Annotated in this window: 39 protein-coding genes and 3 tRNA genes (1 of these 42 running past the window's edge); 30 read left to right on the top strand and 12 right to left on the bottom strand. The window is 55.3% G+C overall.

Annotated features, from left to right (window positions below; genetic code table 11):
• Positions 1–760: the 5' portion of a hypothetical protein gene (locus OZX70_RS08145; RefSeq protein WP_277180619.1), read on the bottom strand. It extends 146 nt beyond the left edge of the window; 760 of the gene's 906 nt are visible here — the first part of the coding sequence; the start codon lies at positions 758–760; the stop codon falls past the left edge of the window.
• A 141-nt stretch (positions 761–901) separates the two neighbouring features.
• Between OZX70_RS08145 and OZX70_RS08140 the strand changes: the two genes are divergently transcribed.
• The 5 genes from OZX70_RS08140 (at position 902) to OZX70_RS08120 (ending at position 7,877) form a co-directional block, all read left to right on the top strand.
• On the top strand, positions 902–1,963 hold the full coding sequence (locus tag OZX70_RS08140; RefSeq protein ID WP_277180617.1) for an ATP-binding protein: 1,062 nt from the start codon (positions 902–904) through the stop codon (positions 1,961–1,963).
• The gene (locus OZX70_RS08135) at positions 1,956–4,253 is read left to right on the top strand and encodes a S8 family peptidase (RefSeq protein WP_277180615.1); all 2,298 of its coding nucleotides are present in this window, start codon (positions 1,956–1,958) and stop codon (positions 4,251–4,253) included. The genes OZX70_RS08140 and OZX70_RS08135 overlap by 8 nt, the downstream gene beginning before the upstream one ends.
• A 313-nt stretch (positions 4,254–4,566) precedes the next feature.
• Complete coding sequence (gene mvk / locus OZX70_RS08130) at positions 4,567–5,679, top strand: mevalonate kinase (RefSeq protein ID WP_277180612.1); 1,113 nt, start codon at positions 4,567–4,569, stop codon at positions 5,677–5,679.
• Between the two features lie 268 nt (positions 5,680–5,947).
• On the top strand, positions 5,948–7,096 hold the full coding sequence (mvaD, locus tag OZX70_RS08125) for a diphosphomevalonate decarboxylase (protein WP_277182181.1): 1,149 nt from the start codon (positions 5,948–5,950) through the stop codon (positions 7,094–7,096).
• Between the two features lie 229 nt (positions 7,097–7,325).
• On the top strand, positions 7,326–7,877 hold the full coding sequence (locus tag OZX70_RS08120) for a GtrA family protein (protein ID WP_277180610.1): 552 nt from the start codon (positions 7,326–7,328) through the stop codon (positions 7,875–7,877).
• A 155-nt stretch (positions 7,878–8,032) separates the two neighbouring features.
• Here OZX70_RS08120 and OZX70_RS08115 read toward each other — a convergent pair whose 3' ends face one another.
• Positions 8,033–9,391, bottom strand: coding sequence for an MFS transporter (locus OZX70_RS08115; RefSeq protein ID WP_277180608.1), 1,359 nt, complete (start codon positions 9,389–9,391; stop codon positions 8,033–8,035).
• A 573-nt stretch (positions 9,392–9,964) separates the two neighbouring features.
• Between OZX70_RS08115 and OZX70_RS08110 the strand changes: the two genes are divergently transcribed.
• Positions 9,965–10,636 (top strand): histidine phosphatase family protein, encoded by a 672-nt coding sequence (locus OZX70_RS08110; RefSeq protein ID WP_277180606.1) that lies wholly within the window; start codon positions 9,965–9,967, stop codon positions 10,634–10,636.
• A gap of 188 nt (positions 10,637–10,824) precedes the next feature.
• Complete coding sequence (locus OZX70_RS08105; protein ID WP_277180604.1) at positions 10,825–11,799, top strand: hypothetical protein; 975 nt, start codon at positions 10,825–10,827, stop codon at positions 11,797–11,799.
• A gap of 160 nt (positions 11,800–11,959) precedes the next feature.
• Here OZX70_RS08105 and OZX70_RS08100 read toward each other — a convergent pair whose 3' ends face one another.
• From OZX70_RS08100 to OZX70_RS08085, 4 genes are all read right to left on the bottom strand, one after another.
• Complete coding sequence (locus OZX70_RS08100) at positions 11,960–12,154, bottom strand: hypothetical protein (RefSeq protein WP_277180602.1); 195 nt, start codon at positions 12,152–12,154, stop codon at positions 11,960–11,962.
• A gap of 323 nt (positions 12,155–12,477) precedes the next feature.
• Entirely contained in the window at positions 12,478–13,803 is a 1,326-nt protein-coding gene (locus OZX70_RS08095) for a DUF805 domain-containing protein (RefSeq protein ID WP_277180600.1), read from the bottom strand.
• 219 nt (positions 13,804–14,022) lie between these two features.
• The gene (locus OZX70_RS08090; RefSeq protein WP_277180598.1) at positions 14,023–14,841 is read right to left on the bottom strand and encodes an ABC transporter permease; all 819 of its coding nucleotides are present in this window, start codon (positions 14,839–14,841) and stop codon (positions 14,023–14,025) included.
• A 421-nt stretch (positions 14,842–15,262) separates the two neighbouring features.
• Positions 15,263–16,372, bottom strand: a complete 1,110-nt coding sequence (locus OZX70_RS08085) for an ABC transporter substrate-binding protein (RefSeq protein ID WP_348519446.1) — start codon at positions 16,370–16,372, stop codon at positions 15,263–15,265.
• A gap of 1,013 nt (positions 16,373–17,385) precedes the next feature.
• On the opposite strand from OZX70_RS08085, the gene OZX70_RS08080 reads away from it, so the two are divergent.
• From OZX70_RS08080 to htpX, 3 genes are all read left to right on the top strand, one after another.
• Positions 17,386–20,247: a hypothetical protein gene (locus tag OZX70_RS08080; protein ID WP_277180594.1), complete on the top strand. Its 2,862-nt coding sequence runs from the start codon at positions 17,386–17,388 to the stop codon at positions 20,245–20,247.
• A gap of 177 nt (positions 20,248–20,424) precedes the next feature.
• Positions 20,425–21,903 carry an FAD-dependent oxidoreductase gene (locus OZX70_RS08075; RefSeq protein ID WP_277180592.1) on the top strand — a complete coding sequence of 493 codons (1,479 nt, stop codon included), beginning with the start codon at positions 20,425–20,427 and terminating at the stop codon, positions 21,901–21,903.
• A 426-nt stretch (positions 21,904–22,329) separates the two neighbouring features.
• Positions 22,330–23,298 carry a zinc metalloprotease HtpX gene (htpX, locus tag OZX70_RS08070; RefSeq protein WP_277180590.1) on the top strand — a complete coding sequence of 323 codons (969 nt, stop codon included), beginning with the start codon at positions 22,330–22,332 and terminating at the stop codon, positions 23,296–23,298.
• A 252-nt stretch (positions 23,299–23,550) separates the two neighbouring features.
• Here htpX and OZX70_RS08065 read toward each other — a convergent pair whose 3' ends face one another.
• Positions 23,551–24,012 (bottom strand): DUF3021 family protein, encoded by a 462-nt coding sequence (locus OZX70_RS08065; RefSeq protein WP_277180587.1) that lies wholly within the window; start codon positions 24,010–24,012, stop codon positions 23,551–23,553.
• 308 nt (positions 24,013–24,320) lie between these two features.
• On the opposite strand from OZX70_RS08065, the gene OZX70_RS08060 reads away from it, so the two are divergent.
• A tRNA-Gly gene (locus OZX70_RS08060) sits at positions 24,321–24,391 on the top strand.
• A gap of 420 nt (positions 24,392–24,811) precedes the next feature.
• Complete coding sequence (gene fbaA, locus OZX70_RS08055; RefSeq protein WP_277180585.1) at positions 24,812–25,879, top strand: class II fructose-bisphosphate aldolase; 1,068 nt, start codon at positions 24,812–24,814, stop codon at positions 25,877–25,879.
• Between the two features lie 46 nt (positions 25,880–25,925).
• On the opposite strand, the gene OZX70_RS08050 is transcribed toward fbaA, so the two are convergent.
• The gene (locus tag OZX70_RS08050; RefSeq protein WP_277180583.1) at positions 25,926–28,130 is read right to left on the bottom strand and encodes a DUF2264 domain-containing protein; all 2,205 of its coding nucleotides are present in this window, start codon (positions 28,128–28,130) and stop codon (positions 25,926–25,928) included.
• 234 nt (positions 28,131–28,364) lie between these two features.
• Entirely contained in the window at positions 28,365–29,438 is a 1,074-nt protein-coding gene (locus OZX70_RS08045; protein ID WP_277180581.1) for a LacI family DNA-binding transcriptional regulator, read from the bottom strand.
• A gap of 119 nt (positions 29,439–29,557) precedes the next feature.
• Between OZX70_RS08045 and uxaC the strand changes: the two genes are divergently transcribed.
• The 3 genes from uxaC to manD all read left to right on the top strand — a co-directional run bounded on the left by uxaC (position 29,558) and on the right by manD (position 33,915).
• Positions 29,558–31,045, top strand: coding sequence for a glucuronate isomerase (gene uxaC, locus OZX70_RS08040; protein WP_277180579.1), 1,488 nt, complete (start codon positions 29,558–29,560; stop codon positions 31,043–31,045).
• 57 nt (positions 31,046–31,102) lie between these two features.
• Complete coding sequence (locus tag OZX70_RS08035) at positions 31,103–32,530, top strand: mannitol dehydrogenase family protein (RefSeq protein ID WP_277180577.1); 1,428 nt, start codon at positions 31,103–31,105, stop codon at positions 32,528–32,530.
• 137 nt (positions 32,531–32,667) lie between these two features.
• Positions 32,668–33,915, top strand: coding sequence for a D-mannonate dehydratase ManD (gene manD, locus OZX70_RS08030; protein WP_277180575.1), 1,248 nt, complete (start codon positions 32,668–32,670; stop codon positions 33,913–33,915).
• A 79-nt stretch (positions 33,916–33,994) separates the two neighbouring features.
• On the opposite strand, the gene OZX70_RS08025 is transcribed toward manD, so the two are convergent.
• Complete coding sequence (locus tag OZX70_RS08025) at positions 33,995–35,596, bottom strand: glycosyl hydrolase family 30 (protein ID WP_277180573.1); 1,602 nt, start codon at positions 35,594–35,596, stop codon at positions 33,995–33,997.
• A 384-nt stretch (positions 35,597–35,980) separates the two neighbouring features.
• On the opposite strand from OZX70_RS08025, the gene OZX70_RS08020 reads away from it, so the two are divergent.
• The 9 genes from OZX70_RS08020 (at position 35,981) to OZX70_RS07980 (ending at position 47,118) form a co-directional block, all read left to right on the top strand.
• Positions 35,981–37,345, top strand: a complete 1,365-nt coding sequence (locus tag OZX70_RS08020; RefSeq protein WP_277180571.1) for an extracellular solute-binding protein — start codon at positions 35,981–35,983, stop codon at positions 37,343–37,345.
• A gap of 249 nt (positions 37,346–37,594) precedes the next feature.
• A complete protein-coding gene (locus OZX70_RS08015) occupies positions 37,595–38,602 on the top strand; it encodes a sugar ABC transporter permease (protein WP_277180569.1) in 1,008 nt (335 codons plus the stop codon).
• Between the two features lies 1 nt (position 38,603).
• Positions 38,604–39,509, top strand: a complete 906-nt coding sequence (locus tag OZX70_RS08010) for a carbohydrate ABC transporter permease (RefSeq protein ID WP_277180567.1) — start codon at positions 38,604–38,606, stop codon at positions 39,507–39,509.
• 192 nt (positions 39,510–39,701) lie between these two features.
• Entirely contained in the window at positions 39,702–40,589 is an 888-nt protein-coding gene (locus tag OZX70_RS08005; RefSeq protein ID WP_277180565.1) for a hypothetical protein, read from the top strand.
• 138 nt (positions 40,590–40,727) lie between these two features.
• Positions 40,728–43,544, top strand: coding sequence for a family 78 glycoside hydrolase catalytic domain (locus OZX70_RS08000; RefSeq protein WP_277180563.1), 2,817 nt, complete (start codon positions 40,728–40,730; stop codon positions 43,542–43,544).
• A 41-nt stretch (positions 43,545–43,585) separates the two neighbouring features.
• Positions 43,586–45,109 carry a glutamate--tRNA ligase gene (gene gltX / locus OZX70_RS07995; RefSeq protein ID WP_277180561.1) on the top strand — a complete coding sequence of 508 codons (1,524 nt, stop codon included), beginning with the start codon at positions 43,586–43,588 and terminating at the stop codon, positions 45,107–45,109.
• 379 nt (positions 45,110–45,488) lie between these two features.
• Positions 45,489–45,561: transfer RNA gene (locus tag OZX70_RS07990), tRNA-Glu, on the top strand.
• Positions 45,562–45,603: 42 nt separating this feature from the next.
• A tRNA-Gln gene (locus OZX70_RS07985) sits at positions 45,604–45,675 on the top strand.
• Between the two features lie 111 nt (positions 45,676–45,786).
• Complete coding sequence (locus OZX70_RS07980) at positions 45,787–47,118, top strand: metallophosphoesterase (protein WP_277180559.1); 1,332 nt, start codon at positions 45,787–45,789, stop codon at positions 47,116–47,118.
• A 349-nt stretch (positions 47,119–47,467) separates the two neighbouring features.
• Here the strand turns inward: OZX70_RS07980 and OZX70_RS07975 are convergent, their stop codons facing one another.
• On the bottom strand, positions 47,468–48,292 hold the full coding sequence (locus OZX70_RS07975) for an IclR family transcriptional regulator (protein WP_277180557.1): 825 nt from the start codon (positions 48,290–48,292) through the stop codon (positions 47,468–47,470).
• A gap of 170 nt (positions 48,293–48,462) precedes the next feature.
• Between OZX70_RS07975 and leuC the strand changes: the two genes are divergently transcribed.
• The 6 genes from leuC (at position 48,463) to OZX70_RS07945 (ending at position 56,650) form a co-directional block, all read left to right on the top strand.
• Positions 48,463–49,866 carry a 3-isopropylmalate dehydratase large subunit gene (leuC, locus tag OZX70_RS07970; protein ID WP_277180555.1) on the top strand — a complete coding sequence of 468 codons (1,404 nt, stop codon included), beginning with the start codon at positions 48,463–48,465 and terminating at the stop codon, positions 49,864–49,866.
• A 68-nt stretch (positions 49,867–49,934) separates the two neighbouring features.
• Positions 49,935–50,615 carry a 3-isopropylmalate dehydratase small subunit gene (leuD, locus tag OZX70_RS07965; protein WP_277180553.1) on the top strand — a complete coding sequence of 227 codons (681 nt, stop codon included), beginning with the start codon at positions 49,935–49,937 and terminating at the stop codon, positions 50,613–50,615.
• Positions 50,616–50,910: 295 nt separating this feature from the next.
• Positions 50,911–52,236 (top strand): UDP-N-acetylglucosamine 1-carboxyvinyltransferase, encoded by a 1,326-nt coding sequence (gene murA, locus OZX70_RS07960; RefSeq protein ID WP_277180551.1) that lies wholly within the window; start codon positions 50,911–50,913, stop codon positions 52,234–52,236.
• Positions 52,237–52,698: 462 nt separating this feature from the next.
• Complete coding sequence (gene dnaB, locus OZX70_RS07955; protein ID WP_277180549.1) at positions 52,699–54,132, top strand: replicative DNA helicase; 1,434 nt, start codon at positions 52,699–52,701, stop codon at positions 54,130–54,132.
• A gap of 170 nt (positions 54,133–54,302) precedes the next feature.
• The gene (locus tag OZX70_RS07950; RefSeq protein ID WP_277182180.1) at positions 54,303–55,844 is read left to right on the top strand and encodes a Mur ligase family protein; all 1,542 of its coding nucleotides are present in this window, start codon (positions 54,303–54,305) and stop codon (positions 55,842–55,844) included.
• A gap of 77 nt (positions 55,845–55,921) precedes the next feature.
• Complete coding sequence (locus tag OZX70_RS07945) at positions 55,922–56,650, top strand: glutamine amidotransferase (protein WP_277182179.1); 729 nt, start codon at positions 55,922–55,924, stop codon at positions 56,648–56,650.
• A 180-nt stretch (positions 56,651–56,830) separates the two neighbouring features.
• Here the strand turns inward: OZX70_RS07945 and OZX70_RS07940 are convergent, their stop codons facing one another.
• Positions 56,831–57,559 (bottom strand): histidine phosphatase family protein, encoded by a 729-nt coding sequence (locus tag OZX70_RS07940; protein ID WP_277180547.1) that lies wholly within the window; start codon positions 57,557–57,559, stop codon positions 56,831–56,833.
• Positions 57,560–57,671: the final 112 nt, after the last annotated feature.

Genomic DNA, 57,671 nt, shown 5'->3' with positions numbered 1-57,671 from the left:
ATGCAATAAATCCGGCAGTGCCCGTGCCTGCTAGGGCCCCTGACCATGTCGCTATTCTAGGGTGTTTTGGGTTGTGCGTTTTTCGGATTGCTCGCATGTGGTCAAATGCAGAATCTTCAGATTTGATTGCAAAGGCTCCTACTGTATCGATGATAGGTGAAAAGTAATATTCGAAAGTAAAGCTAATTTGATTGCGAACCCACAATTTCTGAATGCATATGCATGCCATTATTCCGATGAGGAATATGCCCATGCCAGCAAAAAAAATTGCGAAAGGTACCCAATTCTTTGTTTTCGGGTGGCAAGGGACAAGAAAGAAGATTAGTGAGGAGACAAGCAGCGTGGCGGTTCCACAGAAGAGTGCGTAAATGCAAAAGGCGTATAGCTTTTGCGGTTTGAACAATTTTTCGATTGCTGGATCTTTCGAATACAAACGGTCTTTTACGTATTCGCTGAATTGTTTTCGTAGTTGCTGTTTTTCTAGTTTTTCTTGTAATGGACGTTTGCGTCTGGACAGTACTTCAGCGTCACCGGGCAGAGTCAAAGTCGTGTTGAGCTCATCAAGCATCTTGATTCTTTCGTTCAGTCCTTTTGTGCTATTTGGCAAGGAAAGATTGATTCCTGATGATTTGAGGAAATCTGTAATCTGAGGAATAATTCTCCGTGCTAAATAAATTAGGATGAACAGCACCAAAAGTATGAAGTTCACGGGCTTAGGTAGGGATTTGATAAAATTCCAGATCGTCTGTAGAGATTCCATGAGAAGACTCCTTTGGTCATAAGAAAGCTGTTTCCAGCATACAACTATTGGGACAATTATCCTATAAATGAAAATTTTTTTTTAAAATTAGTCATATATTGTTGATAATGTTTTTTTGTTGAAAGATAAAAGGACGGTGTTATGAAAAAGCGCGATGTATTGAATCTTATACGGTACTATACCGAGCACAATGATGCTGCGTTCCGTAATGAGGCATACGGTATCGCAAAAGATTTTGATCGTTCCGGCGACACGGAATTAGCTGAATATGTGCTTGCTTTGCTCTCTGATAACAACACTTTTGTCCCACAATCATCGCAAGCTGTCCATTCTGAATTTTTGCATAAGGAACTTGTCTCTCAGCCTTCTTTACCTTTGCCAGAACAAATCATGAAAGACCTTCAGGGTGTGCTCAATGCTATTGGCCATAATGCTGGTGTTAACAGATTTCTTTTCTACGGTCCCGCTGGTACGGGTAAGACGGAAAGCGTCAAGCAGCTTTCCGCGATATTGCGGCGTGAACTATATACAGTCGATTTCAGTGTGCTGATTGACAGTAAGTTAGGGCAAACTTCTAAGAATATCGCGAATCTGTTTGCTGAAATGAACAGTTTTACTCATCCCGAACAGGTTGTGGTGTTATTTGACGAGATCGATGCGCTTGCAATGGATCGCATTGATTCGCATGACGTACGGGAAATGGGGCGAGCGACCTCAGCTTTATTGAAAGGTTTGGATTCATTATCTGACGGTAGACTGGTCTTATTCGCGACGACGAATCTTTTTGATCGTTTTGACAAAGCGCTGGTGCGTCGTTTTGATGCCATGGTTAATTTTGGGAAATATTCTCAGAAAGATTTGGCTGAAGTAGCAAGTTCGTTGATGAATGGATATGCGGAGCAATTTTCGTTCGTGAATAGGGATATGCGTTTATTCAATAAGGTTATCGGACTTATGGAGAAAATTCCGTATCCTGGAGAGCTCAAAAACATGATTCGCTCCTCGATTGCCTTTAGCTCGCCAGGAGATGGGAGCGATTACCTTCGAAGGCTCTATGTTGCTGCGATACCGGATGGTGAACGTAAAATCAAGGACATATCGTTGCTTGACGCTCAAGGCTTCACTCTAAGGGAGATTGAGATTCTTAGTGGTGTTTCGAAGAGCACAGCCTCTCGCGAACTGAAAGGAAAGTCTCATGAATAATGTGCTACAGCTCAAAGGTGAGCTTCAGTCGAAACAGGCTCCTAAAAACAGGGGATCTGTGACGCTACCTGCAGGATCCAAAGTTACGAAGCAGGAAGTGGCTACACTTCGAAATAATCTAATTAAGGTTATTGATTTCTGGAAAAATGAGAAGCGGGTAGCGATCAATGCCTTGATCGAAGTTCATTACAATACTGTAATTGCGAAAAGCAATCGAATTCGTAGACTTCTGGCAGAGAATGGAACTGATGCCAGCAACACTATTGTTGGTGCCAGGTTTGAAGATGCGAATACGCAGTACCCCAAACATGTAATTACTCATTATGTTTCACGTGCAACTCTGCAGAAAACCAGCAATGAGCTATTGCAATGTGCACAAATTCTAGATGGTATGGGTGGTTCAATTGATGGCGATGGTCTAAAGCAAGTCGTTAATCCCAAGAATGCCTTTCCACTTGGGCGTAAATTTAATCTTGGGAAAACAGTATTTGCGCAAATTATACGTGATGTGCATTATGTCCGTTGTTTTTCCGTGCCTCAAGGAGAGTATGAGGGTGATGATCAATACTCAGAAGAGAAAGAAAACAAAAATTCTAGGCTGATAACTTTTTACGATATAAAGCAAGACGTTCGTGACCTTTTAAAGCAGTTGGGTATTGATGTCTTAAAGGCTGAAATGATTGATCGAATTACCGTACGGTTGAATGTTGATCAATATCATCGGCTTATGAGTGAAGCGCCGTATTTAGTTGCGATGAAGATGCCGGATATGTCGCAACTTATTTATGAGCCTCATGGAGAGGGGAGTAGGGATACTCGACGCATTCCCAATCCCGGCAGTGAGCCAATCATTGGTGTTATCGATTTTGGCTTTGATTCTAGTGTCTACTTCTCGGACTGGGTGGACTATCACGATGAGGTAGATCCAGAGATTCGCGCAGACCACGAGTCGATTAAAGACTTTGCCCACGGTACTGAGGTGACGTCTCTTATTGTGGATGGGCCATCTCTGAACCCTGAATTGGATGATGGTTGTGGAAGGTTCCGCGTGTGTCATTTTGCTGTGGCGGTAGACGGCAAGAACAGTATTTTCACTATGTATCGGAAGATTCAGTCGATTGTTGAAAACAACCAGAATATTAAAGTATGGAATCTTAGTTTGGGTTCAGAAGATCCTGTTTTTTCGAACGCCATCTCTTCCGTTGCTTCGTTGCTTGATGAATTACAGCACAAATACGATGTGTTATTTGTTGTTGCTGGGACGAACAAAAAACGCGACGAAAAAGAGATGGTGAAGCGTATAGGTTCTCCCGCGGATTCAATTAATTCAGTCGTTGTCAATGCGGTTACTAAGCTTGGCCAGCCAGCGTCCTATACCCGTGTAGGGCCTGTACTCTCATTCTTTAGGAAACCCGATATCGCTTATTTTGGCGGAGACGATGAGGAGCCGATGTGGGTTTACGGTCCTAATGGGATTACGCCGGAAGGTGGTACTTCGTTTGCTGCTCCGTGGATTGCTCGTAAACTAGCATATTTGATTGGAATAATGGGATTGACTAGAGAGACGGCAAAAGCTCTGCTCATTGACGCAGCTGCAGGGTGGCAGTCAAGTGGCAAGGATGGTAAGAAAATTGGCTATGGTATTGTACCGAGGCGGATTGAGGACATCCTAAGGACGCCTGATGATGAAATCCGTTTCTTGCTTCGCGGTAGCGTAGATGATTACGAAACGTATAATTATCGGATTCCAGTTCCCACGAACAAAAATAAGTATCAATACACTGCCCGGGCAACTTTGTGCTATTTCCCTGAATGTAAGCGTTCGCAAGGGGTTGATTATACGGATACCGAGCTAGATTTCTATTTTGGGCGAATGGATGGCAAGGGTGTACGTTCACTTGAGAAAAATGAACAAGACTCAGAGGAAGCCTTCACATATGAGGGTGATGCTCGAAAGTTAAATCGGAAGTGGGATAACGTCAAACATTTATCAGATGTTCCCAAAAGTATATTTGTTCCCAGAAGTACCTTTGGACAACGATTTTGGGGTTTCAAAATCCGTAAGATTGAACGAAGTGACGTACAAAAAGGGAAAGGTCTTCATTTCAGTGTAGTAGTTACGCTCCGTGAGATGAGGGGAAAAAATTATATCGATCAATTTAAACAACGTTGTCAAGCAAGCGGTTGGGACTTTACAGAACTTGATATGAAGAGAATGATTGATATATATCAGGCTGGTGACGTTGATATCGATTTTGCTGAAGACGTTAAAGGTGATGTTGATGGCTAGCTTTTAATAATGAAGTCACTATGGCTTCGTATAAGTAATATATCTCCATATTATTTTTATGGTCTTCTCATTACCTTCACGTTTGTTTGCGCACAGTTCACAAATCGATTTCTAGACTCGAGAATCGGTAGGCAATCAATGCTGATATAGATGACGGTAACGAATTGCAATAAACGATTGGCAAATAACATATTGTATTGCGTTTGTTCGCATGATACCAAGTCCGCTTTGGGCTTGATATTGCGATTTAGCGTTGCTGAAATCTGTTGAGGTATTGATGGCCGTTGAGACGTACGAAAGGCGATGGCTCAAGATGGTGCACATGGGATACGGCGAGACCTGGGCGAAGGTCATTCTCATGGGCGAACATTCCGTGGTTTACGGGTATCCTGCGGTCGCCGCGCCTCTGCTTTCGTTGAAAATGCGAGCTTGGGTTACGCCGGTTGCGCCGGTGCGTGCATCGCGTACCGTGATCAGTGATTTCCTTCATTCCGAAGATTCTTCTCAGGCATCTCTTGGCACCCTTAAGGCCTTGAATTATCAAGGCTCGCTTTCCGATGCCGGAAGCCGCTTCGGCGGGCTGGAACGTGCGGTGAAGGTAGCCACGGAATTCGCCGGTTACCCGGGCCTGGCCTTCGATGTGGTTACCGATAGCTCATTTCCTGCAGGCCGTGGCATGGGTTCGTCGGCCGCCAGCGCAGGTGCTGTGATTCGCGCGATTCTCGACGCCTGCGATGTTAAGACGAGCGAACAGCAAATTCTGAAACTCACCAACGAAGCCGAAGTGATCACGCACGGCAACCCGTCCGGCCTTGACGCGGCAACGACGTGCTCACGTGATTTGGTGGCGTTCGAATCCGGCGATATCGAGAAAATGCGCGTCGATATGCCGGCCTATCTGATCATCGCGGATTCCGGCATCGCCGGCAGCACGCGCGAGGCCGTTGGTAACGTCCACAAAGAGGACGAGCAGGATCACGCGCGCTTTAAGTCCATCATGGACGAGCTGGGCGAGCTGGCCCGCGCTTCCGAAACCGATCTCGAGCTGGGCACGGTGCGTATGCTCGGCGAGCGCATGAACCGTGCGCACGGATTGCTCAACGAGCTCAACATCAGCCATCCTTTGGTCAATCATTTGGTCGCGGCAGCGCGCGCGGCCGGGGCTATCGGTGCGAAAATGACCGGTGGCGGCCTGGGCGGCTGCCTGATTGCGTTGGCTGCCGATGCACAAACTGCCAAAGACGTCAAGCGCGCGTTGCTGCACGAGGGCGCTCGCGAGGTCTGGATTCACCCGTTGTTTGAGCCTTCCGAGTCGTTGGCTGCACAAGACTCGGCTTTGTCCGGGCAAGGCGCAAACGAGAAGTCCGTTGACGGCAATGAAGTCGTGAGTCGTTACGGCAGTAAGTCTTTCATAGCTGCGCAGTAAAGGTGTGCAGTAAAATCTTTGGTAAAAAATACCTAGTAAAAACTTGCGCGAGATAGTGGATTATTGCGAATTTGGCAATATCGATTTTTAACGATAACGAGTCATCAGAAAATCCTGAATTCTGCGGGTTTGGTAGATAGTCTCGTATTTGCATAGTCCCGGCCGCGCAAGCGGAATAGACTCGTGGGTTGTGAAGGTCAGTGTGTCAGATAGAACGGAAACGCGGGAGCTGCAGGAGCAGACGCGTTCTGTTTCGCATAGCAAAACGATGAAGCAGACTGGGGCGAAGAAGGCCACGGCCGTCGCCAACGCCAATATCGCTCTGATCAAATATTGGGGCAAAGCCGACGAAAACCTGATTATTCCCCGCGCTTCGAGCCTTTCGCTGACCCTTGACGGTCTTTCCACACGCACCACGGTTGAATTCGGGGAGACGGACACGGCGTCACTTTTAGCGAATACGTCATTTCCCATCTCATCAAGTGCCGCTTTTACGACTTCTAAGCCAAATTCGGATCAGTCTCTGCCTCCATTTTCAAGCTCGACAGCAGGTATGGCGGTGGCTTTGGAATCTGGTTTGGGCAAATCGGCTGGGTTGCCGATTCAGGATTCCCTGACCATCGACGGCAAGAGGCAGCAGGGCCCAGCGTTGGCCCGTGTCTCGAAATTCCTTGATATTGTGCGCGCTAAGGCGGGTATTAGTCTGCCGGCGCGCGTTATTTCTGCCAACACCGTACCTTTCGGAGCCGGTCTGGCGAGCTCCGCGTCGGCGTTTGCGGCGCTCGCAGCTTCGGCTTCCAAGGCTGCCGGACTTGATCTGAGCCCGCGTGACCTGTCCCGTTTGGCACGTCGCGGCTCGGGCTCGGCCTGCCGTTCTATTTTCGGCGGACTGGTGAAATGGAACGCAGGCCACGACGATGAAAGCTCATATGCAGAGCCGGTGGATTCCGGCAATATGAATCTTGCCATTATCGTTGTGCTGATTTCCGGCAAAAAGAAGCCGATTTCCAGCCGTGAAGCCATGCGTCGCACTATCGCTACTTCGCCGCTTTACCAAGCATGGATTGACTCCTGCGGGCAGGATCTGGATGATGCGCTCGCTGCGATTCGTGAGGGTGATGTCGAGCGTTTGGGTGAGATTACCGAGGCCAACGCGCTCGGCATGCATGCGGCGATGATGGCCTCGCGTCCGGCTGTGTTCTATTGGTTGCCGCAGACGATTGCGGCGCTGAATGCCGTGGCAGCCATCCGCGAGACCGGCTTGGGAGCTTGGTCGACGATGGATGCCGGCCCGAATGTCAAAGTGCTCACTGACGGACGCGATGCCGAACGTGTTGCTGACGAGCTGCGCAACCGTCTGCCGAGCTGTGAGATTGCGGTTCATAGGCCGGGTGCCGGCGTACGTTTCGAAGCGTAGTCATTACGTATCAAGTTGAAATTATTCATAAGTACTGAAAGATATTACGAAAATTTCGGTATCGTAAGACACTGAGATAGTTAACGAGACCATCAAAATAAAGCCATTCTGTTCTCGCTGACATTTTTGATTTGATCCCATCTCATTCTGAGCCTTCTATGCGAGGAATCAGTGGCAATTATGCATTCTTGCAGACGCTTGGCAGGCGTGAGTAGTTAAATAGACTCTTGTGAAAAAGCTTATTGAACAACTCGTGAAATTCGGTATTGTTGGTGTCATCGCGGCCGTCATCGATTTCGGCGTGCTGAATCTTCTGGTGGCCGCCTTCCATATGAACAACGTCGTGGCGAGTACGATTTCGTTCCTGGTTTCGTTGGCGTTCAATTACTGGGCGAGTATGAAATATGTGTTCAAGCGCCGCGCCGATATGGCCCGCTGGATGGAAGGCTCGATTTTCCTGGCGGCAGCAGTGGTCGGGCTTGGCATCAATGACTTGATTATCTGGATGAGTACCTTGGGAATGGTTGCCAATGCCGCTATCGTGCAGCACGGGATGTACATCCTACGCACCAATATCGGCAAGATTGTGGCTACCGTCGTGGTGGCCATTTGGAACTTCGTCATCCGAAAGTGGCTGCTTGACGACCATTCTGCAGAGAAAGGCAAGTCGGCTGGCTCTGCGTCTGCCGCCGCGTCTTCGCCTTCCGCCCCCGAGCGCAAGACTTTCGCCCAAAAGCTCGGCGAGTGGTCGATAGCCCACACTCCCAAGGGCTGGCAGTAGATAGTTTTTTAAAGTAATTTTTAATCAATGGTAAATGGTCTCGGCTTCCCTCTTTTATCGGGAAAGTTCGAGGCCATTTACCATTCCAACTTTTTGTAGTTCATATTATTTGGCTATTTATCGTTCAATCGATGTCATACCTCACGCCTTACACCTCACACCTCGACCTGCGTGAGTATTGGGGTTTCGGTGCTTTGCTTGATCTGCTTGAAGCCGGTGAATGAAAGCACGAGCGAGGCTATCGCCAAAATGGTGACAACGAGGAAGCCCCCATGAGAGCCCATCTGGTCGATGAAAACGCCGGCGATGGCCGAACCTGCGGAACCGCCGATGGAGTTCATCGCGCTGGTCCAGGCCATGCCTTCGGTGAAGCGGGTCGGCGGCACGAGATGCAGCATCAGCTGGTTGCCGTTGATCCACGTCGGGGCTTGGCAGACGCCGATGATGAGGTAGATGATCATGATGGTCCAGATATTGTGGGCGAACATGAACGAGCCGATTCCAAGGTCCACCACGAGAAGGCAGAAGTAGAAACGCTTCCACAGCGGAATCGTCCAGTTTTTCGCGCCGTAGAAAATCGCGCCGATCATCGAGGAGAGCGAGAAGCACCCGAAAACAAAGCCCGTGTATTGTTGCATATTCTGTTCGGCGGCAAACGAGATGATGGAAATCGACGCGGCCGACTGGAAGGCGCCAAGGCCGAACCAGGTGACGCACATGGCGATCAGACCTGGCCCCCAAATGGATTGGCCGCTTTTCAGCAAGCCGGATCTTCTTTCGGCGGCTTCATCACGTCCGCGCATTTTGGCGGCCTTCAGAGCCTCGCGCTCGCGGTATTCCTTTCGCGTAATACCGGCTTTTCGGGCAAGGTCGGTCTGCGACGGCGGTTCCGTGGAGAGTTCGGTCAGGAACATCAACGCACCGACGATCACGCACATGCCGGTCACGGAGAAAGCGAGTACGCCCGAAATCACGGCCAAGGTCGAGGACAGCGGATTGCCGATGACCCACATCGCCTCGTCGAAAACGCCGGAAAGCGAAAGTGCCCGTTCAGTGCGTACTCGGTCGCCGTGTAGCAGATACGTCCAGCGGCTGCGAGACATCGCGCCCCACGGCGGGATTGCGGACATGAACGGCACGAGAACGAAAAGAATCCAAGCGGGAACTCGTGCGGTGATGCACGAAACCAGCGCTGTGGCCGCGATGACCCAAACAATGATCGTGGGGATCGAGACCTGTCGTTGCCCGAACTTGTCAACCAACTTGCCGAGCACCGGGCTCATAATCGCCAATGCAATGGCCTGCACAGCGCTCAACGCTCCGGCGAGCGTGTAATTGCCGTAATAATGCTGCACCGAAATGGTAATGGTCATGCCGACCATCGGAAACGGCATACATGCGATGACCGAGCCGATGGCGAAGCGCGCGGTGTGCGGCATGCGCAGGAGTTCGGCATAGCCTCCGAAGAGGCGGTGGGAAGCATCTTTGATGCCGGAGATGGGTATAAAGCGCATGGCTTTGAGGACTCCTTTCAAGGTGTGTGGGAAAGTGTTATGTTTGGTGCGCAGGCAGAGAAAAACCACCGGCTTGCGATTGAGCGTATGAATTCGTTCGCATAAACCGATTTGTGGAATTAAATGAAGATTTGATGTAATCGCATTTTCTTATTCTCAGCGTTGCTACTTTACTGGTTATGTATCCCAAATACACGCTGAATTGCGCGGTGAACGAAGAGCAAAACGTAAATCTTTTGCAAACGTATTCATTAGCAATTCAGATACACATAACCGGGTGCGCGCGACGCCGCGAATATTGCCATTTTTCAGTTATCTTGGCGCACCAAGTTGGGCAATAATCGGTGATTGGACCTTCATTCTTCATTATTCGGGTATCTTGGCGCGCCAAGTACACGGAAAATTGATGATTATGCTTGAATTCTTCAAATTTTGGCGGACTTGGCGCGCCAAGAGGATAAAAATGCCCGGATTGTGACCGGATGGCCGGGCAAATCGTTATAGTCATGAGGCGGGCAGACGCGCTGGTATTTTAAAAGTAACCAAGCAATCGGAGTCAATGAAAGGCAGTTCATGTCGTCAACCGACCAACAGACCACGTTGCATTTCGTTCGTCATGGCAAGGTCGAGAACCCGAATCACCTGCTTTACGAGCGTCTTCCCGGCTTCCACCTTTCCGCGTTGGGCTTGCGGATGGCACAAGCGAGTGGGCGTTATATCGCGGCGGATGCACAAATGAACCAGGCAGTGGCGATCTATTCCTCGCCGCTGGACCGCACGTGCGAAACAGCGCAGGCGATTCTGGACGCGCTTAACCCAGTTCGAGTCTCGCACGGGGAAACGGAGCTTTCCATCGAAACCGACCCTCGGCTCATCGAGGCGGGCAACGAATTTCGTGGCTTGCGCGTCGGCTACGGCAAAGCCGCACTGTGGCGTCCGCGAAGTCTCAAGCTGCTGTGCAATCTCTGGCGGCCGAGCTGGGGGGAAAGCTATCAGCACATCGCCGCGCGAGTTGGCGATTTCGCGCAGGAGGTCGTTCGCAACCATCCCGGAGCGCAGGTCATCATCGTCAGTCACGAATCGCCGATTTGGAGCTATCGACATATGCTGGAAACCGGTCATCCAGAGCACAACATGCTGCTGCGTCACACCGCGCTCGCCTCAATCACCTCGATCACCTACGACAGCGCCACCGGCAAGATGTTGCGTATCGCCTATGTCGACCCTGCCAAGGACGTGAAGTAACCATAGAAAAGCCGGAAGCCAAACGGTTTCTGGTTTGTGCATGTCTTTATGGTTGCGATTCGCAAGTAAGACGCAACGCGACGCGACAAAGTCCATTCTGGCCGTGAACTCTTCGGCGTTGTCATTGCTGTGTATGGATTACGATAGAGTGAGTACCGGCAATTTGGAAGTAAGGCAAAGGAGCGAATATGGCGGTTGATATTGAAGGCGGCATCATTAAAGATGGTGAATTGGCTCGTTTGGCTTTGATGCCCGAGGTGAGAGATGCGGCGCAGGCTGGCGTCGATCTCATTGCGCTTTGGCCGTTGGATACGGCTCAGAAGCTCGGCAACGACGCGAAATATGCCGAGGATTTGCAGGTTCTGGTCTGCCGGGCCGTCGCCGAGGTCATTACCGGCGAGGAAATCCCCATGGCCGACGCCGAATTCGTCTATGAAGGCGCGGTCAGCATTCCTGGACGTCCGCAGTCGATGGTCGACGCACTGATTGACGTCAACGATGCGTACGAGCAGATGGAAGACTATTCCCGTTCTGGTGATACCTCGTTGGTGATGGCCGGTGCTGGCGATCTCAATGTCGGTTGGGGCGAAAAGACGGTGAAGGCCGTGGCCGCTGCGCTTGAGGAGATCGAGCAGGCCGCGGGTGCCAGCGCCGTGTCGGGTGAAGGCGAGCAGGGCAGCGAGCAGGAAAATGATTCCACCCCGCACGGCCCGGACGTCGAGTCCGTGGCTCAGCGCCTTGCAGTGGTATTGGCCGCTATCAGCGGGTTGTTCGGTCTGGTCGAAAGCGACGAAGGCACCACGAAGGATGCGGATTCCGCCGCCCACAATGCGACTCCGATCATGCTCTATATCAACGAATTGTGCGAGCGCATGGCCATTCCGCGCATGTATTTGACCAGCCAGCAGTTCAAGGATCTGGTCGCCAAGTACGATGAAGCAGCCGGTGATGATGCTGGAGAAGACGCTCTTGATGCGGTTGCCGGGTTCGTCTCTCCGCTCGCCAAAGCCGAGTGGGAAAAGCACCACAACGACGTCGTCTATGACCCGGTTGCGGTGGCGAAGGCCGAAAAGGAAAAGGAAGAAAAGATGAGGAAGGCCAAGCTGGCCGAAAAATTCAAGGACATTCCGGAGGACAAGAACAAGCCGCCGGTGGAACTCTAGGATTAGCAAGTGGTCATATACCGTTGCGGTTTCTTTCGATATGGCCGCTTGATTCGTCTGAAACGGTAGAGTCGACTGAGCCAGGCTTAGTTCCTATACATTACAAAAACGTGCGTTACCGCAATTTGCTGGTAACGCACGTTTTTTTGAGTATCAATCATTATTCCGTTTTCTTGGGATTCTTATCGTTTGGGCCCATATCAGTCGGGCCCATATATCCCTGCGCTGGCTCCCCGCCGGAACCGGGCAGCTTCGTCTTGCCGTCGTGGCCACCGCCGGGTCGCGTATTTGCGTCGTACGGAGGTTCTTTAACGTTTGTGCCCTGTGGATTGTTGGTTGAATCAGCTGTGCTCATGATGCTTTTCCCTTCTGGTCGGCCACGCACGCCGCGGTGCGTCGGGTTGGCTCCAACAAGTGCTAGACGTACAAATTTATTTACATTGACTCATTATAGTAGTCCGTTCTATACATTTTTTAAAAATGCTACAGATTTTATGTTTTCTGTGATTTACCATTAATCGAAGCGATGACTAGTTTCTAAATGAATAAATAATATTATATTTGCAGATTTATGCACTATTGCCAGATGACGTGGTCATCGGCTCGCCACAAACCAAAAGCCCTTCGGATTCAACCGGAAGATGTATCCAAAGGGCCTTCTGATAGGGCGATCACCGTTTACTGAACGGAGTCGTTGCCGTTGTTTTCGTAGTTGTTTCCTGCGCCGAATCCGTTATCGGGTTGCGGTGTTTGCGGTGCCTGCGCTCCTTGTTGGCCTTGCTGCCTGAAAGGATTCTGGCTTTGGCTTGACGCTTTTGGTTGCGACGCGGCTTGGGGCGGGTATTGCGAATTTCCGGCCTGCGTGTATGGATTTTTCACAGATGCCGGTTGGCTCGGGGTCGGCGGATAGGGCTGATTGAAGGGATTCTGCTGTGGCATCGGTTGAGTGTATTCGCTGTATTGGTTACCCGCAGTATTTCCCTGATTCATCGGAGGCATGTATTGGCCGCTGGCAAAGGTTCCGGGAGCCGGGGCTTCGTCGAAACGCGCGCCTTGCGGATTGGGGCCAAGTACCATAAGCACGATTTGCAGGATTGCACCTGCGAAAACGCAAAGGAGACCCACGATTACTCCTCCTATGACGCCGGCTCCGAAGGCTCTCGAAACCAGTACGGATGGGTTCATCGCTGCGCCCACGCCAATGCCCACCCCAATGGATACGAGGAGAACGACCACTGCGGCGATATACAGGCCATACGGCAGCAACCACCACCAGCCAGACTTGTTCGAATCATGCAGACGGCGGACGGCAACGGAGATTTGGGGGATGATGATTGCAAGTTCCCAGATGGTGTCGATGAAGCTGGTGTCCTTGCCGAGCAGCGCCTGATCGAGTATGAAAATGACAATCGAGACAAGGAAAATGAACAGTTGCGACCACCAGTATTCGCTACGGCTGGCGCGGCCCGAGAACTTGACGTACTTGAGGAAGAAGCGCTTGACGGCTTCTATCGGCGTGCATCCGTAATACGGCATGTTCAACGGAACGGCCATCACAGGCCCGAAATTATTGGGGCCTTGGTTTGGATTGCCATAGGGCTGACCGGTCATATTTCCAGGGAATACAGGCGCCCCGCCTTGAGCGTCTGCAGGCTGGTTCGCCCCGAATTGAGGAGGAAGGCTGTTCTGGGTTTGCTGTGGATTGTTGTATTGTGACGACGGTTGTGATGCCTGAGGGGATGCGTTATATTGTGGCGTCGGTTGCGAACCGTTATATTGGGACGTCCCGTACTGAGGATTCTGATATTGCGATGTTGAGTTGGGCAGTGGCGGAATGCTGGATGATGCAGGGTTCTGGGAGAATCCATCGGGCCGGTTCGATTCCGAAGTCGAAGGCGACGAGGCTACGACATTATCAGAGGTTCCTGGAACGCCATTGCCTGTGTATGGATTGGGCTCCGAAGGAGTGTAATCCCCGTTGTTTTGCGGATTGATGTCGTTCATCGATTTCCTTTCGTTGAACTGTTCCTTGTTCTATGCATATTGCGATAACGGGTGAATATCCACATCGTCCAGATACAGCGTGAAGACACGACTTCACATATTTTTCTTTAGTTTAGCTGATAATAAGGAAAGCCACCAGCTTGAGACAACGTATTGGGTGAACGGTTTGGCCGTATTTTTCTGTTTTAAGGGATTTCGGGGCACGCGTTATTGGAATGATCAGAATTCGCTGTCATCCAGCGATATCGCGTCATCCTTGTCGGCCGGACCGAGCAACAGGCGTTCGACGAGCGAGACCAGTCCAAGCAGGATGCCAGTGAGTGCCACTACGACGATGGCGGCCGAAAAGATCATCGCTGTTTGGAACGAGTTGAACGCGCCCTGCAGCCACACACCCAGGCCGTTGGTCGCGCCGAGGTATTCCGCCGTGACGGCCGTGCCGAAAACGTAAGCGGCGCTGATGCGGATGCCGGAGAAAATCTGGCGGGCGGCGACGCGAAGTTTCACGTGGAACAGTGTCCATGGTTTCGTCGCTCCGCAGGTCAGCGCCACGTCCTGATAAAAGCGGGGAACGGCGGTTAAGCCGCGCGAGGTATCGACGGCAATCGAGAACAGGCCGAAGACGGTCACAAGAATGATTTTGCCAGCAGGGTTGAAGCCGAACCAGATCATGAAAAGCGGCGCGATGGTGATGATGGGGATGGTCTGCGCGGCCACGAGCAGCGGGTAGATGGCGCGGTTGGCGGTTTTTGAGGCGTAGAGGCCGATGCCGATGGCGATGCCGACGATGACCGCGATTGCGAACCCGGCTAGCGCCTCGCCGGTGGTTACGGCGGTTGCGGCCATTAGATCGGGCCAGGTAGCGACCATCGACGAAGCGATGGCAACGGGGGAGGCAAGCGTGGTCTCATTGACGAGATGAGCGCTTGCCGCAACCTGCCAAAGCGCGAGTACCGCGCCGATGGTCACGGTCGGTGGCAGGGCTTTCCACCACCAGTGTTGTGCGGCATGGCGTTGGTGATGTGCCACAGAGTCCATGATCGTGTCTCCTTCATTTGTCTTTATATTATCTTGGTGCGCCAAGATGGCTGTTTTCCGTCAATTGGGGGTTAATTCTTCGATATTTGGGGTACTTGGTGCGCCAAGACCCCCATTTTTGAGCGAATTGCTCTGATTTCTTCGATATTTGGGGTACTTGGTGCGCCAACATCGTTGAATTTAGAGAATTCGGGACAAATCTATGGGATAAGGGGGTACTTGGTGCGCCAACATCGTTATTTGGATGCACGAATTTGCGTGTTGTCGCTTGCAATGAGCTGTGGCCATACATTATGTGCAGTTTCTGGGTTGTGCAAAGAGGGACGTGCCCAATGGCATGAACTTTTTGGGTATCGGCTCCTTCATTCCACACACTTGTTGGTTGCGATTTCAGTGCTCCCGGAGTTTTGCAAAGGCTATCTCATTGCACGTACTTGTTGGTCGAAAGCTCGGCGGCTTGGGGCGCTTGGGCAAGCTTCTTGTTGTGCGAATCGGTGTAGGTGCCGGCGTTGTACTGGAAGTCCAGATATTTCTGGCCGTCTTCGGCATTGACCGTCGCCGTGAGCCTCTGGTCGGGCTTACCATCGGTGGTGTCATCGTTCATGCCGTTGCCACTCCAGTAACCTTCTTTCACGACCTTTTCCATCGAGGCCTTGGCGAGTTTCGGGTCGAGGTGGGAGGTTTTGGTCTGCGACACGAGGATGTCGGCAGCTTTGTCGGGATTGGCAAGAGCATAGTCATAACCGCGTCGCGCGGACTTGAGGAATTTCTGCAGATTGGCGACGTTCTGCGAATTCTTAAGCCAGGAGTTCTTCACCGCAAAACCCAGCTGGTCGGGATTGCCGGGCACGCCCCACTTGTCGGCGGCGAAGCAGTTCAGGGCCGGGCCGTTGAGCTGCGATTCCACTTCCTCCCAGTTGGCGTAGAAGCCGGCGAAATCGCCTTTGCCGCTGGTGAGCGTGCGGAAGGTGTTGGTGCCTGCCGTCGCAGTTTTGAAGTCACCGTCACCACCGGCATAACGGATCATCTGGCGCACTGAAGCGCTCTGCTCGGCCGAGCCGAAGGTAACGAAGGTCTTGCCTGCGAAATCCTTGGGCGTCTTGATGTCGGTGCGGCTCTTGAGGCTGCACCAGCGGGCGATGGGCTTTTGCGTCAGGTCGAAGACGAGCTTCAGGTCGGCGCCGTGCGCGTCGGCGTTGGCGAGGTCGGTCAGTTTCGAGAAGCCGATATTGGCCACTCCGTTCTGCACGCTGGTCTCGGCGCCGGCCTGGGCGGTCGGCAGAATTTTCACGTTGATACCTGCATCCTTGAAATATCCGAGCTGCTGGGCCACATACAGTCCGACATGATTGGTGTTCGGTGTCCAATCGAGCATGAAGGTCAGGGTTGGTTTACCGTTGGCGCTGGTCGTGCTGTTGTTGCCGGCGGAGCTGTTGCCGCCGTTTCCGCACGCAGCTAGCGAAAGGCCGATTGCCGCCGTCCCGATAATTGCCGCTGTCTTTGTGATCAGATTGTTCGGGCCATGCTTCAAACTGCGTTTGCTAGCGTTGAAAATCTGAGAAGAATTTCTTTTGATGCTCACCGTGAATCACCTTGCCTTTGTATTGCGGCCTGAGGCGACGCATGCGGAAAGGTGAGGAGTCCGCGCGACGAATCAGACCGATGTTAGGGGCGGAACGGAGCCAATCGACGTTTACCGCCGAAATGTTGGTGAGCGGGGTCGAAGGTCTGGAATACTGAGACTAATAACCTTGCTGATGCCGTATCCGTACCCTTGCGTTTACTGGATTATCGTCTTGGCGCAGCTGCTGCCACCAACCGCGCGAACATTGCTCAGTATAGCCGCAAGGGTTCGCAAGAGTTCCAAAAAGAATTTGCGATGGTCAAAAGCTGTTGCTGATGGCTGAATGAAACGATTTTATGAAGTTAATGTGACAGGCTCGATTTTTCTTTAACGTGCGTCGTGTGTCGTTTTTGTTGCTCAAGTTGTTGCGCTGTTGGAGCTGGAGCATATTGGCTGTTGCCTACCGCACGAACGGTTTTACGGAGTCGAAGCGGATTCCTGAAAACTTGGCAGACAAGGTGTTTGCCAATCGTTTTTTAAGACAGTGTGTACTGTCAAGTTTTTAGCTGAGAGAATGGTGTATAACGTTTGTCCTAAAAGTATGGCAATATTGTCGTATTAGGCAGGCATATGCTACGAAGGTGTTGTGAGTGCTCCCACGGGGGAAGTGGTTGAGGGTTATGGCACCGAAAGATGAGCATATAATATGATATAGTTGTAATACAGGGGGTTTGGCGGTGCGTGGTAAAGTCTGGCGTGTTGTTATAGCGTCGGTATGCGTTGCCGCTGGCCTTTTCAGCGTGGTTCCTGCAGGCGCTGCATCGTTGACAAGGTCGGCTTCGGCTCCGGTTTCTTCGAGTGCTGTACAAGATGACGAACATGACGTGGGTTCTTCCGCTGCAAATTCTGATTTATTGACTTCTATCCGTTCAGATAACTCGGCTGCATCCGGTAAATCCGGGGACACGACGAATACGAAGGTGTCGGCATCGTCGAAGACGACAGATAATTCGAAGTCTGAGCAGGCTGCGTCATCGTCGACGTTGGCTAAGAAGAGTGGTGAGGTTTCTGCGCAAAACGTGGGCGACCCGTGCCTGACGCTGTCATTCGACGGCAACGGTGCCTTGGGGGGAGTCCCGGCCGATATCACCGGTACGATCGACGCCGCCGGCGCGTGCCGGGTCCAGATTCCCGACTCCACGGGTATGACGCCTGCCAGTCCGGATCAGTCGTTCCGCGGGTGGTCTACGGATTCCGGAGCCATCACGACGGATTCAAACTATAGTCCCGGCAGGCACCAGTATGAGGTCGCAACGCTGCCGAGCAGCCCGGTTAAGCTCTATGCCGTCTGGCGTACCACACCCGCGCCCACCGATGTCAAGGCCGTCTATCACAGCGATAAAGACACCGTGACCGTCAGCGGCAAGGCCGACGACCTCACCGACCGCTACGGCACAGTGACGCTCTGTCTCGACGAATCGGCGAGCTCCACCTCTTGCACACCAAGCGGCATCAACGTCAGCTCGGTGTTTTCCGACCCAAGCGACTCCGGCAGGTTCGGCATCACAGCCACCGCCAACCGGCTCGACCCCACCGGTTACGGCACCCGTGGAACATGGGCGGGCGCTCTGGTGTGCCCGGCCGACACCCCGTTCCCCGCATTTGACGCCAGCCATCACCCCGTCAATGCGCAGTGTTCGATGATTGAAATCTTGACGAACAGCCGCAGCGGCGGTGTCGGCACCAATGTGGACGGCTTCACCATCGGCGGACGCTTCACCACGCCCTCCAATACCGACTATATGACCACCGACGGCGATTTCAAGAACGGTTCAGGCTTATACGACATATGGGTGTTCACGCGCAGCCAGAACTTCGAGGTCATGGGCACGCCGCAGCGTGCGGCCTGGCGCTATCAGTACACCGCCCCGCAGGCTCTGTCGGCTTCGGCCGTTAAAGCGACTTCGTCCGGTTCTAAGACGGCTGTGAAGTCCGGTTCCAAGGCTTCGGCGCCGGCATCGGCTTCAGCTTCGGCCGCCGCGCGCGCCGCATCCGGCACCGTCTCGACACGTTCCGACCCTGTCCCCTCGAGAACCCAGGAGTTCAGGGTTCAAGGCTCGGGAAGCCATACGTGGAGTGTGACTTTCTCGGCGGCTGATTTCGTCGGCTGGTACCCCCGTGACACGAACTACTATCTTTCCGCTGTCTTGACGCTTGACAGTGCCGGCTTCACGACGCCCGCGACGTCTGCATTGGCCAAGAAGTCGGCCGTGCTGCCTTGGCTTGAGGTCGATCTCGACAGCAACGCCGCGCACTCGGGACCCACCGCAACCCTGTCGCCCCTGTACGCATTTCTCGACGGCGACAGTAACAGTTTCAAAGTCACCCTGCCCGGTCAGGCCTCCATACCCGGGGCCAGCGGCAAGCTTCTCGGCTGGAGCAGCGACGCGGAGGCCAGCTCGTCGTCCGGCACCATCTATGCGGTGGGCAAGCAAGGAATACCGACCACCGGCGGCATCGCCTCATCGTCCGGCCACGGCACCATCGTCACCCTTTACGCGATATGGGGCGTGCCGCCCACGCCCTACGATCTGAAGATCGCATACCACCGCTCCACCGACACGGTGGACGTGACCGGCAAGGTCGACACCGGCACTGACACCGGCGACGTCGTCTCCGTTTGCATGACCGACGAGGCTCATTCGGGCTCTTGCGAGAACACTTCGGGCATCAGGGTCGAGGGAATGAAGGTCGACCCCGAGGACCCCGGCAAGATTTCCATCACCGGCACCGCCGACAGCCTCAAAGGAAATGACGTCCAAAAGGGCACCTGGGTCCAGGCTCTGGTCTGTCCGGCCGGGGTGCGTTTCCCGAACTTCACCAGCGGTGGTGCGACCAGCGATCCGTCGAATCGTGATTGCTCGAACATCGAGATGCTCACCGAAAACGGCAGCGACGGCCGGTTGCACAGCATGGGTGTAACGGATAAGCGCGATGGGTTCAAGATCGGTGGTCATTACGATACCGTTCACCTCGCCGAGGAACAGGAGTGGACCACTTCCGACAGCGATTTCAAGAAGGGCCACGGTCTCTACGACATCTGGATCTACGAGCGCGATGAGCACTTCGCAATCGTCCGCAACAACATCAAGCTGATCGGCAACTACGGTTTCTATGACGACAGCAAAAAGCCGCAGGGCACCGACAGCATGTACGTCCAGCTGCATGGAACCGGTGTGCAGGACTGGACGATCTCCTATCCGAAAGACACCTTCGTCGCCAAATTCCCCATAGGCACCGAGCATCATCTTCAGGTGCGGCTGAACATAGGCGAGGTCGTCTCCGAGCCGGCCGATCTGGATGGCACGTTGCCGTGGCTCAAGGCGACCTTCAAGGCGAACGCAAGCAATCACGGCTCCGGCACCCCGCCCGGCGAGCTTAGGGCATTGATTGATTATGACGAGAGGAACGGGCTGATTACGCTGCCTGCCCAGGGTGATCTTACGGGGCCTGAGGGTTTCGATTTTATCGGTTGGAACCGGAACCTCGCCGCTAACGAAGCAGGCAAAGACGATATGCGGCCTGGTCATTCTTCTGCCAACGACACGAGGGCCTCTGCCGCAGCGTACTTTGATCAGCAAAAAAAGGACGTTGACTACGATAAGTCTCCCACTGAAACCGATGTGACTCTATATGCCATCTGGCGCAGAGCGGGGTCCGTGCTGCCCCTGACTGGCGGATTGCCGCGGATGTTGGTGTTGTTGGCAGCATTGCTCGGCATCTCGCTGATGGTGCTTGGCGTCACGCATGTATTACGCGAGCGGTTCACCAAAAGCCGCTGATTCTGGATTGGCTCCAGATACTTCGAGTGTTCGGAGCATCTCGGTTTTGGCTACTGGCTGTTTCGAACGTCGCAATCTCGTTGAATGTCTTTTATGGTTGGTCTGTTTCCGACCTTTTCGGTTGTTCGAATTGCGCAAGCTCTTTCGCGGTCGGGCCGGTTGCGATAACCTAGATGCATGAGTGAAAACAACAGCAACGAACTGCGCATCGCCGTCGTCGGCGCCGGCCCTGCGGGCGTCTATTCATCCGACATCTTCCTACGCGAGCTGAAGAAGAAGGCCGCCGACCTCGGGCTGCCTGGCCACGCGCGTATCGATCTGTTCGAAAAGCTACCGGTGCCGTTCGGTCTCGTGCGTTACGGCGTCGCGCCCGACCATCCGGCCATCAAGTTCATCGCCGACGCGTTGGAGAAGACGCTGGACAACCCTGATATCCATTTGTATTGCGATGTGCAATTTGGTCGTGATCTGACCCTCGACGACCTGATGCCGCGCTACGACGCGGTGCTCTTTGCTACGGGCGCGGTGGCCGACCGGCCACTGACTATTCCCGGGGCCGACCTCGACGGCGTGTACGGCGCTGCGCGGTTCGTGGAGTGGTATGACGGGTATCCCACGGGTGCCCGTACTTGGCCGCTCGATGCCGAGAAGGTGGCCGTCATCGGCGGTGGCAACGTGGCGATGGACGTCTCGCGCGAACTGATGCGCAATGCCGATGACCTTAAGGCTCGTACCGATATTCCCGATAATGTCTATGAAGGAATCAAAACCAACAAGGCCCGAGAGCTGCACCTCTTTATTCGTCGTGGCGTGGCTCAGGCCAAGTTTAGCGTGCAGGAGTTGCGCGAACTCGAGAAGCTGCCGGGTGTACAGATCATCATCAACGAGGACGATTTCGACCTCGACGATGACACTGTCGAGCAGGCCGGCAAGGACAAGCTCACCCGCCAGATGGTCGAGGAACTCTACGCCATCCGCGATATGGCTGAGGATATGCAAGACGACGGCGGTGTCGATTTCGAAGGCAATCCTGCGCCGAAGAAGTATTACATGCACTTCAACTCTGCTCCGACGCAGGTGCTGGGCGAGGACGGCAAGGTCGTCGGCCTGCACGTCGAGCACACCGAAACCGGAGCCGATGGCGTGATGCGCCACACCGGCGAATTCACCGACTATCCGGTTCAGGCCGTCTACCATGCCATCGGCTACAAGCCGGCGAGCGTGCCGGGTGTGGCCTACGACGAGCAGCGCGATGTGCTGGCCAACGAAGAGGGCCGCATCCTCGCCGAACCAGCGCTCACCGCGGAAACCGGCAAGAGCACCGTTCGTCCTCGCCTCTATGCGACCGGCTGGGCCAAGCGCGGACCCGTCGGCCTGATCGGTTCCACCAAGTCCGATGCGCTGTTGATCGTTGGTAACATGCTGGATGATCTTTCCAAGGCCGAGGACGTTGATGGCGCCGGCAAAGGCTGCGTCGCCGCCGACCGTGATCCCGAGTCCATCGACCGCCTGCTCGCCTCGCGCGGCGTCAAGCCCATCGACTTCGCCGGCTGGAAGAAGGTCGACGCCTACGAGCGAGCCGAGGGTGCGAAAGAAGGCCGCGAGCACAAGAAGGTCATCGATCCCGACCAGCTGCGCGCTTTGGCATTGGGCTGATTGCAGCGTACCTTGACATTAGGCTGAGTGCGAAGATTCGTTTCGCTGGTGTCAACCGGTGCCAGGCTTTCTTTGACGAAGGCCTGGCATCTTTTGTATGTGTGGCCGTTGGTCGAGTGTGCATGTCACGTTTGCCATCGAGGATGCGATGATACTCACTGTTTTACTGCTGCTTTCGTGAGTTTGCACGCATGTTCGATTGAACATGCGATGATAATCAGCATTTCGGTGCCGTTTTCTTGATTTTCATCGCATCGTCGAAAGTGTTGACATCGAATGTGCCGGATTGTTGCGGTTCAAAGCAGTTCTCACGTGCAGATGGATGTTATGAGACGGTGTCATACTGCTTTTCGACGCAGTTTGGGCAATTGGTCGATACAGCCAACGTTCAGCGAAAATACAGGCTGATTCGTTAGGCTGTAGTGTATGGAAGGCAAGATCAAAGTACACGGCCACTTGAACGGCCTCAAAACCACGCTCCTTTTCGGAGTTATGTGGGCCATCATCATGCTTATTTGGTGGCTTACCGGTGCCAGCCGTGACACGCTTATCTACTACATTTTCATCGGGCTTGCGTCGACCTTCATCTCCTATTGGTTCTCCGACCGCATCTCCATCGCTTCGATGGGTGCGCAACAGGTTTCGGAGCAGCAAGCGCCCGAGCTCTACCGTATCGTGCGCGAACTTTCCGCCCGCGCCGGCAAGCCGATGCCGCGTATCTATATCGCAGCGACCATGAGCCCGAACGCATTCGCCACCGGCCGCAACGAGCGTCACGCCGCCGTTTGCTGCACGCAGGGCATCCTGCAGATCCTCAATGAGCGCGAGTTGCGCGGCGTGCTCGGCCATGAGCTGATGCACGTCTACAATCACGACATCCTCACTTCTGCGGTGGCCAGCGCGATGGCGACGGTGATTACTTATTTGGGCTATATGCTGATGTTCTTCGGTGGCGGACGAGACAATGATGACCGCGATTCCGGGATTTTTGGACTGCTTGGTGTGGCACTTAGCTCGATTCTCGCGCCCATCGGTGCTTCGCTGATTCAGCTGGCGATTTCCCGAACCCGCGAATACGACGCGGATGAAGACGGCAGCAAACTCACCGGCGACCCAGCAGCGCTTGCCTCGGCCCTCAATAAGATTACGTCCGGAGCGGCCGCCAACCCGATGCCGCAGACCGCCGGCACCCAGTCCGCCGCCGCGATGATGATTGCCAACCCCTTCTCCGACGAGGGCTTCAGCCGTCTCTTCTCCACGCATCCTCCCACCCAGGAACGCATCAACCGTCTGATGCAGATGGCTCAGGAGATGCAGGGCGTCGGGGCTGGCCCGAATGGAGGGAAACGTTTCAATCGCTTGGGGTCCGACGAATCGGCTCAGGTCGCTTACTGAAATAGTTTGTGCTGCGGATGCGGCGGTTTTGGAAGTGTGGAGCCAATGATATTGGTTGCGCGTTGCATTGGCGTTGGAATAATACCGGTAGATTGGCGATATTGGCGGGTGGCTCACGACAATACCGGATTGATTCTTCGAGGGTGATTAGCAGGGATTCATAGCTACAAGAGCTGATTATCGACAGCTGATCCTATTTATCCTGTTGCAATTATGGTTAGTATGTCCTCAACCAAGCCGTCTTTGGCATCTTTAGCGGCGCTCGTTGACTTTCTTGTTGATTTTGCTGACGGTTATCTTTTCGTTTGCAATGATGATAATCCAAATCGCGGCATATACGCACACGAATGCCGCCACCACGCTCGCCAGGCCGCCGGGAATCTGTTTGAAAGTCCAGCCATTGACCAGAATCCATCCGATGGTCAGCGTAAAGGTCAGCACGCAGTGGACGATATAGCCCCAAAGATATCCATCGCTCACCAAGAACGTCAGCTCTCCGATGAGTGCGCTCAAAACGAACATGGTCAGAATGCTGAAGGTATTGACAGGTATCCATCCGGGCACGATGGCGGTGGTCAGCAAGAAGAAGAATGAGCCAAAGCCGAGTCCAGTGGCAGCGTTGTGAAAGATATTGCGGAGAAGCACCTTTTTGCCCTTGAAGGGGTTTGTTTCGTTGTTGCTGACTCTAGCGTTCGTTTGAGGCACACTTTTCATACATTCCAATATCTTTCCCTTAATAAATTGGATATTTGCTATTTATTAACCCAATAATATAATTCTGATTGTATAACGCCCGTTCGATATGGCTTACATAATGTCAATTGGTTGACGAAAGCATCACAAAATCATCACAATCGTTATTTTTCAAGGATTTGTGAATATAGCAGTCCATTTTCTTTTGGGTTATATCAATTGGTTGATGCATCGATTAGGCATCTTTCCCTTTCGGTTACCTAACGCATTGTTTCGTAGCCCTGTGCTAAACTCACTATTTGTGTGCGCGTCAATGTGCGTGCGTCGCTGCGGATGTAGTTCATCGGTAGAATGGAAGCTTCCCAAGCTTCAGAGGCGGGTTCGACTCCCGTCATCCGCTCTTTTCTTTGATTCATGAAAACTGTTGCAAATAAAGGATTTTCAACGCGTGGGTATTCTCCCTAAAATTCTGAAAGGGCACAAAAAGGGCACAGTTTTTGAATCAATTTAAAACGCGAAAAAGCCCACATTCTGACATTTAATTCGGAAGTCTTCTTGGCGCTTAGTTTGCTTGAAATAATGGGATGAAAACGGCGACATGTTCAACAGAAGAAAGTGGAGGAGGCAGGAATCGAACCGTGCATCTCCGCCTTGCGGCGGGCTCTACCATTGAGTTAATCCCCCAAAGTCGTACATCGTCGGATTTCGTTTCCGCTCCAACGCTGAACGCTTGACTACTATATCATAGTATTTTTGATTCCGTTATCGGCAAAGTGCCAGTGACGGAATCAATGGCGAGGCTCGCGGCAATAATGGAACCATGACCATTGCAACCCCTGAACGATATCGTGAAATGCTGGAATCCGCGCGGCATAACGGCTACGCGTATCCTGCGATCAACGTGACCAGTACCCAGACGCTCAACGCCGCGCTGCAGGGGTTTGCCGAGGCCGAATCCGATGGCATCATTCAGGTTTCGGTGGGCGGCGCGTCTTATTTTTCCGGGCAAAGCGTGAACGATCGTGTCACCGGTTCGCTGGCGTTTGCAGCGTTTGCGCATGAGGTGGCCGCAAAATATCCGAATATTTCCATTGCCTTACATACCGACCATTGCGCCAAGCCGTATCTCGATGGCTGGGTGCGGCCGCTGCTCGCACGCGAAGTAGAGGAAGTGAAGCACGGCCATGAGCCGATGTTTCAGTCCCATATGTGGGACGGGTCGACGGTACCGTTGGAGAAAAACCTCGACGTCGCCGAAGAGTTGCTGGATTTGTCGGCCAAAGCCCATACCGTCTTGGAAATCGAAATCGGTGCGGTCGGCGGCGAAGAGGACGGGCATCGCGCGGATATCGACGAAAAGCTCTATTCCACGCCAGACGAAGGTGTCACCGTCGCACGTCGGCTCGGGCTGGGGGAGCGCGGCGCCTATATGGCTGCGTTTACGTTCGGCAATGTTCACGGCGCTTACAAGCCTGGAGTGGTGAGGCTGCGCCCGGAATTGCTTGGCGAAATCCAGCGCGAGGTGGCTTCTGCAGCAAAGGCGGGCAACCTGGGAAGCCGCTATACGGAAGCCGATTTGCATGACAATAAGCCATTTATGCTTGTTTTCCACGGCGGCTCAGGTTCATCGAAAGGTGATATTACGGCCGCGGTCCATTACGGCGTGATCAAAATGAACATCGACACCGACACCCAGTACGCCTTTACCCGCGCTGTCGCCGGCCACATGTTCGAGCACTACGATTCCGTGCTCAAAGTCGACGGCGAGGTGGGCGAGAAGCGTTACTACGACCCGCGTTCATGGGGACGCACGGCTGAAGACGCGATGGCCAAACGCGTGGTCGAAGCCTGCGTCGAGTTGGGGTCGGCCGGCAAAGCGTTGAAATAGGATTTATCGGTTACTACTGCTTTTATCCGCTTCGATGGTGATGGTGTTATTTGGCTTGTTTCGTTGATTCTGAAGGCTTCGTTAGTTCCGCCAGATTCACCGTGTGCGTCTCGCCGCGATAATTGATGTGCAGTTCGGTGCCGATCAGGGTGGCGCTGGGCAGAGCTATCGAACCGTCGTCGTTCACGCTTTCCAGCTCGCGGTCGCCGAGGTAGGCGGAAACGAAGACGTAGTGGCCGGGGTCGATGGTGCGCATCTGCATTGGTATTCTGGTTTTGGGATAGAGCAGGTTCGTGTTTGGTTCCGGCGTAGAGAGTTCCAGTGCAAAGCCTTCCGCTCCGATCAGCCCCGTGAGCCCGACTTCGGTGCGGTAAAACAGCGATTGTCGCGGAACTCCCAGCGTCACTACGTCTTCGTTTGTATCGCGATTTCCTGCGGTCTCGCCGACGTTTTGATTGTTTCCGCCTGCTTCCACCGAATTTGATAAATCTTCATCATTCGTAGCAACGTTTCCGTCCAAGCAATCCCAACCCGAAGCAAAGGAGCCATCGGCGGCGTGCTGGGCCGATGCCCCCGCAACCCCGCCAATCGCGTTGATATTGGGCCCGGTCAATTCCTGCCCGAAGTCCGGCATGGTGAATCCGCCTTCCGCCAGGTGCAAAGCGCGCGCGGAGTCGATGACGTGGACGCGAATGTGCCACGGCATCAGGGGCACGATGAAATTGCGGATCGTAACGTCGTCCCACGGTTCCCAGCGTGAGTAAACGTAATCGCTGTGCACCGCATAATCGGCGTAGCCGAAGGCCGTGCGCCAGTGATATTGGGATTCGGAAACCGCCAAGGTGTTGTCGCAGGCCATTTGCTTGAGCACGGTCGCGGCTTTCGGTGTTGAGAAGCCGAAGGTGGTCGAATAGACGTATTTCTCGTATTTCGCGTCGGTGTGATTGTGTTCTGGCGCGTGCTGCCCGGCAGTGAACGCCTGCACTTCCAAGCCTGTACGGCTGTGCGCCACCAACATGCGCGGTTCGGGCTGCAGTTTTAGCGGCTCGAATTTGAAATCGTCGCTTTCGCGGGTGGTCCAGAAGACGTCGGAATCCGGAATGCACAGGAAAATGAAGGTTTTGAGCGCCCAGTAAGCGGAAGCCGGTCCGTTATAGCCTTCGGCCATGTTCATGTTCGGGTAGGCGTAACCTATGGGAATCAGTCCGTCGGACTGGAAGATATTCTGGCGGAACCACCAGCGCAAGTTATTCAGCAACAGATGCTTCACGTCCCCAAGCGTCCAGCCGGCCGGAAAGTCGATGCCGGCAAAGGCCGCCGCACTCCAGAACGCCGCCTGCGCGAACCGGTAGTCGAGGCTGCGTCCGAACGGCAGGCAAGCGCCGTCTGCGGCGAACCAGTTGGCATAGCTCGGCACGAAAGCGGTCGCGCGTTGTTTGAGCAGCGTATAGCGTTTCGCTTCGGCGGTTTCAGAAGGAACGCTGACATTTGTTGTCGAAGAATCGATATTAGCGGCTTTTAAGGAATCGGCACCGTGACGAGCGCGATCGTCACGCTCCGCGAGCCCGGCGTTCATCAGAGTAAAGAACTGATAGGCGAACGGAATATAGTTGTCGATCTGATTTTTATAGCCGTCATACGACCATCCGTGGCCGAGATAATGCGAAGCGGTAACGTCGAAATCGGCCTGTACCAAGGCGTCGTACTCGGGGTGCCCGGTGTGCACGAACCAGGTGTTGACCATCTGCCGGAACCAAAGCCAGTTCGTTTTTGGCAGTTCATGAGCGTTGATCTGGTCGAGCCAGATGAGGATATTGCTCTGTTGTGTATCGCTCAAATGATCCCAAAAATCCTGCCGTGTTTCGAAAAGGAATGCCGTAATCGCGCCCATTTCCACAAAAAGCTGGTCATAATCATCCAGCGGGTTGCCCCAGAAATCGGGGTCGCCGGGCGTGGTGCCGTGCACGATGCCAGCGCATGAAAGCTGCCACCAGCGCGGGAAACGACGAATGTTGCTTCGGTTGGCAAAAAGCGGTCCGAGTCCCCAAAGCAAGCGGCAGAACCCCTCGATTGAGGTGCGGTCCTGGCTATAGACGGCCCCGCTGTCGCTCATACGGAATCGGCCGTATCGTCCGCCGCTTTCCACCAGACGCATGGCAGGCGCAAGGATATCGACCAGCGCTTGTTCGCAATCCTCTTTCGTACGCAGTGGGTTGGTGGCGACATTTTCGTTGAAAGGTTTTGTTTCCATCGGGCTTCTCTGTTTCTTTCCGAAATCCTATTGACACACTCTATAAAAAATATGGTCTATTGCACGATTGATATTTCGCAAGGACCAGGAAAGTCGTCAACGATAAGCACCGTGCGCCGACGATTGAAGCCCGGATTTATTTTGAAATTTCATGACAAAATCTGGCAACATTTATCGATATCGGTCAATATTCGTCGCTATTCCCGTTTCCCACGGCATCGCCATGTCTCGTTATCAGATGCGGATTGCTGATATCAGCGAGGGGTTGGCCTTGCCGGTACTGGCTCTCACGACGTACGAAGATTGCAGCATAATCGGTTTTCTGTCGTTGACCGGTTTGGTGTGGTGGATGAGATCCAGCACCTCGTTCACGGCCTTCGTTCCCAGTTCCTTTCGAGGCAGACGGACGGTCGAAAGCGCGGGAGAAACCAGCGAACTGAATTGCACGTCATCGATGCCGACGACGGAAACTTCTCCCGGAACGTTGATATTCCGGGAATGCAGTGCCGCGATGAAGCCGATGGCCATGATGTCGTTGTAGGCTATGACGGCGCTGGTCGGGTTGTTCAGAAACCCCTCGCCGGTCCGGAAACCGCCGCTGAACGTCGGCGCATTGGAGGGCACGCGGCGCAGTTTCAGGTGCTGGCGCTGGCAGATTGACGAAAGCGTGCGCCAGCGCACACCGTCCTGCCACGAGGATTCCGGCCCGCTTAGGTAGGTGAAATTCCGGTGGCCTAGGGTTGTCAGATACTCGACGGCTTCGCTCAGCCCGGTCTGCACATCGCCGATGATCGACTGTATGCCGCGGATCGAGCGGTTCATCGTAACCAGCGGTTTGGTCTGGGCGAGCTTGCGTATGCCGGCGTCGGAGAGGCGCGAGGAAGAGAGGATGAGGCCGTCGATATGTTGGATGGCGGTATGGATGGAGGTTCGCTCGATGACTGCGTTTTCCTCGGAATCGAGCACCAAAAGGCCGAAACCGTTGGAAAGGCATTCGTGCTGGGCCGCGCGCGTGTACTCGGCGAAAACCGGGTTACTGAGGTCCGCTACTACAATGCCGAGCATGCCGTTGAGATGGTCGTCGTTGGTATGCGCCCTGATGGCGGTGGCGCGATATCCTATTTTGTCGGCGATGTCGTAAATTCGTTGGGCCGTGGCCTCGTTGACACGTCCTGGTCGTGCAAAAGCCCTTGAAACCGTTGATGGAGCCACGCCTGCGGCCTTGGCGACATCCCTGATGGTGATTTTTCCGGGTTTGTCTGCTTCTTCGGAGACCGGGCCGGATTGGTGTGCATTCTCTGTTGTCATTTCCACCACGCTCCTTTGTGATGCAAGTTCAGTGAGTCTTTGGCAAGTTATGGCAACAGAATACAACATCAAGATGCCTCACGTACACTGAAAAAACAAATAGGGGTTTTGAGATCGCGGTGGATCAATGGTTTATCGCGGATTGTGAGGATGGTGCCATGGTTGGCCAGACGGATATATCTGAACCTGCTTTATCTCCCGATCGCCTGTTGCCCGCGGAGGGTCTGCCGTTGCGCGTGGCACGGGAACTTTACGAATCGGTGAAGGACCTTCCCATTGTTTCGCCTCACGGCCACATTCCGGTCGAGTGGTTTGCCCAAGACAAGCATTTTGCCAATCCTACCGATTTGTTCATTACGCCTGATCACTACGTGACGAGGATTTTGCACGGGCAGGGCGTTCCTCTGAGTGCGTTGGGAGTCGGCCAGACCGATTTTACCGAAGCTCAGGCACGCGACGCGTTCTTGCTTTTCGGCAAGTATTGGTTCGCTTTCGCCGGTACACCGATGCGTTATTGGTTTGAGGATTCGTTGGTTCGTGTCTTTGGCATCAAGGAAAAATTCGGTCCCGATTCCGCCGGCGCGATTTACGACGAGCTCAACGAAATGCTCAAGGCTCCGGAATTCAGCACGCGTTCGCTCTCGAATCGCTTCAATATGGAATTCGTCTCGACCACCGACGATCCGGTCGATGATCTGAAGCTGCACGATCAGGTCAATGCAGACCCCCAATTCAAGCCGTTTGTCGCCCCGGCATTCCGTCCGGACAAGTACCTTGAGCCGTCCCGCGCCGATTGGCCACAACTGGTTCGTGCCTTAGGTGCCAGCGCCGATGTTGACGCTTCCACATACGTCGGTTTCACTGAAGCGATGCGTCGCAGAAGGCGCTACTTCAAAGACCACGGAGCGGTTTTGAGCGATCATTCCCACGCCGATCTCAATTCGGAACGGCTTTCGGACGGCGAAGTGCGGATGCTGTTCACCGAGGCCTACGCAGGAAGTATCGGTGCCGGCGATGCTGTTCGCTTGCGTGCCCATCTGTTCAACGACCAGGCCAGGCTTGCGCAGGAAGACGGTTTGGTGATGACGGTGCATCCCGCCATCGCCCGTAATTATGACGCCGCGGCTTTCGCCAACTATGGTGCCGATGTCGGTGGCGATATCCCGGCTCGTGCCGAGTTCGTCGAGGCGTTGCGCCCGCTGCTCAATGAGTACGGCGACAATTCCGATTTCCATTTCGTTGCTTTTACTGACGACGAAACTGTCTATTCCCGTGAACTGGCGCCGCTCGCCGGCTTCTACCCGTCTTTCTATATCGGTGCCCCCTGGTGGTTCATTGACGCTCCGGATTCGATTTCGCGTTATTTCCACGCTGTCGTCCCCTATGCCGGATTCGCCAAGCTTTCCGGATTCATCGACGATACCCGTGCCATCTGCTCGATTCCCTCCCGTCACGACATGAACCGGAGAGTCACCGCGAACTTTGTTTCCTCTTTGGTCTGTGACCGCCGTATTTCGATGGACGAGGCTCTTGCAATCATGCGTGCTCAGGTCTCCACCCAGCCAAAGCGTGTGTTCAAGATCGAAGACGCCGAGCAAGGCAAGTAAGTCGAAAAGACTAAAAAATAACGTAGGATATGACCGCAATCAAGGAGAGGGGCAGTAATGTCAACAGATAGCGTTTCAATTCCTCAAATCAGCCGTGAAAAGAACGGTCGCCCAGCGGCGCCTGAGAAAATTATCCATTTGGGGATAGGTAATTTCACCCGTGCACATCAGGCTTGGTATACGCAACACGCACCTGATGCCTCAAATTGGGGAATTGCCGGTTTCACCGGTCGTGGGCCGCGGATGTCCGATTTGTTGGAGTCTCAGGATTGCGTATATACCCTGATTACTTCCGGGAGGGTTGGTGACCAATTCGAGGTCATTTCATCGATTTCCTCTATGCATAGCGGTTCGGACACAGCGGCGCTGCGTGCTCGCTTCGCCAACCGCAATATCTCCATCGTCACCTCGACGGTCACCGAGGCTGGCTATATGCGCAACCAGAACGGCGACTTGGATGTTGTCAATGCTGACGTTGCCTCCGACTTGCAGGCTCTGAAAGCGGACCCGCAAGCAGACGGCCTCAAAACCGTCCCTGTGCGTATGGTTGCGGGTTTCATGGCCCGCAGAAGCGCGGGGGCGGGTCCGATCACCGTGCTGCCCTGCGACAATCTTGCGGGCAACGGCGCCGCCTTCCGCAAAGTGGTCGAGCAGGCCATCGCCGAAGTCGATCCGTCCTTGCTGGATTGGACACGTCTCAATGTCGCGTGGGCGACGTCGATGGTTGACCGTATTACACCGGCCACGACACAAGGTGATATCGAACTTGTCAAACGTGTCAAGGATTGGCATGATGCGGCACCGGTGCGTACCGAACCGTTCCACGAATGGGTGATTGCCGGCGACTTCCCGTCGGGACGTCCGGCCTGGGACGAAGCCGGTGCCGTGATTACCGACGACGTCACGCCGTATGAGGAACGCAAGCTGTGGATGCTCAACGGTTCTCATTCGACCTTGGCCTATTGCGGCTCGCTGTTTGGCTATGAGACAGTCGCCGATGCCGTCGCGGATCCGACTCTGCGTTCCTGGATCAACGAATGGTGGGATTTGGCCGGACAATATATCAGCGTGCCCACCGCCGAATATCGCAAGCAATTGCTCGAACGTTTCGAGAACCCGAACATCCGTCATTTGTTGATGCAGATTGCCTCCGATGGAAGCGAGAAGCTGCCTGTCCGTATCGTTCCCGCCGCCAAAAAAGCGCTGAAAGACGGAAAGTCTGTCGTCCCTGCAGCCCGCGCGATTGCAGCGTGGATACTGTTCCTGATTCGCTATAGCGATCGGCTCGCCGATGTCAACAAAGACAAGGTCGTCTCGTGCGCGAGAGCGTGCAAAACGTCCGATGGAAGCATTGACCGCGCGGCTGTGAAATATGTGGTCTCTTATCTTGATCGCAGTCTCGGCGGCTCTTCCGCCTTCGTAGACGAAGTGGTCAGTCAGATGGACGAGGTGAGCGTGGCTGTTGCGGCACATCTAGTGTCGTGATTCAACGGGATTTGGCTTATAACCGCTTGGCCAATATCCGATGTCGGTGCAAACGGTGGTTATCGGAATTTAAATGGGAAGTAAATAGCAGCGTACGGCTACGGATGCCGCAAGTTGTGCAATAGAAAGGAATCGATATGGCTATTGAAAAGGCCGAGGTATTTGTCACGAGCCCGGGGCGTAATTTCGTCGTCCTCAAGCTCACGACAACAGACGGGATTGTGGGTCTCGGCGATGCCACGCTCAACGGGCGTGAACTCGTTGCCGCCGAATACTTGAAGACTATCGCTCCTGCCCTCATCGGCAAGAACGAGGACAACATCGAGGACATGTGGCAGTACCTCTACAAGGGTGCCTATTGGAAGCGCGGGCCCGTGACGATGGCTGCCATCTCCGCCGTCGACGTGGCTCTCTGGGACATCAAGGGCAAGAAGCTCGGCGTTCCGGTCTACGACCTGCTGGGCGGTGCGTCACGCAAAGGCATCCTGACCTACGCGCACGCCTCCGGCACCGATCTGCCGAGCCTGTTCGATTCGATTGATATGTATCGAGACATGGGCTTCAAGGCCACGCGTATCCAGTACGCGCTTCCTGGCATCCCTTCAACTTACGGCGTGGCGGCTTCGGCCAACGCACAGGCCGGCGAGGGCGAGAAGGGCGTACGCTACGATTACGAGCCCGCCCGTCGTACCAGCGTTCCGGTCGAGGAAGTCTGGGATGCTCGCACCTACCTCAACACCATCCCCGGTGTCTTCGAGGAAGTGCGCAACAAGTATGGCAAGGACCTGATCCTATTGCACGATTCTCACCACCGCCTGCGCCCGATTGAGGCCGCCCGCTTCGGCAAGGCCCTCGAGCCCTATGACCTCTTCTGGATGGAGGACACCACGCCTGCCGAGGACAATCAGCAGTTCCTGCGCCTGGTGCGCGAGCACACCACCACCCCGATCGCCATCGGCGAGATCATCAACTCCTGGACTGACTACATCACTCTGATCGAGGAGCAGTTGATCGACTACGTGCGCTCGGCCGTCACCCACACGGGCGGCCTCACCCACATGAAGAAGCTCATGGCTTTCGCCGAGCTCTTCGGCGTCAAGTCCGGCTTCCACGGCCCCACCGACGTCTCGCCCGTGGGCATGGCCGCGAACCTGCACCTTGACCTGGCGATTCCGAACTTCGGCATCCAGGAGTATATGAGGCACAGCGACGAGACGCTCGAGGTGTTCCATACTTCGTATACGTTCAAGGATGGCTACCTGCATCCGGGCAACAAGCCGGGCCTCGGCGTCGACTTCGACGAGAAGCTCGCCGCAAAGTACCCCTACCAGCCGGCTCCGCTGCCCGTAGATCGTCTCCTCGACGGCACCATGCACGAGTGGTGATTTCTGCTCGTACTAAATAAATAAAGAAGGCCTGCCGAAACTCGATTGTTTCGGCAGGCCTTCTTTATTTATTTATTGACTAGAAAATGCGCTCGTCGTGGTCGTCGGCGGGGTGCGGGGTGTAGGTGATCTTGAAGTTATCGTCCGCAGGGGCGACGCTGACGTTGATCGGCGAGTACGAGAGATGGAAGGTCACTGTTCCATAGGCGGGGACGATGACGTGTCGCCAGGCCGCGCCTTCGCCACCAAAAGTGACTGCCGCTTCAATCGGCTTGTCGGTCGGATTGTAAAGGAACCCGGCGAATCCGCGTCCGTCCGGCTCGATGAACGCGACCGAGCCCAAACCGCCATGCCGTCCGTCGGGGGTGTGGTTGGTGGAAGCCACGCGACGAGAGCCGGGGCGCACGTCCTGGCCGAAGTTGCGCAGCATGAAGTACTCGAGGTTGCGCTTGACCTTGCCGGTGGCGGAATCGATGGTGATGACCCCGCGGCGCCCGCGCGTTTTGGCGTAGCTCGGGAAGCCCTGTTCGTCCAGCGCGATGTTCCACAGGTTGATGAGTCCGACGTTGTTGCGCACCAAGCCGGTGCCGATCTCGCCGAACATCACGTGGCTGGCCTCGTCCACCGTCTCGTCGAGCATGCAACGGCGCTCGCTCATGCAGGCCTTCCAGCCCGGGAACTGGCGTGTGCCGTTGAGTACCCACTTGGGCAGGCCGGAGTAAGTGTGGAACGCCACGCCGGCGAAGCATTGGGCCTGGGCTGGGGTCATGTAATCGGTCACTGGGCGCTGGAAGAAGCGTAGGCCGTCGTCGCCGAAGTAAATCTCGACGTCTGGGAACGTGGCATCAAGGCAGGGCCGCAAATATTCGCTGCCCCACTTGGTCAATTCCTCGGGTGTCCAGATGGCCATGGGCCATTGCGGAGAGTTGCCGGGCTCGTTCTGCATGGTCACGGAGGCGATGGGAATGCCATAGCTTGCATAAGCGGCGATGAATTTCACGAAATACTGTGCATAGGCATAATCCACTGTGTCCTGCCGACGGTAGCCGTTGCCCACGTATTCGCCGAGCCGCAGCCTTCCGTCGCCTTCGAGCTTGCCATTGGTCTTCATCCAGGCCGGCGGGCTCCACGGCGAGGCCATCACCTTGACAGCCGGGTTGATGGCCATGATTTCCTGCAGTACGGGGATGATGTTTTTGAGATCCTTAGTGGCGTCCGGCGCACCGGGCTGACCGGTGCCGATGGAGAAGTAATCGAGGTTCGGGTCTGTGCCGATGCCCTCGGGCAGCTCATCGTAGCTGTAATACTTTTGGCTTACGAAATCGCAGGAACCGATGGAAATACGCACCGACGAGAAGCCGCCCTGAGCGGGGCTGAACATCTCTTCGAGAATCGCGTGACGCTGTTTAGCGTTCATGCTGTTCATCAGAAGCGAGGCGCTGGAATCGGTGATGGCCGCGCCGGCCCCTTCCCACATCTGGTATTGCCGGGTCGGATCGATGACCACGGTGGTCGCGTCGCCCGCCTCGCTTGTAGGTACGGGTGTTGCGATCTTTTCTCGGCGCTGGCTCAGATCACCGCTGGTTGCTGTCCACAATTGCTCCGGTGCTTTACTCGCAGAAGATGGAAAGTTCTCTGCATCCTTTTGCGACGATTGCTGACCTTTGCTTGCTGTAGCCATGGGCTGATACTCCTTTGCTATCTGTCCGATGCTTCATTCATCCCCTAAGAGGAAAACTATCGGTGCGGATGGATTCGATTTCATGCTGCTGAACATGGAATCTGTTGCCATCCCATGGCTTCGAGCCTAGCAGTTTGTAAGGGGTATCGAAGGAAGAAAGCAGGACTCGCTGAAAGCATAAATGGCGGTCATTGGCTGTTTTTCGCGGTTCCGCCAGTAATTATAAAAGAATAGCTGCTCTATCAATTCTGACAAATAATGGCAACAAACACTTTCTTTGTTGCCATTTGTGTACTCTCAAAATTGAAGGACATCGCGGGTTACGCTAATGTAGCACGCTAGTCCTTGCAATAGGCGAGGAAGCCTTGAAGAAAGGATTTGAATATGAAAGTCTCACGTCCAGTAGGCGCCTTAGCGGCGGTCTCTGCACTCGCAATGCTTCTCGCGGGCTGCGGTGGCGGCGGCGGCAATGCGCAAAAGAGCGGTGCCAGCGATGCAAACGCATTTGATAAGAACGCAAAGACCGAAATCACGATGGGTGGTTGGTCGTTGAAGATGACCCCCGAATTCCAGAAGCTCGTTGATGGTTTCGAAGCGGAATATCCTAACGTCACCATCAAGCTCAAGGAATACAGCGCAGATGATTATGACAAGCAGCTCACCGCTGATATCTCCGCCGGTGCACAGCCTGATGTCTTCCCGCTGAAGAACACCGTCAAATACAATACTTATGCCAAGTCCCAAGGCCTGGCCGATATCAGCGATATCGCCAAGAAGTTTGCCGATCACAAGAACTTTGACGACTCCATGTACAAGACGAAGGACGGCAAGTACTATGCGCTGCCGTATCGCGCCGATCACTGGGTCCTCTTCTATAACAAGGACATGTTCAAGAAGGCCGGCGTGAAGACGCCTGACGCCACTTGGACGTGGAATGACTACACCAAGGCCGGCGAAGAGCTGAAGAAGAAGCTCCCCGATGCCGGATATGACGCCAACACCGTCTATCCGATGTACCAGCACAACTGGCAGTCGGTGGTCCAGTCCTTCGCTCTTGCCCAGGCTGGTCAGCCGGCCGAGAAGACCTATCTCAAGGGCCAATTCGGCTACATGAAGCCTTTCTATGAGCGTGCTTTGAAGTGGCAGAATGAAAAGCTGACCATCGACTATAACACCTCCTTCACCAACAAGGTGCAGTATCAGGCGCAGTTCGGTACTCAGAAGGCCGCCATGATGCCGATGGGCACTTGGTACGCCGCTTCGTTCCTGAGCCAGCAGAAGACTGGCGATGCCCAGAAGTTCGATTGGGGCATGGCTCCGATTCCGCAGAACCCGAGCAAGAAGGTTCCTTCAACTCCAGTCACTTTCGGTAGCCCGACCGGCCTGATGGTTTCGGCTAAGGCCAGTGGTCAGAAGCTCGCAGCGGCCAAGAAGTTCGTTGAATGGTCCGTCGGCGAAGGCGGCGCGGATGTGCTCGCCAAGCTCACCACTACTCCTGCCTACATCAACGACAAGATTACCAAGGACTTCTTCGCGGCTGATGGCATGGCCACCGATCAGGAATCCAAGGACGCTTGGTCCAAGTTCGACATGAAGCTTGAGGCTCCTGTCAGCGACGCCACCGATACGGTTCAGACTCTCCTGAAGACGATGAACTCCTCGATTCTTACCGGCACCTCGAAGACCGACGCGGCCATCAACCAGTGCCAGGAAGATGTCAAGAACCAAGGTGTGCTCAGCAGCGAGTGAGCATTGTAAACCGTCTGAATCGTCTGTCGCGGCTACGGCTGTTCGCAGCCGCCGCGACGGATGGACGGGAGACCGGCAGGTCCGTATCGGGTTGGCAGGTTTGATTGCCGGATAAGGGCCGTCGGTCTTTTTATTGTTAAAAATATTTTGTTGTGACATAATAATTATTGACAGAGTGTAACGAGCCAGCTTCGATGCAGCAGTTGACGGCTTGTGTGCATTGGCTGCATATTCAAAGAGGAGGCAGCGATGTCGGATTCTTCTAGTTCGGATGTTGCCGCGGTGGGTGCCGATCTCGCCGCAGTGGGGGAGGCGGGTGCCGTCGAGGCGCGTAACAAACCGCCGGAACCACAACGGCAAAAGGGCGGAAAAATGGATGCGAAGGCGATTTCGCATCGTAATCTGCGCAATGGCCTGATTTTCATTTCGCCGAACTTCATCGGCTTTATCCTGCTGACGCTTTTGCCGGTGCTTTCGCTCTTCTATATCGCGTTCACCAAATGGTCGGCGTTCGGTATGCCGGTGTTCAACGGCCTGGTCAACTGGGTTCGTCTGGTTCATGACCGCATCTTCTGGCAGACCGTGTGGCACACGTTCTACTACTCTCTGGTGCACATTCCGCTGACGTTGGCGATTGCCTTCGGCCTGGCGGTGTTGCTCAACTCCAAGCTCAAGGGCCGTGGCTTCTTCCGCACGGTCGCCTTCATGCCCTATGTCACCTCGATGGTGGCGGCGGCGCAGGTCTGGTCCATGCTTTTTGACCCGAAGTCCGGCCCGATCAACCAGTTCCTGAAGATTTTCGTTGGCGACGGCAACGTGCCTGGATGGCTCGGTTCGACCAAATGGGCAATGCCCGCGGTCATCATCGTCGGTACCTGGCGTGAAGTCGGCTACTACATGATTCTTCTTCTGGCTGGGTTGCAGACGATTCCCAGTGAGTTGTATGAGGCAGCTGAGCTGGATGGTGCGAACGGCTGGAAGCGGTTCTGGCACGTCACGGTTCCGTGCATGCGGCCGACACTGTTCTTCGTCATGGTCACATTGACCATTGGCTCGTTCAAGATCTTGGACCTGACATTGATTATGACGGATGGCGGGCCTGGAACGACCACAGAAGTGCTGGCCCAGTACATCTACTCGGTAGCCTTCGACAACGGCGATTACGGCTATGCTTCGGCAGTGTCTTTGGTGCTGCTGTTCATCTGCATGGTGGTCACGCTAATTCAGTTCTGGTACAACAATTCGAAGGAGGACTAATATGTCTACGCAAGCAGTAGCTCCTCAATTGGCTGAGGCTGGTGCGGTGGCACCTGAGATCCCCTTCAACAAGAAGCGCAAGTCCCCGTTGAAGATCGTTGGCACGATTATTGGTTATATCGCCATGATCGCGGTTGCGGCGTTCACTCTGTTGCCGTTCTTCTGGATGATTCTTTCGTCCCTGAAGCCCAACAACGAAGTCTATACGGTTCCGATCAAGTGGTTCCCGTCGGTATGGCAGTGGCATAATTACGCGGCCATCTGGACGAAGTCCAACATGACCACGTGGATTCTGAACACTCTGTTCTTCGCGATTATCGTCACGGCCTTGCAGGTGTTCACCGGTTCGTTCGCCGCCTACGGCTTCTCAAAGATTCCGTTCCGTGGCCACAACGTCCTGTTCCTGATCTACATCGCGACGATGGCTGTGCCGTGGCAGGCCTATATGATTCCGCAGTTCAAGATGATTGCGGCGGTCGGACTGTCCGACACCCGTTGGTCGATTATCTTGCTGCAGGCGTTCGGCGCGTTCGGCGTGTTCATGATGAAACAGTTCTACGACACGATACCGGAGGACCTGTCGGAAGCGGCCCGTCTCGATGGTTTGAGCGAATTCGGCATCTACTGGAAGATCGTGCTTCCGCTTTCCGGCCCGTCCATCGCGGCGTTGGCGATCATCACCTTCACCAACACCTGGAATGACTACATGGGCCCGTTGATCTACTTGCGCTCCGCAAACCTGTGGACCATCCAGATCGGCCTCAAGCAGTTCATCTCCCAGTACAACGCTGATTATGCGATGATCATGACCGGCTCCGTCATTTCGGTGCTCCCGATCATCATCGTCTTCCTCATCGGTCAGAAGCAGTTCATCGAAGGCATCGCAACCTCCGGCATGAAGGGCTGATGCTACCGGTTTAAGTGAATATAAAAATCCGATGTGTGACGTTCGTAGTGGTTTCATTGCGACGCACGCATCGGATTCTCGTTTACTTACCTATATATTGCCTATATATTGATAGACGAACTCACAAGGCGATAGACTTTACGATGATGGATTACCTAGCGGTTACAGGTCAGGACGGAAGGGAAGTGCGTGATGGCGGCAACGTCAAACGGCAAGAATCACAACCTCGGTGAGGCTTTCGGCCTGATAGCCAACAGCGTCTACGTCCTGCTGATGGCGGGCTGGTGCATTTTTGTTGGCATCATCCCCCTGATCGCCATCTGGGTGGTGGTTCAGAATCTTGACTATTACCCGGCGTTGACATTGGCTCTGGTCCTGAGCTCGCCCGGCATTGCCGCTGGATTTGCGCTTTTCCGCGACCAACCGACCTTATTCGGACGCGCGAGCAAACGCCGCGTTCGTATGCTCAATGAAGGGTACAAGCCTCCGGATTGGATCGCCGGCCCCTACGTCCCGCCTGACGACAGCGCGGCCTGTATCCGCCCGTATTTCCGCGCTTTTATCCGTCTGCTGCCCCGGGCGATCGCGCAGGGGGCGATTTACGGGTTCTTTATCTTTACCTTCTCCTATTCCATGCAGATTATGATGAAGCTCGGTTTCGGTGCCCTGATGGTGCCGGTCCTTTCCATCTGCATTATTTTCCTTATTCAATCGCTGCTGGTTTCGCTGGTGCTTGTGGTGGAATATCCGAATGCCAAATGGTACGCAGTCGTCAAAAACGGCGTGCTGCTTTCCGCCCGGCGGATTTATATGATCGTGATCAGCGGCATCGCAGTCTTCGGCTACTTCTGGGGGATGGCGAGCTCGCCGATTGTCACCGGTCTGCTGTTTACCGGCATCATCTGGTATATCGTCTGGGCTTCGGCACGTTGGCAGGCCGATGTGCTTTTCGAGGCGCTGGCCCGTGAATCCGGCGATAAGAAGCTGATTGAGCTTTACACCGGTGACAGCGAGAAGCCCGCTGGCGGTGGTGGTGGCATGTCCGGCCTCTTCTCGTCGATGAGCGATTACCGGCAGTGAGCGATTGTGGTGATATGAGCGGTTTGGCAAAGACGATATGTTTGAGCAATCATCGGTGCGTGACCGGTGGCGTAAGCTTTCTTGTTATCGGACGGTATCGATGTGAGTTTCGAAAATGGCGCAAGGCGGCGATAGTCTGTGATACAAATTCTCATCAACGATAGGGTAAATCCGGTTGATCTGGCTTGTGGTTCGTCCCCGGTGCTCCGGTGGCGTGAAAACGGGAGCAAGGCCGGGGCTCGGGATGTTGACGCATATCAGGTCGTCGTTGCGAGCACCTCGGCAAAGGCCGCCGCGGGTGTCGGCGACATCTGGGACAGCGGCAAGGTGCTTGACGACGGTTTCGAAGGCGTGCCGCTGGATGGAGTCCGGATCGTACCCGGCAAAAGGTATTGGGCCACGGTTCGTTTGTGGCGCGAAAACGCAGAGCCTGCGGATAGATTCGGCACCGCCTCTGGTGACGAATCCGGGTGGGCTGCTCCCGCCACATTCGGAACATGGCCCGGTTCGCAGTGGCAAGCGGCACCGATCTGGGCCGATACCTCAAATATCCCTGAACACACTGGCAACTCTCGTGGATGGGCTTTCCTCCGTACTGAAATCACGTTGCCCAATAAACCGATATTGTGGGCCAGCCTATATGCCACGGGAGCCTCTACGCGTCCGGCCAGGCAGTTTGTCTATCGGATGTGGGCCAACGATTCGTTCGTCGGCTGCGGCCCGGTGTTCCCGATCAGCGATGAAGCGCGCGTTGACGGCTATAACGTTACGGCTTCGCTGCATCCGGGAGCCAACGCGATGGGCGTGCTCGCGTATACGCTCGAAGACCAGCGCTTTGCCGCCCAACTCGATGTCGCATTTACCGATGGTGAAGTGCGTCATTACACTACTGATTCCAGATGGAAGGCCATGCCCGGCACCGGTGTCTATCCCGACAGCGCTTCGATAGGGACACAATATTTCGAAGCTCCCGCTGAAAACATCAATTCATGGGATTATCCGTTCGGTTTCGCCTCTTCTGGATTCGACGATTCCGCATGGTCTGATGCCGTCGAAAAGCCTGATTTCAGAAAGCTTGAGCCGACCCCGACCGACAAATTGCAGCTGTGCCATCACGGGCCGGTTGCCGTTTCTTCGTTGCCGGACGGGGGAATGGTGCTTGATTTCGGCGGCGTGCAGATCGGTGGAGTGCGGGTGCGCTCGCGTTGCCGGAGTTCGTTGGAATTGGACATCCGATACGGCGAGGTGCGCAACGACGACGGGACGGTGAAATATCGTCTCAACACCTCCAATGTCTATGAGGATTGCTGGCATATCGAAGGAATCGGCGATAACCATGAAAGCCGAACCGAGACCGATAACGCGTTGGAAACGTGGGGAGTACGTGTTTTTCGCTATGTGGAGCTTCATAGTGTGGGCAGCGATGGCTTGAACGTGTCCGATTTGCTGGACTCGGGGCAACTCGACGTCGAATCGTCGGCTCTGGTCTATCCGAAGACGACCGATGAAGCGAGTTTCCATTCATCAAACCAGATGCTCAACGACGTCTGGTCGCTCTGCGCTCGCACCATCGATGCCTGCAACGGCAGCATCTACGCGGATTCCTGGACGCGTGAGCGCGCACCTTACGAAGCCGATGCGTGGATTCAGCAGCAATGCCATTTTGCGCTTGATGACGCTCCGACGCTGGCTCGCTATACCGTCGACTATCTCATCACCAACCGCACTTGGCCCACCGAATGGCCGATGTACCTGATTCTTGCTGTCTACGATTGGTGGATGCATACCGGCGACTCCTCTCAGGTGAGTGCCGAGTACACGCGTCTTAAAACCCTTCTGCCGCAACGCTTCTGGAACGAGGAGTTCGGTCTGATTGTCAAAGATCCGGGCGAATCGAGCCATAGGGACGGCGACTTGGTCGACTGGCCGCAAAGCGAGCGCGACGGTTTCGTTTTCGGCCGCGTCAATACCGTCATCAACGCCTTGGCGTCGCAGGCGTACGCCGATATGGCGGTTTTGGCTTGGACCGTCGGCGAAGATGACGACGGCGAATTATTCGACACCCGCTCAAAACGTATCCGCAAGGCCATCAATATGTGGCTTTACGACGAGACGCAGGGCGCATATTGCGACGGCCTTACCGACGTGCCGGCCGAAGGCAACACTGTTCCGGATCAAGCTTCGATGGAATCTTGTCGTATCAAGCATTGCTCGCTGCACGCGTCCGCGTTCGTGCTCGAGTTCGGTGAAGTTCCGGAAGGCAGACTGCCCAAAGTAACTGATTATCTGCGCTCACGAGGCATGGCCTGCAGCGTCTACGTGGCGGCGGTCTATCTGGACGGGCTGTATCGTGCCGGTTATGGTGAGGACGCGGACGCGCTTATCGCTGCAAAATTGGGTGAACGGACCTGGGGTAACATGGTCCGCAAGCAAGGCGGCGGCACAATGGAGGCTTGGGATTCAGGGCTGAAGCCGAACCTCACCTATTCCCATCCATGGTCGGCCTCCCCGGTCTATCTCCTGCCGGAGGGGATGCTGGGTATCCGTCCGCTTGAACCCGGCTGCCGCACGTTCATGGTCATGCCGCAGCTCGGCGATATGAGTGAGGCCGAAGCGAAGGTGCCGGTGCGTTCGGGTACTATCGGCGTGCGGTGCAAGCGGGTCAATAGCGGCATGGTCTCGTTGAGCGATCCAATCGGTTTTGTGGACCCCACCCCTAGCGGTTGCCTGCAGCTGACCATCGACGTGCCGTCGGGTTGCGTGGCCGAGGTTGTTCTGCCGCCACAGAGCCAAGGGGCCGTGGACATGGTGCTCGTTGACGGACATCCGAGCCCGACCATGTCAGTCGATGAGCCCATGTGCAACGAGGCAGGCGTTCACTATCCGCCGGGCTCGATGGTCCTCTACGAACTTGGCCCCGGCCATCATGAGGTGCGCAGCATCGCTCTTTCGTAGAATCTGCGTCTCCCGTCAATCACGCGCGGCATAATGGTGACATGACTGAAAACGCTACTGAATCAAGACCTGAACTGCCCAAAGACGTTCGTGTTCGCTTCTGTCCGTCGCCCACCGGCACCCCGCACGTCGGCATGGTGCGCACCGCCCTGTTCAACTGGGCCGAGGCACGGCACACGCACGGCACCTTCGTCTTCCGTATTGAGGACACGGACAACGAGCGCGACTCCGAGGAAAGCTACAACCAGATTATCGACGCTCTGAACTGGCTTCATATCGATTGGGACGAGGGCATCAACGTCGGCGGTCCTGACGGCCCGTACCGCCAGTCCGAGCGCGGCGACATCTATAAGGACATCGCCCAGAAACTGCTCGATGCCGGCTATGCCTACGAATCCTATTCCACTTCCGAGGAGATCGAGGCGCGTAACGTCGCCGCAGGCCGGCCGAAGGCGTTCGGTTACGACGGCTACGATCGTAACCTGACCGACGAGCAGAGGGCCGCATTCAAGGCCGAGGGTCGCAAGCCAGCGCTGCGTGTGAAGATGCCCGACGAGGACATCGCCTTCGATGACCTCATCCGCGGCCACATCGAGTTCAAGGCCGGCAGCGTGCCTGATTACGTCATCGTGCGTCCGAACGGCGACCCGCTCTACACGCTCACCAACCCGGTCGATGACGCGCTCATGCGCATCAACGTCGTGCTGCGTGGCGAGGACCTGCTGAGCTCCACGCCGCGTCAGGTCGTGCTCTACCGCTACCTGATCAAGCTTGGTATCGCCAAGGAGATGCCGCTCTTCGGCCACATGCCCTACGTGATGGGTAAGGGCAAGAAGAAGCTTTCCAAGCGCGATCCGGAGTCTAACCTCTTCCTGCACCGCGAGAACGGCTTCATTCCCGAAGGCCTGCTGAACTATCTCGCGCTGCTCGGCTGGTCGATTGCGCCCGACCGCGACGTCTTCAGCATGGACGAGATGGTCGAGAAGTTCGACATCCGCGACGTGAAGGCCAACCCGGCCCACTTTGACATCGACAAGGCCATCTCCATCAACGCCGAGCATATCCGTATGCTCGAGCCGCAGGACTTCCTCAACCGTTCCGTGCCGTATCTGCACCGCGACGGCGTCGTTTCCGCCGATTCATGGGATAAGCTCACCGACCGCGAGCGCACGATTCTGACGTCCGCCGCGCCGTTGGTCCAGCCGCGTGTGCGTCTGTTGGGCGAGGTCTCCGGCATGGCCGGAAGCCTCTTAAGCAAGGACGAATACATCGAGCCCGCCGACGATGCACGCAAGACGCTCAAGGATTCCGCGCCCGAGGTGCTCGACAAGGCCATCTCCGCGCTCGCTGAGGTCGCCGAGTCCGATTGGAAGACCGACAACCTGCATGAGACGCTTAACAAGGCGCTGGTCGAGGACGGTGGTTTCAAGCCGCGTCTGGCGTTCGGCCCGGTGCGTGTGGCCATGTCCGGCCGCCGCGTCTCCCCGCCGCTTTTCGAGTCCATGGAAATCGTCGGCAAACCGCTGACCCTCGCCCGCTTGAAGGGGCTCAGAGAACATCTCTAAGGTGATTTTTAGAGAGGCTCTTGGTTCGTCAACATACCCAGATTTGAGTGAATGGTCCTTCAATTCTTTATTTTTAGCTATGTTGGTGCGCCAAGTTGTCTTTTTTAGCGAGATTGAAAGCCAAAGTATTGTTTTTGGGGTGTCTTGGTGCGCCAAGTACCCTTCTTTTCGGAGATTTGGGTGTCGATTATCGTTTTTGGAACAACTTGGTGCGCCAACAATCCCAAAAAATTGAGAATCAGGTAGATTATTCGCAAATCGGTCGGTTATGAGCCATTTTCCGCGTTGAATAGGGGTTTGCAACACGCCGGGTTGCGCTTATTTATGCTTTCCTATAGACTATGAGTTTGTTGCCTTGGGAAGGGCAGCAGATAAGTTAGCCTCCATCGTCTAGCGGTCTAGGACTACGCCCTCTCACGGCGCCAACACCGGTTCAAATCCGGTTGGAGGTACGAAGTGCTATAGTTGCTTTGCGGCTACGGCACCAAGCCAATTGGGGTATGGTGTAATTGGCAACACGGCTGATTCTGGTTCAGTTGTTCTTGGTTCGAGTCCAGGTACCCCAGCAAAGATGCAAAAGCCTCGCAGCTTCTTAGTTGCGGGGTTTTTTATTATTGTGGGATAATAATGCTGGTAATGATACCGGTGGGGTTGTCGACGACACAAAGGTTGGAATCATGACTGATCAGACACACGGAACGCATGACCTTTCGTCAAAGCCTAGGATTCAGCCCGTGCAGGAGGGTGACACCCGGCCCGTTTCCGTTTCAGTGCGTCTCGGTCGTTTGCAGTTCCATGATTCCGGTAAGTTCCGCGTCTTGGTATTGGCGGACATCCAGGATGGCCCCAAGGTCAATAAAGATACCATCAAGCTCATCGAAGCCGCGCTCGATAGCTCCCGGCCCGATATCGTGATTTTCCCCGGCAACCAGATTGCCGGTTACGACAAGGCATATGCCAGGACTTTTCGCAAGCGCACGTGGACGCCACAGAAATGGTCGATGGGAACGGCGGCGAGTAACCAGCGCGATGCCGAGCTCGAGCATACACGTGAGCTGGTGCGGCAGGAGATTTCGCAGTTCCTGGCCCCTCTGATCGAGCGTCATGTTCCGTGGGCGGTGACGTACGGCAACCACGATTTCCAGTGTGGCCTCTCCAACGCCGAACTTGATGAGATTTATCGCGAATTTCCCGGATGTCTCAATCCGGAGCCACCCATCAAACGTTCCGATAGGCCGCGAAAGCAGCCTGGGAGTGGCTTGCCGGACCAGTGCATTTACCCTTGCGAACCTGGCACATTCGCGTTGCCGGTCAGCGAAGACCACAAAAACGACAGTGTGCTTGGCCTGGTGATTTTCAATTCCGGCGATTACGGCAAGCTCGGCGGCTACGGCGCTCCGAGCCAGCGCGCACTCGATTTCTTGAAAACTGCCCCGGGGCTGGTTGGTGCTAAATCGATAGTCTTCCAGCATATTCCGGTGCCGCAGTATTACGATTTGCTCAAGGAAGTCCCGGCCACCGCAGCGCACGCCGTAGAAGGTTATCGCACATTCGCCGGCCATAATTACGTCATCGACGAATCCAAGACGCTGCCCGGCAGCTTCCTGGGGGAGGGCATCAGCTGCCCCGATACCGATACAGGCGAATTCGGCATTTTGAAGTCGAACGACGGCTATTTCGCGTTGCTCGCCGGTCACGATCACCGCAACCGTTTCGTAGGTACCACCGACGGCCTGACGCTTGTGGCCACACCGACCTGCGGCTTCGGCTCCTACGGTCCGGCCCCGGCCCAGCGCGCCGCACGTCTGCTCGAATTCGACATCCGCCACCCCTACGAACCGCGCACCCAGCTGCTTGAGTTCGGCGATCTGGTCGGCAAATCCAGTTCCAACAAGGCCTATACGTACGCCCTCAACGGCACTCCCGACGCTGCGAAAGAGGGGACGAACCTCCTGCGTCGCCCGCGTCTGCTGGCCCAGATCCTGCGGAAGATGCATTTGAAGAAGTAGCGACGGCTGCTCTGAGGTGCACTTTTCAGACGCTAGCGTGGGATTAGTGCGGTTTGGGGCTGCTAAGTTGCATTTTCATGACGGTAGCGTCTAAAACATGCATTTTGGGACTGCCAACTTGCATGTTTATGACGGTAGTGTCGCAATGGTGCACTTTGGGATTGCGAACTTGCGCATTGAAGAGCCCTACACCGTGATCAACGGTGTTTTTGCTTGGCGATTCCAGCATGTGAGCCATTGCGTCGGCATGGGAGAGGCAGGGAACAAATAATAAACCTCGTAGCCAAAGTTGCTGACTACGAGGTTACATGGTTTTATCTACTGATGTAATGCATATATGCGCGATGCGCTATCTGCCGGCGCTGGCCTTCATCAGGGCGTCGGTCAGGTATTTGCCGCCGGCCATCACATACGGGGCGTAACGGCGGCCCGGCGAGGGGCCCATGCGGCCGGAGGGGCCGGAGATGGAAATGGCGGCGATGACTTGGCCGGATGAGTTACGGATTGGCGCAGAAACCGAGCAGACGCCTTCCTCTCGTTCATTGACGGAATCGGCCCAGCCGCGGCGACGGACGGTCGCCAGCGTGGAAGTGGTGAATTTGGCGTGGCGCAGGCCCTGATGCAGCCGCTCGGAATCCTCCCAAGCGACGAGTATTTGCGCGGCGCTGCCGGCCTGCATCGAAAGCATGGCGCCGACGGGGATGGAATCGTGTAGCCCGCTGGCGCGTTCAACGGCGGCGATGCATACGCGCTGGTCGCCTTGGCGGCGGTAAATCTGTGCGGATTCACCGGTGCGGTCGAGAAGGGTTTGAAGGATTGGCCCGGCGGCCGTCAGCAAGCGATCTTCACCGGCGGCGGTGGCCAGTTCGGCGAAACGTGAACCGAGGATGAAGCGCCCATGCTGGTCGCGCAGAACGAAACGATGACGTTCCAGCGCGATAGCGAGGCGATGCGCGGTCGGGCGTGCAAGCCCGGTGGCGGCAACGAGTTGACCTAACGTGGACGGCCCGCTTTCGAGGGCCTCAAGAATCTTGACTGTCTTATCGAGGACCCCGACGCCGGAATGAATCTCGTCATGAATAGGGGCGCGATTCGAATTTTGGGCAGCATTGCCGGCTGGTTTGGGCGCGCGTGTATTCCGCGCCGCTTGGGGATCCTTTGATAATGAGTCCATATATGAATATTATACAGTGGGGTCTATCATTTCATTCATCTCACGATATGAAACAAAGATGTCCATATTGTTGACAAACGCCGATACTCGGAAATACACACCACCACAAAAATCCGCGCGGCTGAAGTATTGACGGAGGGACGGCTCCAAAACCAACGATAGGAGGTCGTATGGCAAGCACATTGGCTGAAAAAGTCTGGGCCGATCACCTGGTGTACCAGGGCAAAGACGGTGCCCCGGACCTGATCTATATCGACCTCATGCTCATGCACGAGGTCACCAGTCCACAGGCGTTCGAGGGCCTGCGACTGGCCGGGCGCAAGCCTCGCCACACCGACCTGCTCATCGCCACCGAAGACCACAACACGCCCACGGTCGACATCGACAAGCCCAATCCGGACAAGACCTCCGCCAAGCAGCTGAGTACGTTGGAGAAGAATTGTAAGGAATTCGGGGTGCTGCTGCATCCGCTGGGTGATGCCGACCAGGGTATCGTCCATGCTTTTGCGCCGAACCTCGGCTTGACGCAGCCCGGCATGACCATCGTCTGCGGCGATTCCCACACCTCCACGCATGGCGCGTTCGGGGCGCTTGCTTTCGGTATCGGCACCTCCGAGGTTGAGCACGTCATGGCCACGCAGACCTTGTCGCTCAAGCCGTTCAAGACTATGGCCGTCAACGTCGAAGGCGAGCTGCCCAAGGGCGTGACCGCCAAAGACATCATTCTGGCTATCATCGCCAAAATCGGCATCGGCGGCGGGCAGGGCCATGTCATCGAATACCGCGGTTCTGCGATTCGTTCGCTTTCCATGGACGCCCGCATGACCATCTGCAACATGTCCATCGAGGCGGGTGCCCGCGCGGGAATGATCGCCCCCGACGAGACCACCTTCGAGTACTTGAAGGGACGCCCTTACGCGCCGACCGGCGAGATGTGGGACAAGGCCGTGGCCTATTGGAAGACGCTGCGCACGGATGACGACGCGACGTTCGATAAAGAAGTCACCATCAATGCTTCCGATCTCGCGCCTTACGTCACCTGGGGGACCAACCCCGGCCAAGGTGCGCCAATCAACACCGATGTGCCTGATCCGGCCGATATCGCCGACGCCGAGCAGCGTCAGGCCACGCAGTCCGCTTTGGAATACATGGGCCTGAAGCCCGGAACGCCGATCAAGTCGATTCCGGTGGACACCGTGTTCATCGGCTCCTGCACCAACGGCCGCATCGAGGACCTGCGTGCCGCCGCGTCCGTGATGAAAGGCCAACACAAGGCCGATTCCATCCACCGCGTGCTGGTCGTACCGGCCTCGTCCCGCGCCCGCCTGCAGGCCGAGGACGAGGGGCTTGACAAGATCTTCAAGGATTTCGGAGCGGAATGGCGCAATGCCGGCTGCTCGATGTGCCTCGGGATGAACCCGGATAAGCTCGTGCCCGGCGAACGCTCGGTTTCGACTTCGAATCGTAACTTCGAAGGCCGTCAGGGCAAGGGAGGGCGAACGCACTTGGCTTCGCCGCTCGTCGCCGCTGCCACCGCCATCCGCGGCACGATTTCCAGCCCTGCTGATCTGTAAGGTCCTTGACGATTCATTCGTGCGTAATAGTAACAATTCGTTTTTAAATTTCAGAAGGTTTATCGATTATGGAGAAACTTACGCAGGTCACCGGCGTTGGCGTCCCGCTTCGGCGTTCGAACGTCGACACCGACCAGATTATTCCCGCGGTCTTTTTGAAGCGCGTCACCAAGACAGGCTTCGAGGACGCCCTGTTTTATGCGTGGCGTCGCGACCCGGACTTTATCCTGAACAAGCCCGAGTATCAGAATAAAGGCAAGATTCTGGTCGCTGGACCCGATTTCGGCATCGGTTCGTCGCGTGAACACGCGGTTTGGGCGCTGCGGGATTACGGATTCCGTGTCATCATCAGCCCGCGTTTCGCGGATATCTTCTATGGCAACACCGCCAAGAACGGTGTGCTGGCCGCCATCATGCCGCAGGAAAGCGTCGAGCTGCTGTGGAAGCTCTTGGAAGAAGAGCCCGGCCGCGACATGACCGTAGATCTAGAGGAGCGCACCGTGACTTGCGGCGATGTCACTCTGCCGTTTGAGGTCAATGATTACACGCGCTGGCGCCTGATGAACGGCTATGATGACATCGACCTGACCCTGCAGCATGAGGACGCCATCGCCGACTACGAAAAGATGCGCACTAAGCGCTTCCCGTTCAAGCCCAAGACTCTGCCTGAGCGCCATGCCCCAGAACAGCCGGTAAAGTCCGCTCGCCCGGTGGAAGATGGCTCATGGAATGGGCCTATTGGTGCGTAGCCCCCAACAATATATATCAGTAAAACTTTGCGCGGTTCCCAGACTTACTGGGGTCGCGCAAAGTTGTTTTTCCGTGATGGTTATCGCAAACAATGGGACAGTAAGAATAGCGCCGAATTACGGCTCTATATAAGGGTTTTACATATCTCTGCGAGCTCAAAATTGTGCAATGGAGGCAGGTTCGTTCGGCCTCGGGCGCATTTTCGGCCAAGCTTTACCGAGTCACCACAACCACTGTGGCACACTATGTAGTAGTAAGCTCGCTTAGTAAAGGGCCGACGGAAAGAGGTTGATTTTGGCAGATACTACACAAGACGTCCTACACGTCGAAGGCGGCAAACCGCTCAACGGTACGATCAAAGTACGTGGCGCCAAGAATTTCGTAAGCAAGGCCATGGTGGCCGCTCTGCTCGCGCCCGGCGTTTCTGTGCTCAAAAACGTCCCCGAGATTCGTGATGTCCACGTCGTATCCGACCTGCTGCGTCTACACGGCGCGACCGTGGATTGGGACGATTCCAAGGGCACTTTGAAGATTGACGCGACCAACGTCCGTCTTGCCGACGTGGCCGACGTGGACACCCTTTCCGGTTCGTCGCGTATTCCGATTCTGTTTTCTGGCCCGTTGCTGCACCGTTTGGGTGAGGCGTTCATCCCGCAGCTCGGAGGGTGCAACATCGGCGGTCGCCCAATTGACTTCCATTTGGAGACCCTGCGTAAGCTTGGTGCCAACGTGGACAAGGAACACCGCGACGGCATCCATATCACCGCTCCCAACGGCCTGCACGGCGCGAAGATTCACCTCCCGTACCCGTCCGTAGGCGCCACTGAGCAGACGCTTCTGGCTGCGGTTCAGGCGGAGGGCAAGACCGAGCTTTCCGGTGCCGCCACCGAGCCCGAAATCATGGATTTGGTCGCCGTGCTGCAGAAGATGGGCGCGATCATTTCCGTCGACGTCGACCGCACCTTCCGCATCGAGGGAGTCAAGGCGCTCAAGGGCTTCACGCACACCGCGCTGACCGACCGCATCGAAGCTGCTTCCTGGGCTTCGGCCGCGCTCGCGACTCACGGCGACATTTTCGTTAAGGGTGCTACGCAGCCCGAGATGATGACGTTCCTGAACGTCTACCGCAAGATCGGCGGCGAATTCGACGTCACCGACGACGGCATCCGCTTCTGGCATCCAGGCGGGGACCTGAAGCCCGTGGCCATCGAGACCGATGTGCACCCCGGCTTCATGACAGACTGGCAGCAGCCGCTCGTCGTGGCGTTGACGCAGGCCAATGGCCTCTCGATCGTGCATGAAACCGTCTACGAAAACCGCTTCGGCTTCACCAAGCCGTTGATCAAGATGGGCGCGACCATCCAGCTCTACCGCGAATGCCTCGGCAGCCTGCCGTGCCGTTTCCAGCAGCGCAACTATAAGCATTCCGCCGTCATCTTCGGACCTACTCCGCTAGAGGGGCGCGACATCGACGTGCCGGATCTGCGTGGCGGCTTTAGCCACCTCATTGCGGCGCTGGCGGCCAAAGGTCCGTCGAACGTGCAGGGCATCAGCCTCATCGACCGAGGCTACGCCGACTTCCGCGGCAAGCTCGCCGCGCTCGGTGCCGATTTCGACTGACGGTTCTGCGTTTCTGATTCTTTTTAATCTCCTCGTTAGATACATCAACGAGGAGATTTTATTTTTGGGTATCAGTCATATTTTTTGATTGCATTTTTGAGACAAAATAAAGCAAACTCGTCTCTAAAAGCGTTATGAAAAATATTCAACGCAGGGTTCCTTAAAAAAATGAATCACATATCATAGGATAAGATTTTATGCAAACCGCAAATCCTTAGAGGACTCTCTATCCCCACGTTGTGCACAGAGTTATCCCCATGGTGTGGATAACTTTGTGCGTTGTCCCCAGTGACACGCCCAAAATGTGGATAACATATTTTCTTATCCACAGATAAAAGCCCGTGCGTGTCGCCATGTGAGGCGGAAAGCGAAATGAACATTTTCGCTGTTACGTGTAGAGCTTTGGGGGGAAGCACGCGCGAAACGCTGTTTTTTTACGGTGATTTGGTTAAGCTTGACAGCATGGCAGACGGAAAATCTTGGGACTCAGCGCGTACGAACGGCGACTTCAACACAAGCAAGTTCAACAGTGATACTTCCGCAAACAACGCGACGCTGTTCGACCGCGTTCCTCCGCATGATGATGACGCGGAAATGGCCGTATTGGGCGGAATGCTGATGAGCAAAGACGCCATCGGCGAAGTCTCGCAGATGATTGACGTCTCTGATTTCTACCAGCCCAAGCACCAAACCATCTACGAAGCGATTATCACACTGTTCTCCGCTTCAGAACCGGTAGATGCTGTTCTCGTTGCCAACGCACTTCTGAAGGATGGCAACCTTGAAAAAGCGGGCGGCGTTGATTATCTGCACAGCTTGGTGGCTTCGGTGCCGACCGCGGCCAACGCTACGTATTACGCCGAGATCGTCCACCAGCGGGCCATCCTGCGCAATGTCATCGCCGCCGGCACGAAAATCGCACAGCTCGGCTATTCCGCTGAGGGCTCGCAGGCCGAAGACGTGGTGAACCTCGCCCAGTCCGAGGTCTACGAGATGAGCGTCGGCAAGGTACGGCAGGATTACGAGGCCATCGGCCCGGTGGTTCACGATGCGCTTGACCAGCTCGACGCCCTGCAGAACGGTACCATCGAGAAAGGCGTGCCCACCGGTTTCAAGGGCATCGATGACGAGACGCAGGGTTTGCAGCCCGGCCAGATGATCGTGGTCGCCGGACGCCCGGCGATGGGCAAGTCGACGCTGGGTGTGGATTTCGCGCGTTCGGCCGCGCTGCACAATAACCTGACCACCGTCATCTTCTCACTCGAGATGAGCAAAACCGAGCTGGCGCAACGTATCATCTCGGCCGAAACAGGCATTCCGCTGGTCGCTTTGCGTCGCGCGGACAACGACAGCCTGACGCCGGAACGTTGGAATACGCTGAACGATTTCTGGACCGCCATGCAGAACGCGCCGCTCTTCCTCGACGACAGCCCGAACATGAGCTTGATGGAAATCCGCGCGAAATGCCGCCGACTGAAACAGACCAACGACCTGAAACTGGTCATCATCGATTACCTGCAGCTGATGAGCTCGGGCAAGCAGGAGGAGAGCCGCCAGCAGGAGGTCTCCGGTTTCTCGCGTGCGCTGAAGCTGCTGGCCAAGGAGCTCGAGGTGCCGGTCGTGGCGCTTTCCCAGCTGAACCGTGGCCCCGAGATGCGTAACGACAAGAAGCCGCAGCTCGCCGATCTACGTGAATCCGGTTCGATCGAGCAGGACGCCGACGTGGTCTTCCTCGTCCACCGCCCTGACTTCTACAACGAAGAGGATCGACCTGGCGAGGCCGACATCATCCTTGCCAAGCACCGTAACGGTAAAACCGGCACGTTCCCGCTGGCCTTCCGTGGTGACGTTTCGCGCTTCCAGGATATGCAGACCGATTACAATCAGGGGGTCTGATGCACGGTATGTTGCAAATGGGTCTTTGTCATATCGCTCGATCAGCTCGATCATCTCGATTGGTTCAATCGGATCGATCAGCTCAACTGGCGTTTATACAAGGTCGGTGAATCGTGAATACTCAGGACAGCATCAGCGCAACGGACCCTGCCAGTAATAAGGAAGGCGACATGACGAACGGAACTTCATCGCCTCGCAAGCCGTGGAACGCATTCGCTACCCCGACCATCGGCAAGGCGGTCCGAGGGCTTTCGCGCCTGCTTCACCACGGCGGCAGCGCGTTCCCCGGCAAGGTGGTCGAGACGATTGACCCCGGGTTTCTGGCGCGCACGCTGGGCCAGCTGCGCTACGGCGTGGTGCTGGTTTCAGGTACGAACGGCAAGACCACGACCACGCGCATGATCGCCTCGATGCTGAAGGACCTGGATCTCAAGGTGTTCACCAACCCCACCGGTTCGAACTTCACGCGCGGCGTCGTCTCGGCCCTGCTCACGGAAGTCTCGGCTTCGGGCAGGCTCGATGCCGACATCGCGGTTTTGGAACTCGACGAGGCCTACGCGGTGCATTTCGTGCATCAGGTCAAACCACGCTGTGCTCTGCTGCTGAACGTCATGCGCGACCAGCTCGACCGGTTCGGCGAGATTGACAACACCGCGCGGCTGTTGAGCCACGTTGCCGAGGCCACGACCGGAACGGTTGTTTTGAACCGTGAGGACCGGCGAATCGCGGCGCTCGCAAACGTGGTTCCGCAAGGTACACAGGTTCGGTATTTTGGACTTTCCGACGAGCTGCGCAAGCTGTTCCCCTCCGATGATGACATGCACGCCGGTGATTTGTCGGTCGCTGAAAAAGCCGCGATAAAGGTAGAAGGCGTCAATACCGCGTTGGCCAGCGCCGTTGCGCCGGTGGCCACGTCTCTCTCGCAATCCGATGCGGCAATCTCGCACGATGTATTCGATGCCGATGGCAATAGAATTATCCCCAAACTTGATGCGCGGGAAACGGTTTCCGCCTCCTCGGCCATAGCGGATTCGCTCGCATCAAAACGTCATGCGGACGTGGTGCTGAGCCATGTGGGTGATCACGAGGCGGAATTCGTGATGGACGATGCCGAATTCGAGACCAGAGTTCAGCTTGAGGGAGTCTATAATCTCTTCAATGCGGCTGCCGCGCTCGCCGTGGTTCGCACGGTGACCGAGCACATCGAGAACGCCGATACCACACAGCCCAGGGCCCGTGATGAGAGACTTATGCGGGCGCTTTCACACGTCACCCCGGCATTTGGCCGTGGCGAGGTCATCACCGTCGGCAAGGCGCCGGTGGAGCTTTTGCTGGTCAAGAACCCGATGGGCTTCAGGATGTCGCTCGCGAGCTTCCGGCCCGAGGGACACAAAACGATGATTGTCATTAACGATGAATATGCCGACGGGCGTGACATGAGCTGGCTATGGGATGTCGATTTCACTTCGCTGCGCGGCGCAGGCGTCGAAATGGTTTCGGGCGTGCGGGCTTGGGATATGGCGTTGCGTTTGGAATATGAAGATGTGAAGGTCGCCCGGACTGACACAAATATCGAGGAAGCCGTACGCAAGTTCGTTACGACAGATCCGGGCAAGCCGAAACATATCTATTGCACGTATACCGCGATGCTCAAGGTACGCTCGGAGCTCGGCAAATACGCTAAAGTCGTCGATGCCGGGGTGGGGAAGTGAACGCTATGACCGAGAATCGTAACGAGAAGCAGAACGATACCGTGCAGACTCCGCAAGCTACCAGGCCCATCGATGTCATGTCCATCTATCCGAAGGATATGAACATCTACGGCGACTGGGGCAACGTCTTAACCATCAAACGCCGGCTTGCGCTTTACGGCTATGAGCCGGTCATCCATACCTACAATCAAGGTGATCCGTGGCCGGAGCACGTCGATATGATTCTCGGCGGCGGCGGACAGGATAACGGCCAGAAGAAGATTTCCGAAGACTTCTTCAAGCGCGCGGATATCCTGCGGAAGCTTACGCAAGAGGACGTGCCGATGCTCATGATTTGCGGTATGTACCAGCTGTTCGGCGAGTATTTCGAGACCATCGACGGCACCAAGCTCGACGGCATCGGCATTTTCGGTGTCTATACCGAAGGCCGCGAAACCCGCATGATTGGTAACCTTCTGGAGCATTCCGACCAGTTCGGCGACGTCATCGGCTATGAAAACCATTCCGGCCAGACTTTCCTGCGCGAGGGGGTCCAGCCGTTCGGTCACGTCGACCACGAGGGCTGGGGCAACAATGGCAAAGACGGCACGGAAGGTGCCCGTGTCCACAATGTCATCGGCACCTACATGCATGGCCCGCTGCTGCCCAAGAACCCCAAGGTTTCGGACTTCCTCATCCACGCCGCCGCCACCCATCGCTACGGCGAATTCCGGCCGCAGCAAACGCAAACCCAAAAAACCGAGCTCGCCCATATTGACGAGTTGGCAGCCAACGCTCGCAGGGTCGCCGTAACACGCCCGCGGTAGCGAAATGGTTTTCCTTCATCGTTGACAGATGCTTGGTCGGCGTTTGCCGAATCGACGTGCGTTTTGATTATCGAGGAACGGCTGGTTATCGATTAATAGAAGGCGAATAACGTGTCGATAAGCAAGAAATGGGATATGTCTTCTGTTTGTTTTTGATAGTTGTTTTTGGTAGCCGACCAATCACTCTGACAAACTGGCCTTGCCGCGTTCGTAATATTCCATCGAAGCGACCTTGCCGATGATTCTGAAAGTGCCGTTTTCATAGCACAGTTTGGTTACTGCCGTATTTTGCAGACCGGTGAAATCAGTATCAGGGTTGACGAGGAAAAGGAACTGACGGATGCTGAGTCCAGAACTGACCACCAAAATGTTGCCGGCGTGCTGCTTAACGGCGTCTTCGCCGATACGCCTCATCGCGCGGTTCATTCGTTTGCGCACGTCCGCTGAACTTTCCGCACGATCCTGATCAGCCAAATCCGTGTTGAGTGCGTTTTCGGCATCGAGGTCATGCCAGGCGTCCTGTAGGTCGAGATTGATCTTGGTGCCTCTGTCGGCCAGCGCGGTCGCCATGGAAGAGTATCCGAGGCGCTTCAATCCGGCGAGATTGGTTTCTTTGCTTTCCCTGCCCTCGAAGCTGCCGAAATTGTCTTCGCGAAGATCCGGGTCCTGCTTAACGGCGACAGAGCCATTGCCGGAGTAGTCAAGCGCTCCTCTGGCGGTCTGATAATGCCGTGGCAGCGAACCGGAATAGGCTGCGTTGAAAGTGATGCCCTTGAGGCCGAGTCCGAAGCATTTGATAATTTCATGTCCATGTTGCGTTATCGGGAAATCCGACCATCCTTGCATAAGCCCCATGGTGTTCGAAGTGGTTTCGGTATGTCGCGCCAAATAGATGGTTGGTGATGTCATTTTCTGTCTTTTCTTTCTTTGCTTTTCTCTATGTTCAGGCTTTGAAGATTTCCAAAATATTGGCTCAATCCTAATCTTTTGTCTTTTGGCCTTGATTATTGGTGGTGATGAT

The sequence above is a fragment of the Bifidobacterium sp. ESL0732 genome (assembly GCF_029395535.1).
Lineage (GTDB): Bacteria > Actinomycetota > Actinomycetes > Actinomycetales > Bifidobacteriaceae > Bifidobacterium.
The sequence above is the reverse complement of the archived record's forward strand: the minus strand, read 5'-3'. Positions and strand labels throughout refer to the sequence as shown.

What these genes read in the sequence shown, in the direction of transcription:
- OZX70_RS08135 (WP_277180615.1), top strand. Translation starts at nt 1,956, where the DNA reads ATGAATAATGTGCTACAGCTCAAAGGTGAGCTTCAGTCGAAACAGGCT.
- OZX70_RS08110 (WP_277180606.1), top strand. Translation starts at nt 9,965, where the DNA reads ATGTCGTCAACCGACCAACAGACCACGTTGCATTTCGTTCGTCATGGC.
- OZX70_RS08050 (WP_277180583.1), bottom strand. Translation starts at nt 28,130, where the DNA reads ATGGAAACAAAACCTTTCAACGAAAATGTCGCCACCAACCCACTGCGT.
- OZX70_RS08010 (WP_277180567.1), top strand. Translation starts at nt 38,604, where the DNA reads ATGTCTACGCAAGCAGTAGCTCCTCAATTGGCTGAGGCTGGTGCGGTG.
- manD (WP_277180575.1), top strand. Translation starts at nt 32,668, where the DNA reads ATGGCTATTGAAAAGGCCGAGGTATTTGTCACGAGCCCGGGGCGTAAT.
- OZX70_RS08095 (WP_277180600.1), bottom strand. Translation starts at nt 13,803, where the DNA reads ATGAACGACATCAATCCGCAAAACAACGGGGATTACACTCCTTCGGAG.
- OZX70_RS08075 (WP_277180592.1), top strand. Translation starts at nt 20,425, where the DNA reads ATGAGTGAAAACAACAGCAACGAACTGCGCATCGCCGTCGTCGGCGCC.
- dnaB (WP_277180549.1), top strand. Translation starts at nt 52,699, where the DNA reads ATGGCAGACGGAAAATCTTGGGACTCAGCGCGTACGAACGGCGACTTC.
- fbaA (WP_277180585.1), top strand. Translation starts at nt 24,812, where the DNA reads ATGACCATTGCAACCCCTGAACGATATCGTGAAATGCTGGAATCCGCG.
- htpX (WP_277180590.1), top strand. Translation starts at nt 22,330, where the DNA reads ATGGAAGGCAAGATCAAAGTACACGGCCACTTGAACGGCCTCAAAACC.
- OZX70_RS08140 (WP_277180617.1), top strand. Translation starts at nt 902, where the DNA reads ATGAAAAAGCGCGATGTATTGAATCTTATACGGTACTATACCGAGCAC.
- OZX70_RS08020 (WP_277180571.1), top strand. Translation starts at nt 35,981, where the DNA reads ATGAAAGTCTCACGTCCAGTAGGCGCCTTAGCGGCGGTCTCTGCACTC.
- leuD (WP_277180553.1), top strand. Translation starts at nt 49,935, where the DNA reads ATGGAGAAACTTACGCAGGTCACCGGCGTTGGCGTCCCGCTTCGGCGT.
- OZX70_RS08045 (WP_277180581.1), bottom strand. Translation starts at nt 29,438, where the DNA reads ATGACAACAGAGAATGCACACCAATCCGGCCCGGTCTCCGAAGAAGCA.
- OZX70_RS08015 (WP_277180569.1), top strand. Translation starts at nt 37,595, where the DNA reads ATGTCGGATTCTTCTAGTTCGGATGTTGCCGCGGTGGGTGCCGATCTC.
- OZX70_RS07940 (WP_277180547.1), bottom strand. Translation starts at nt 57,559, where the DNA reads ATGACATCACCAACCATCTATTTGGCGCGACATACCGAAACCACTTCG.
- OZX70_RS07950 (WP_277182180.1), top strand. Translation starts at nt 54,303, where the DNA reads ATGACGAACGGAACTTCATCGCCTCGCAAGCCGTGGAACGCATTCGCT.
- OZX70_RS08115 (WP_277180608.1), bottom strand. Translation starts at nt 9,391, where the DNA reads ATGCGCTTTATACCCATCTCCGGCATCAAAGATGCTTCCCACCGCCTC.
- leuC (WP_277180555.1), top strand. Translation starts at nt 48,463, where the DNA reads ATGGCAAGCACATTGGCTGAAAAAGTCTGGGCCGATCACCTGGTGTAC.
- OZX70_RS08025 (WP_277180573.1), bottom strand. Translation starts at nt 35,596, where the DNA reads ATGGCTACAGCAAGCAAAGGTCAGCAATCGTCGCAAAAGGATGCAGAG.
- OZX70_RS07980 (WP_277180559.1), top strand. Translation starts at nt 45,787, where the DNA reads ATGACTGATCAGACACACGGAACGCATGACCTTTCGTCAAAGCCTAGG.
- OZX70_RS08035 (WP_277180577.1), top strand. Translation starts at nt 31,103, where the DNA reads ATGTCAACAGATAGCGTTTCAATTCCTCAAATCAGCCGTGAAAAGAAC.
- OZX70_RS07975 (WP_277180557.1), bottom strand. Translation starts at nt 48,292, where the DNA reads ATGGACTCATTATCAAAGGATCCCCAAGCGGCGCGGAATACACGCGCG.
- OZX70_RS07945 (WP_277182179.1), top strand. Translation starts at nt 55,922, where the DNA reads ATGTCCATCTATCCGAAGGATATGAACATCTACGGCGACTGGGGCAAC.
- OZX70_RS08090 (WP_277180598.1), bottom strand. Translation starts at nt 14,841, where the DNA reads ATGGACTCTGTGGCACATCACCAACGCCATGCCGCACAACACTGGTGG.
- mvaD (WP_277182181.1), top strand. Translation starts at nt 5,948, where the DNA reads ATGAAGCAGACTGGGGCGAAGAAGGCCACGGCCGTCGCCAACGCCAAT.
- OZX70_RS08105 (WP_277180604.1), top strand. Translation starts at nt 10,825, where the DNA reads ATGGCGGTTGATATTGAAGGCGGCATCATTAAAGATGGTGAATTGGCT.
- OZX70_RS08065 (WP_277180587.1), bottom strand. Translation starts at nt 24,012, where the DNA reads ATGAAAAGTGTGCCTCAAACGAACGCTAGAGTCAGCAACAACGAAACA.
- OZX70_RS08005 (WP_277180565.1), top strand. Translation starts at nt 39,702, where the DNA reads ATGGCGGCAACGTCAAACGGCAAGAATCACAACCTCGGTGAGGCTTTC.
- OZX70_RS08100 (WP_277180602.1), bottom strand. Translation starts at nt 12,154, where the DNA reads ATGAGCACAGCTGATTCAACCAACAATCCACAGGGCACAAACGTTAAA.
- mvk (WP_277180612.1), top strand. Translation starts at nt 4,567, where the DNA reads ATGGTGCACATGGGATACGGCGAGACCTGGGCGAAGGTCATTCTCATG.
- gltX (WP_277180561.1), top strand. Translation starts at nt 43,586, where the DNA reads ATGACTGAAAACGCTACTGAATCAAGACCTGAACTGCCCAAAGACGTT.